Origin of the sequence: Eubacterium sp. An3 (assembly GCF_002159465.1) — a bacterium.
GTDB classification, from domain to species: Bacteria; Bacillota; Clostridia; order Lachnospirales; family Lachnospiraceae; genus Anaerobutyricum; species Anaerobutyricum stercoris.
In genome coordinates, this window is the sequence record NZ_NFIR01000018.1 from 1 (window position 1) to 56,898 (window position 56,898).

At 46.4% G+C, this 56,898-nt stretch carries 65 protein-coding genes (1 of these 65 only partly in view); 24 read left to right on the forward strand and 41 right to left on the reverse strand.

Features of this window, described 5'->3' with window-relative positions:
- Positions 1-1,208 (reverse strand): IS200/IS605 family accessory protein TnpB-related protein (locus tag B5F87_RS13490; RefSeq protein ID WP_087281898.1); only part of this gene is annotated, 1,208 nt, incomplete at its 3' end.
- A gap of 87 nt (positions 1,209-1,295) precedes the next feature.
- Here B5F87_RS13490 and tnpA point away from each other — a divergent pair.
- A complete protein-coding gene (gene tnpA / locus B5F87_RS13495; protein ID WP_087281899.1) occupies positions 1,296-1,706 on the forward strand; it encodes an IS200/IS605 family transposase in 411 nt (136 codons plus the stop codon).
- Positions 1,707-2,061: 355 nt separating this feature from the next.
- On the opposite strand, the gene B5F87_RS13500 is transcribed toward tnpA, so the two are convergent.
- From B5F87_RS13500 to B5F87_RS13550, 11 genes are all read right to left on the reverse strand, one after another.
- The gene (locus B5F87_RS13500) at positions 2,062-2,244 is read right to left on the reverse strand and encodes a hypothetical protein (RefSeq protein ID WP_087281901.1); all 183 of its coding nucleotides are present in this window, start codon (positions 2,242-2,244) and stop codon (positions 2,062-2,064) included.
- Positions 2,235-2,636, reverse strand: coding sequence for a protein-export chaperone SecB (locus B5F87_RS13505; RefSeq protein ID WP_087281903.1), 402 nt, complete (start codon positions 2,634-2,636; stop codon positions 2,235-2,237). Before B5F87_RS13505 ends, B5F87_RS13500 begins: the two co-directional genes overlap by 10 nt.
- 47 nt (positions 2,637-2,683) lie before the next feature.
- Positions 2,684-2,887 carry a hypothetical protein gene (locus B5F87_RS13510; RefSeq protein WP_087281905.1) on the reverse strand — a complete coding sequence of 68 codons (204 nt, stop codon included), beginning with the start codon at positions 2,885-2,887 and terminating at the stop codon, positions 2,684-2,686.
- Positions 2,888-3,277: 390 nt separating this feature from the next.
- Positions 3,278-3,652 (reverse strand): hypothetical protein, encoded by a 375-nt coding sequence (locus B5F87_RS13515; RefSeq protein WP_087281907.1) that lies wholly within the window; start codon positions 3,650-3,652, stop codon positions 3,278-3,280.
- A 251-nt stretch (positions 3,653-3,903) separates the two neighbouring features.
- Positions 3,904-4,644 carry a hypothetical protein gene (locus B5F87_RS13520; protein WP_087281909.1) on the reverse strand — a complete coding sequence of 247 codons (741 nt, stop codon included), beginning with the start codon at positions 4,642-4,644 and terminating at the stop codon, positions 3,904-3,906.
- A gap of 176 nt (positions 4,645-4,820) precedes the next feature.
- Positions 4,821-5,582 carry a hypothetical protein gene (locus B5F87_RS13525; RefSeq protein ID WP_087281911.1) on the reverse strand — a complete coding sequence of 254 codons (762 nt, stop codon included), beginning with the start codon at positions 5,580-5,582 and terminating at the stop codon, positions 4,821-4,823.
- A complete protein-coding gene (locus tag B5F87_RS13530; protein WP_087281913.1) occupies positions 5,575-6,156 on the reverse strand; it encodes a hypothetical protein in 582 nt (193 codons plus the stop codon). The genes B5F87_RS13525 and B5F87_RS13530 overlap by 8 nt, the downstream gene beginning before the upstream one ends.
- 200 nt (positions 6,157-6,356) lie before the next feature.
- Complete coding sequence (locus B5F87_RS13535) at positions 6,357-6,779, reverse strand: hypothetical protein (protein WP_087281915.1); 423 nt, start codon at positions 6,777-6,779, stop codon at positions 6,357-6,359.
- Positions 6,780-6,855: 76 nt separating this feature from the next.
- Complete coding sequence (locus B5F87_RS13540) at positions 6,856-7,554, reverse strand: DUF4367 domain-containing protein (protein ID WP_087281917.1); 699 nt, start codon at positions 7,552-7,554, stop codon at positions 6,856-6,858.
- Complete coding sequence (locus tag B5F87_RS13545) at positions 7,551-8,123, reverse strand: sigma-70 family RNA polymerase sigma factor (RefSeq protein ID WP_087282049.1); 573 nt, start codon at positions 8,121-8,123, stop codon at positions 7,551-7,553. The genes B5F87_RS13540 and B5F87_RS13545 overlap by 4 nt, the downstream gene beginning before the upstream one ends.
- A 260-nt stretch (positions 8,124-8,383) precedes the next feature.
- Positions 8,384-9,457 carry a hypothetical protein gene (locus tag B5F87_RS13550; RefSeq protein ID WP_087281919.1) on the reverse strand — a complete coding sequence of 358 codons (1,074 nt, stop codon included), beginning with the start codon at positions 9,455-9,457 and terminating at the stop codon, positions 8,384-8,386.
- Between the two features lie 224 nt (positions 9,458-9,681).
- Between B5F87_RS13550 and B5F87_RS13555 the strand changes: the two genes are divergently transcribed.
- Entirely contained in the window at positions 9,682-10,137 is a 456-nt protein-coding gene (locus tag B5F87_RS13555; protein WP_087281921.1) for a hypothetical protein, read from the forward strand.
- A gap of 394 nt (positions 10,138-10,531) precedes the next feature.
- On the opposite strand, the gene B5F87_RS13560 is transcribed toward B5F87_RS13555, so the two are convergent.
- The 27 genes from B5F87_RS13560 to B5F87_RS13695 all read right to left on the reverse strand — a co-directional run bounded on the left by B5F87_RS13560 (position 10,532) and on the right by B5F87_RS13695 (position 27,463).
- Positions 10,532-10,801 carry a hypothetical protein gene (locus B5F87_RS13560; protein ID WP_087281923.1) on the reverse strand — a complete coding sequence of 90 codons (270 nt, stop codon included), beginning with the start codon at positions 10,799-10,801 and terminating at the stop codon, positions 10,532-10,534.
- Between the two features lie 131 nt (positions 10,802-10,932).
- Positions 10,933-12,186 (reverse strand): hypothetical protein, encoded by a 1,254-nt coding sequence (locus B5F87_RS13565; protein ID WP_143405256.1) that lies wholly within the window; start codon positions 12,184-12,186, stop codon positions 10,933-10,935.
- 104 nt (positions 12,187-12,290) lie between these two features.
- Entirely contained in the window at positions 12,291-13,109 is an 819-nt protein-coding gene (locus B5F87_RS13570; RefSeq protein ID WP_087281926.1) for an AAA family ATPase, read from the reverse strand.
- Positions 13,102-14,517, reverse strand: coding sequence for a DDE-type integrase/transposase/recombinase (locus tag B5F87_RS13575; RefSeq protein WP_087281929.1), 1,416 nt, complete (start codon positions 14,515-14,517; stop codon positions 13,102-13,104). Before B5F87_RS13575 ends, B5F87_RS13570 begins: the two co-directional genes overlap by 8 nt.
- A 74-nt stretch (positions 14,518-14,591) precedes the next feature.
- Positions 14,592-15,080, reverse strand: coding sequence for a DUF6431 domain-containing protein (locus B5F87_RS13580; RefSeq protein ID WP_158097054.1), 489 nt, complete (start codon positions 15,078-15,080; stop codon positions 14,592-14,594).
- 196 nt (positions 15,081-15,276) lie between these two features.
- Positions 15,277-15,933 (reverse strand): hypothetical protein, encoded by a 657-nt coding sequence (locus tag B5F87_RS13585; protein ID WP_087281933.1) that lies wholly within the window; start codon positions 15,931-15,933, stop codon positions 15,277-15,279.
- A gap of 151 nt (positions 15,934-16,084) precedes the next feature.
- Positions 16,085-16,438, reverse strand: a complete 354-nt coding sequence (locus B5F87_RS13590; protein WP_087281936.1) for a hypothetical protein — start codon at positions 16,436-16,438, stop codon at positions 16,085-16,087.
- Between the two features lie 53 nt (positions 16,439-16,491).
- The gene (locus B5F87_RS13595; RefSeq protein WP_143405257.1) at positions 16,492-17,043 is read right to left on the reverse strand and encodes a hypothetical protein; all 552 of its coding nucleotides are present in this window, start codon (positions 17,041-17,043) and stop codon (positions 16,492-16,494) included.
- A gap of 63 nt (positions 17,044-17,106) precedes the next feature.
- Complete coding sequence (locus tag B5F87_RS13600; protein ID WP_143405258.1) at positions 17,107-17,514, reverse strand: GNAT family N-acetyltransferase; 408 nt, start codon at positions 17,512-17,514, stop codon at positions 17,107-17,109.
- A gap of 81 nt (positions 17,515-17,595) precedes the next feature.
- On the reverse strand, positions 17,596-18,411 hold the full coding sequence (locus B5F87_RS13605) for a hypothetical protein (protein WP_087281942.1): 816 nt from the start codon (positions 18,409-18,411) through the stop codon (positions 17,596-17,598).
- Between the two features lie 10 nt (positions 18,412-18,421).
- The gene (locus B5F87_RS13610) at positions 18,422-19,066 is read right to left on the reverse strand and encodes a hypothetical protein (RefSeq protein WP_143405259.1); all 645 of its coding nucleotides are present in this window, start codon (positions 19,064-19,066) and stop codon (positions 18,422-18,424) included.
- A 117-nt stretch (positions 19,067-19,183) separates the two neighbouring features.
- Positions 19,184-19,894, reverse strand: a complete 711-nt coding sequence (locus B5F87_RS21440) for a DUF1653 domain-containing protein (RefSeq protein ID WP_242964478.1) — start codon at positions 19,892-19,894, stop codon at positions 19,184-19,186.
- A gap of 58 nt (positions 19,895-19,952) precedes the next feature.
- Entirely contained in the window at positions 19,953-20,228 is a 276-nt protein-coding gene (locus tag B5F87_RS13620) for a hypothetical protein (protein WP_087281946.1), read from the reverse strand.
- A gap of 11 nt (positions 20,229-20,239) precedes the next feature.
- The gene (locus B5F87_RS13625) at positions 20,240-20,947 is read right to left on the reverse strand and encodes a hypothetical protein (RefSeq protein WP_087281948.1); all 708 of its coding nucleotides are present in this window, start codon (positions 20,945-20,947) and stop codon (positions 20,240-20,242) included.
- Positions 20,948-20,971: 24 nt separating this feature from the next.
- Positions 20,972-21,235: a hypothetical protein gene (locus B5F87_RS13630; protein WP_087281950.1), complete on the reverse strand. Its 264-nt coding sequence runs from the start codon at positions 21,233-21,235 to the stop codon at positions 20,972-20,974.
- Positions 21,236-21,446: 211 nt separating this feature from the next.
- Positions 21,447-21,638 (reverse strand): hypothetical protein, encoded by a 192-nt coding sequence (locus B5F87_RS13640; protein WP_087281954.1) that lies wholly within the window; start codon positions 21,636-21,638, stop codon positions 21,447-21,449.
- 16 nt (positions 21,639-21,654) lie between these two features.
- Positions 21,655-22,044, reverse strand: a complete 390-nt coding sequence (locus B5F87_RS13645) for a hypothetical protein (RefSeq protein ID WP_087281956.1) — start codon at positions 22,042-22,044, stop codon at positions 21,655-21,657.
- An 11-nt stretch (positions 22,045-22,055) separates the two neighbouring features.
- The gene (locus B5F87_RS13650) at positions 22,056-22,448 is read right to left on the reverse strand and encodes a hypothetical protein (protein ID WP_087281958.1); all 393 of its coding nucleotides are present in this window, start codon (positions 22,446-22,448) and stop codon (positions 22,056-22,058) included.
- 103 nt (positions 22,449-22,551) lie between these two features.
- Positions 22,552-22,752, reverse strand: a complete 201-nt coding sequence (locus B5F87_RS13655) for a hypothetical protein (protein ID WP_087281961.1) — start codon at positions 22,750-22,752, stop codon at positions 22,552-22,554.
- 140 nt (positions 22,753-22,892) lie between these two features.
- On the reverse strand, positions 22,893-23,714 hold the full coding sequence (locus tag B5F87_RS13660; RefSeq protein ID WP_087281963.1) for a hypothetical protein: 822 nt from the start codon (positions 23,712-23,714) through the stop codon (positions 22,893-22,895).
- A gap of 157 nt (positions 23,715-23,871) precedes the next feature.
- A complete protein-coding gene (locus tag B5F87_RS13665) occupies positions 23,872-24,153 on the reverse strand; it encodes a type II toxin-antitoxin system YafQ family toxin (RefSeq protein WP_087281965.1) in 282 nt (93 codons plus the stop codon).
- Positions 24,150-24,422 (reverse strand): type II toxin-antitoxin system RelB/DinJ family antitoxin, encoded by a 273-nt coding sequence (locus B5F87_RS13670; protein WP_087281967.1) that lies wholly within the window; start codon positions 24,420-24,422, stop codon positions 24,150-24,152. The genes B5F87_RS13665 and B5F87_RS13670 overlap by 4 nt, the downstream gene beginning before the upstream one ends.
- Positions 24,423-24,536: 114 nt before the next feature.
- Positions 24,537-24,971, reverse strand: a complete 435-nt coding sequence (locus B5F87_RS13675; RefSeq protein ID WP_087281969.1) for a hypothetical protein — start codon at positions 24,969-24,971, stop codon at positions 24,537-24,539.
- Between the two features lie 17 nt (positions 24,972-24,988).
- Entirely contained in the window at positions 24,989-25,525 is a 537-nt protein-coding gene (locus tag B5F87_RS13680; RefSeq protein ID WP_087281971.1) for a hypothetical protein, read from the reverse strand.
- A 51-nt stretch (positions 25,526-25,576) separates the two neighbouring features.
- A complete protein-coding gene (locus B5F87_RS21210; protein WP_204246076.1) occupies positions 25,577-26,116 on the reverse strand; it encodes a hypothetical protein in 540 nt (179 codons plus the stop codon).
- Positions 26,117-26,349: 233 nt separating this feature from the next.
- A complete protein-coding gene (locus B5F87_RS13690; protein WP_087281973.1) occupies positions 26,350-26,853 on the reverse strand; it encodes a hypothetical protein in 504 nt (167 codons plus the stop codon).
- 19 nt (positions 26,854-26,872) lie between these two features.
- Positions 26,873-27,463 carry a DUF2493 domain-containing protein gene (locus B5F87_RS13695; RefSeq protein WP_204246077.1) on the reverse strand — a complete coding sequence of 197 codons (591 nt, stop codon included), beginning with the start codon at positions 27,461-27,463 and terminating at the stop codon, positions 26,873-26,875.
- Positions 27,464-27,967: 504 nt separating this feature from the next.
- Between B5F87_RS13695 and B5F87_RS13700 the strand changes: the two genes are divergently transcribed.
- From B5F87_RS13700 to B5F87_RS13785, 17 genes are all read left to right on the forward strand, one after another.
- Positions 27,968-29,119 carry a DUF6017 domain-containing protein gene (locus B5F87_RS13700; protein WP_087281975.1) on the forward strand — a complete coding sequence of 384 codons (1,152 nt, stop codon included), beginning with the start codon at positions 27,968-27,970 and terminating at the stop codon, positions 29,117-29,119.
- 15 nt (positions 29,120-29,134) lie between these two features.
- Complete coding sequence (locus B5F87_RS13705; protein ID WP_087281977.1) at positions 29,135-29,347, forward strand: DUF5348 domain-containing protein; 213 nt, start codon at positions 29,135-29,137, stop codon at positions 29,345-29,347.
- A 105-nt stretch (positions 29,348-29,452) separates the two neighbouring features.
- Positions 29,453-29,929, forward strand: coding sequence for a PcfB family protein (locus B5F87_RS13710; RefSeq protein WP_069988615.1), 477 nt, complete (start codon positions 29,453-29,455; stop codon positions 29,927-29,929).
- Complete coding sequence (locus tag B5F87_RS13715) at positions 29,926-31,737, forward strand: type IV secretory system conjugative DNA transfer family protein (RefSeq protein WP_087281979.1); 1,812 nt, start codon at positions 29,926-29,928, stop codon at positions 31,735-31,737. The genes B5F87_RS13710 and B5F87_RS13715 overlap by 4 nt, the downstream gene beginning before the upstream one ends.
- A gap of 27 nt (positions 31,738-31,764) precedes the next feature.
- Positions 31,765-31,992, forward strand: a complete 228-nt coding sequence (locus tag B5F87_RS13720; protein ID WP_087281981.1) for an antitoxin — start codon at positions 31,765-31,767, stop codon at positions 31,990-31,992.
- Between the two features lie 93 nt (positions 31,993-32,085).
- On the forward strand, positions 32,086-32,301 hold the full coding sequence (locus B5F87_RS13725) for a Maff2 family protein (protein WP_087281983.1): 216 nt from the start codon (positions 32,086-32,088) through the stop codon (positions 32,299-32,301).
- Positions 32,302-32,409: 108 nt separating this feature from the next.
- Complete coding sequence (locus tag B5F87_RS13730; RefSeq protein ID WP_002574003.1) at positions 32,410-33,273, forward strand: CD0415/CD1112 family protein; 864 nt, start codon at positions 32,410-32,412, stop codon at positions 33,271-33,273.
- Positions 33,274-33,294: 21 nt separating this feature from the next.
- Positions 33,295-33,870 (forward strand): MT-A70 family methyltransferase, encoded by a 576-nt coding sequence (locus B5F87_RS13735; RefSeq protein ID WP_082245249.1) that lies wholly within the window; start codon positions 33,295-33,297, stop codon positions 33,868-33,870.
- A 5-nt stretch (positions 33,871-33,875) separates the two neighbouring features.
- A complete protein-coding gene (locus tag B5F87_RS13740) occupies positions 33,876-34,313 on the forward strand; it encodes a PrgI family protein (protein ID WP_076939157.1) in 438 nt (145 codons plus the stop codon).
- Positions 34,222-36,621 (forward strand): PrgI family protein, encoded by a 2,400-nt coding sequence (locus B5F87_RS13745; RefSeq protein ID WP_204246078.1) that lies wholly within the window; start codon positions 34,222-34,224, stop codon positions 36,619-36,621. The genes B5F87_RS13740 and B5F87_RS13745 overlap by 92 nt, the downstream gene beginning before the upstream one ends.
- Before the next feature lie 21 nt (positions 36,622-36,642).
- Entirely contained in the window at positions 36,643-38,601 is a 1,959-nt protein-coding gene (locus B5F87_RS13750) for a C40 family peptidase (protein ID WP_087281987.1), read from the forward strand.
- A 21-nt stretch (positions 38,602-38,622) separates the two neighbouring features.
- Entirely contained in the window at positions 38,623-38,874 is a 252-nt protein-coding gene (locus tag B5F87_RS13755; RefSeq protein WP_002573999.1) for a DUF4315 family protein, read from the forward strand.
- Positions 38,864-39,604: a DUF4366 domain-containing protein gene (locus B5F87_RS13760; protein ID WP_087281989.1), complete on the forward strand. Its 741-nt coding sequence runs from the start codon at positions 38,864-38,866 to the stop codon at positions 39,602-39,604. Before B5F87_RS13755 ends, B5F87_RS13760 begins: the two co-directional genes overlap by 11 nt.
- Before the next feature lie 3 nt (positions 39,605-39,607).
- Positions 39,608-41,692, forward strand: coding sequence for a DNA topoisomerase 3 (locus B5F87_RS13765; RefSeq protein ID WP_087281991.1), 2,085 nt, complete (start codon positions 39,608-39,610; stop codon positions 41,690-41,692).
- Positions 41,693-41,825: 133 nt separating this feature from the next.
- Positions 41,826-48,338, forward strand: coding sequence for a YodL domain-containing protein (locus B5F87_RS13770; RefSeq protein WP_242964479.1), 6,513 nt, complete (start codon positions 41,826-41,828; stop codon positions 48,336-48,338).
- Between the two features lie 4 nt (positions 48,339-48,342).
- Positions 48,343-49,287 carry a hypothetical protein gene (locus B5F87_RS13780; protein ID WP_087281993.1) on the forward strand — a complete coding sequence of 315 codons (945 nt, stop codon included), beginning with the start codon at positions 48,343-48,345 and terminating at the stop codon, positions 49,285-49,287.
- 2 nt (positions 49,288-49,289) lie between these two features.
- Positions 49,290-49,490, forward strand: coding sequence for a transposon-transfer assisting family protein (locus B5F87_RS13785; RefSeq protein ID WP_087281995.1), 201 nt, complete (start codon positions 49,290-49,292; stop codon positions 49,488-49,490).
- A 64-nt stretch (positions 49,491-49,554) separates the two neighbouring features.
- Here B5F87_RS13785 and B5F87_RS13790 read toward each other — a convergent pair whose 3' ends face one another.
- Entirely contained in the window at positions 49,555-49,836 is a 282-nt protein-coding gene (locus B5F87_RS13790; protein ID WP_343215771.1) for a helix-turn-helix domain-containing protein, read from the reverse strand.
- A gap of 549 nt (positions 49,837-50,385) precedes the next feature.
- Between B5F87_RS13790 and B5F87_RS13795 the strand changes: the two genes are divergently transcribed.
- From B5F87_RS13795 to B5F87_RS13805, 3 genes are all read left to right on the forward strand, one after another.
- The gene (locus B5F87_RS13795; protein ID WP_087282057.1) at positions 50,386-51,918 is read left to right on the forward strand and encodes an ABC-F family ATP-binding cassette domain-containing protein; all 1,533 of its coding nucleotides are present in this window, start codon (positions 50,386-50,388) and stop codon (positions 51,916-51,918) included.
- Between the two features lie 447 nt (positions 51,919-52,365).
- Positions 52,366-52,797, forward strand: coding sequence for a sigma-70 family RNA polymerase sigma factor (locus B5F87_RS13800; RefSeq protein ID WP_087281999.1), 432 nt, complete (start codon positions 52,366-52,368; stop codon positions 52,795-52,797).
- A complete protein-coding gene (locus tag B5F87_RS13805; RefSeq protein WP_087282000.1) occupies positions 52,794-53,036 on the forward strand; it encodes a helix-turn-helix domain-containing protein in 243 nt (80 codons plus the stop codon). Before B5F87_RS13800 ends, B5F87_RS13805 begins: the two co-directional genes overlap by 4 nt.
- Positions 53,037-53,098: 62 nt before the next feature.
- Here B5F87_RS13805 and ltrA read toward each other — a convergent pair whose 3' ends face one another.
- Positions 53,099-54,490, reverse strand: a complete 1,392-nt coding sequence (gene ltrA, locus B5F87_RS13810) for a group II intron reverse transcriptase/maturase (protein ID WP_087282002.1) — start codon at positions 54,488-54,490, stop codon at positions 53,099-53,101.
- Between the two features lie 826 nt (positions 54,491-55,316).
- Between ltrA and B5F87_RS13820 the strand changes: the two genes are divergently transcribed.
- Together B5F87_RS13820 and B5F87_RS13825 are read left to right on the forward strand one after the other, a co-directional pair.
- Entirely contained in the window at positions 55,317-56,009 is a 693-nt protein-coding gene (locus tag B5F87_RS13820; RefSeq protein ID WP_087282004.1) for a response regulator transcription factor, read from the forward strand.
- Positions 56,006-56,898, forward strand: the 5' portion of a protein-coding gene (locus tag B5F87_RS13825; protein ID WP_087282006.1) for a HAMP domain-containing sensor histidine kinase. Its footprint extends 139 nt past the window's final position; only the first 893 of its 1,032 coding nucleotides appear in the window; its start codon is at positions 56,006-56,008; the stop codon falls past the right edge of the window. The genes B5F87_RS13820 and B5F87_RS13825 overlap by 4 nt, the downstream gene beginning before the upstream one ends.

Here is a 56,898-nt window from a genome sequence, read left to right on the forward strand (position 1 = left end):
TTTTTTGAAGCGGAAAGGTCGCAGTTGTAGACCTTCCCAGTGGAAAAACGGCAGAGGCTGGCGGAGGAAAAGCCCGCATCCTTCCCGCGCGCGACCTTCCCGGAACCGTCATAAGCGAGACGGGAGGTGTTCACCGCGCAGATGTAGGAGACGCGGATCCCTGCCCGCGCTGCCATCTCCTTTACGCGGCGCTGGATATCCCGTTTTCTCCACAGGGACAGCCTTTGCTTCTTCGGTCCGCGCTTCTTCCCCTGCATCTTGAGGTGTTCAAACACGATGACATCCACGCCGGCCTCTTTTGCATAGGAGACGATCGCAGCCGCTGTCTTTACCGCTATCGCTTCGTTATAATGGTTGATCAGGCGCCACAGGCGCGGGTTTTTACGGTTCCCCTGCTGCTGTGCCTTCTTCACGGTGTTCAACAGTCCATCCATCCGGTCTTTTTCTACCGGGCTGTCGATAAAACGCTGCCCGGTGACAGTTCCATCTTTTTGTACGACTGAACATACCGCATCAGTATTGATACCGAGATCCACCCCAAGGACGGTGGTGACATCCTTATCTTTTTTATACTTCGGGAGGTTCTTGTTCGCCAGGGTATAGGCGACCCGCAGCTCATACCGGTGCCCCCGTTTGGTGAGGACCGGAGGCTTTGCCGACCATCCGGCCATCTGCCGGCATACATACTTCCAGTCGGTCTCCCGGACCCTTACATCCTTCCAGACCCAATCATGCCCGTCAAACAGTTTCAGGCACACCGAGGTCCCGTCCTGCAGGTAGGTGTTCCCCCGGTAAAAACAGGGCATAGCCAGAGGGTTCCGTTTTAAGGATGGCCGCTTTCCCTGCCTGCCCCCGTCTTCCCAGTTTTTAAGCTGGGAATGGTAGGCGAGGATATTGCCTACTGCAGTATTGATGGCATCCCGGCGCAGGTAGGACGGGAACTTGTAAAAGTCCCGGTCGAACTTCGGGTACTCCGCAGGATGGCTCTTTGTGCTGTGGACCAGCCGTTCCATATACTGTTGGCGGTGCTGCTGTGCGGTGACGGTCTTTCCGTTTGCCGTGATATACCCGGTAAGGGGAAGGAGGTCTCCATAATGGAGGTCAGCGATATCCATCAGGTACCTCACGGCAGCACGGTAGATCCGCAGCGTCGCATCGAACACATGGTATGCATTTGTGATCTTTAAGCCGTAAGATACGATAGCCATAGCACTTCCTCCTTTCCCGGCATCCTTTACAATTCATGATAGATACAGTATACTATACCTACCATTAGTTGTAAAGGAGAGTCGTCAATGGATAAACCATTATATAAAACGAACAGACACAGCTGTTATCTTCTGGAGTACCATTTAGTTGTCGTGACAAAATACCGGCATCCCGTATTGGTGGGGAGGATAAAGGAACGGCTCACAGGATTGACTCAGTACATCATAGAAGAATGCTGGGGATGTGAGATCCATGAAGTCAACATGGACAAAGATCATATCCATATATTGTTTGAAGCGAAACCGCAGGTGCAGCTCTCAAAACTGGTGAACAACTATAAGACCGTGACATCCAGGCATCTGCGTAAAGAGTTTGCCGAGGAACTGAAGCCTTATTACTGGAAGCCATATTTCTGGTCGGACAGTTACTTCATATGTTCCGTGAGTGACCGGACGCATGCGGTCATAGCGGCGTACATTAAGAGCCAAGGACGCTAACCCCGCCTAAATCATAGATTGTAGACGGGGTGTGCGCTTATCTATATAATCGAAACATTTTCATCAAAAATAAAATTATGTATGCCATAAATAACACCTCCTTGGAATTAATATGATAAAAGTAGTTCACGGGGATTGGAAAGTAATTCTGAGAGGTAATAAAAGACCCGCCTCTTATGAGGCGGGCTGAAAGGAAAAAAATGTATGAAGTTCGCGTTTTCAACCCATATAGGATTTCTACGCTCATAAATAATATGACGAAAATAGAAATTTTCATTTGGGGAGCAAAAAGAATAATATTCCTCAGATGACAAAAAGGTAAAGAAATAAGACCTGTAATCCTTCATCCATTGGCTTACTGCAATTCAGATGAGTTATCTGCATCATAGAATAATACATTATCTGGACTCTTTTCATTCTGCTTTATTTGGGATTCTGCTTGTGAATCTAAAATTAAGATATCACTTTCCTGTGATCCCATGTATTTTTCCAATATTGATTTTATTTTCGTTTTATAAGACATGCCTTTTATTTCCATAATTTTCTCCAACTTTTAGAACTATTAAGATTAAATGGTGGTAAAACAACTGGTTCTACTCCCGGCTGCGCCGTTAAAAGGGATACCTCGCTTCTTAAATAAGACGTCAGGATGGCGACTGCACTTTTTTGAAGCAGATCCGTTTTTAAGTCGTCTTGAATTTTGTCGACAATAGCGAAATATCCAGTTAAAGATATTTCAAAAATATATTCTTCTGGCTTATTGCCTTCGACAGATAATGTAACCTTATACAAGTCATCGTTCCCTCGCTGAGAAATAGTCGATTTGAATTTCAACCCTAACTTTTTATCAGAATAAAGTCCCAATCTTTTGAATTTGATTTCATCAAAAACTAATTTATTTAATTGTAATACGCTTTTTCCATTTTCCATGATTTTTTCCTTTCTTATTTTATTTGAGATAGATCGGACGAATCAGGTCATGCCTGCAGTTCTTCCCATAACGAATCAAAATCGCATTCGCCATATAACAAATAACGCGAAATAGTTTCATGTAGCTTCTCCGCATTATCTGTATCGAACTCTTTTTCCAGCAGATTGTATAACGCATCCTCTTTTTTCTTTGCTCGCATATAAGCGTTTCTGGTTATTCTCATTTGAAGTCTGAAGTCTTCTTTTGTCAATGATCATACCTCCTTTATCTTTCTTCCGATATTAATATGAGAAAAAAAGGATTTTGCACTTCAATAAAAGAAATGATTTCTTTGAAATAAAGAGAAAGAGGATTGTATCGGAACATTTTTCAGAAAATAAGAAATGAATGATATATTTATAAAAAGCCGCATAAACAAAAAAAACAGCTGTTAAACAGCTGCTTTTCCCATTTGACTGACGTACTTACAATACATTTAATACAAAGTATCAGTTTCCAAGCGTATACAGTACATCTCTGTCTGTGTTAATATGATATATCTTTTTTACGGAAATAACAATTTATTGAAACATGGTAATAATTTAGTATATGAAAGACTACAACAGTCTTCTCGCATTGAAATATTTGTCCTCATCTTTTATTATATAATTATTTTTTCTGTTGCATCATTATATTTTATTGTAATTTCTATTCTCTCACTCATTTGCTTTATATCACTTAAATCAAACTCTATTTTTTTACCGCTTATTAAAAATGTATTTGTATCATAGTCTTCGCGTAACGTTTCTTTATATAATCCAGATTCTATTCTGATATTTATTGAAGAAATTAAAATATCTTTTCCGATGTACTCTAATTCTAACTTACGGTGTGTAGTATTATCCTGATATGTCGCAATCCATTCTTTTCCTGAAATTCTTTCTGTGGATGAAGGGAAATGCAAAACAAAGAATATTATTGCTATAAAAACACATGCAATTAATAACAGAATTATTATACCATTACGATTCCTCATAATATCAACGCCTTTCACCGTGCAAAAAAGAAAAGGCGATTATTTGTAGTAAATTAATATAGAATGATCCAGTCTAATCTTTCAAGACAGTTTTTATATAATTTACAAAACAATCGCCTTTCTATAAAGATATCAAATATTTTTAATAATTCATATAATAAATCTTTTAATAATTAGGATTTATAATATTAAAAAAATAAGAGCATATAAATTCCCGACTTTTAATATGATCACCTAATTTAAAGCATTTGTTACATGTTGATATGATTAACCAACTTATGCTTAAATGTTTTTCCATTAGGACGCTGATACTTAATGATGTACGTACAACCAACGTCGCCCATTCCCGATTGAGGATAAACCGCAACCCAATTAGAAGGTGGTGTTATGGACCATGTTTTTTTACTTGGACTATACGCAGGACTTTCTTTAATTTGATCAATCAAACCGCCTGTCTTTTCTGAAAAGCCACTTTGTGAATATCTAACAAAGTGCTTTTTAATAATAGTCCCATTAGCCCCCTTCATACTATAACCCCCATTAAAAGATGTCATATATATATATAGTTGATTTAGTTTACCTTTCCTCTTCCCATAATAAACACGCGAATATAATTTTATAGTACCACTGTCATCTAAATTCGACTTATAATTATCTCCCTCCTCTAAAGCAGAAACAATTGCTTTTGCATCCGAATTTTCATCCAGAATATAAAGAATGCTATCTTTTCTTATTGCATCTTTGTCTTCTGGTTTAACCAAAGACTGAGCTGATATCGAATATTTTTTTGAAAAAGAAATTACATTATCTGATATATAGTCAATGTTATCCGGGGTAACAATTTCTTTTTCTTTCCAGCTATCATTTACATAATCATTTGTTATGTTCACTTCTTTTGCAAAAATATTCATTGAGCAGAACAAAATTCCAATAAGAAGTATGAATAATCCTCCAATAAAATAATACTTAATATCTTTGTCTTTTGATATCATTTCTTACCTCCAAATTGTACTAAATATAGTTGTCTAACACGTAAAATGTGATACAATATATTTGTCCTCATATTTCCGGTTGTCGTTTATAAAGTAATTTAGCGGGAAAGCTGCCGCATTCATGCGTGCAGATGAACCGCTAACATACTGTATTTATGTCTAACCCTATAAAAGTACTAATTTATACTCACAACAGTGTCAGCATAATGATTCCAGGAATATTCCAGCGGTTTTCCAGAAACCTCAAAAGTTAATCCCCCAGTTATTCCTGTTGAAACATACTTAATATTTCCTCCAATATTCCAAGAGTAATTATTCTTTTCATATGTATGGACATATCTTGATGCAAATACTATTTTCTTTTTTCCTTTTTTTGCTTTTACAAGAGCACTGCAGTGCGCTGATTTTCCTTTAGAAGTTAATTTTACATCTTGCAAATTAAATAACAGTATTCCTTTACTCCTTTGACTACCATCCATATAAGTCGTATTGGTACCAGGTTTGTTACTATAATAAGAAGCTTGTTTTGTCTTCCATTCGACAGAAATTACATCTTCCGTTCCACATGAAGTCGATAAAGGTTTTTGTGCAACCACTTGTGCAGTCAGATAATAAGGGAGTGACCCTCCTCTATGAACGCAATAAAGAGTATGCTTTACATCTGATGAAAGAGATGCTCTGGTTATTGCATTTGAATTTTCTGTTCCTGAAACTTCAACACCTACTTTTTCAAATTCTTTCTGGATATCCGAAAGTGGGATATCATCAGCTACTTTTTCAGCAATTAAATCAATTAAGCTATCATCACTTAAATCATTTATCTCCGATTGAGTAAAACCATATGCTTCATTTTCCTTTGCTAAGACCGTTGATTGAAATATACCAAATGAAAATGTAAACACCATTAATAATATTAAAAGATTTCTCAGTTTATTCATGTTTTTCCCTCCATTTTTGCACTTTCAGTCCATTAATTTTAAAATGGACTTTTATTTGCTTTTCGTTTCTTATCTTTTTTTGTTCCTCCGTATTTTGAAAAATCTGATACCCAAATCGCACTCTATCAGAAAAAACCTGTTTTTCATTCCAGTGCTGCATATGTATGTATTCATCATTTCCTATCATATAACTTATAACTACATTTCCTGTGTAAATTTGTGTCTGTGTTTTTCTGTCACACGTTTCTAAGTTAATAATTGTAAAATTTTTTTTACTTTTCCCTATGAAATCAAAATATACTACCCACTGTCCTTCTTCTTCTCTTGATTTATAAAAATTAATTATTCCGTTGTCATCTTCATATAACTTTTTATTTTGTTCCTCATCATTAATTAAATATAAATCAAAATCAAGTTCCTTATCCAAATCGGTATTCTCTATCACATATTTATCCATATGTGAGATCATTTTTCTATAATTCCAATTTCTTTTTTCGCATATAAAAATCAGAACAAAGATAATACCCAAAATAATACCAATAGGTAAAAATATCCTCTTTTTTATTTTACTCATGGCTAAATCCAATCCTTTCTCAGATATTTCACCCGCTGACATTCGTAAGTTCGGGAAAATTTTGATGTGACGCATTATCAAAAAGTAATATATATCATCAGAAATACCATTATTTACTATTTTATTCGAACATTGGAATCAACCCCCCCTCTCTCATATATTGATATTGAAAAATATAATATCTAAACAGCCTGTATCTGTCAGGCTGTTTTAGCCGCTGTTTTGTTTTTTATCACTTCGGAACCCACCGTCACTGTATACTTCATACGATATGTCCTTCCTTTTGTAACCGTTGTACTTTTTGCTAAGGTTTGCCGACCTTTTCCTTCTTTTGTCCATTGTTTTATCTTCGTCCACGAAGAACCATCTTTTCGTTGCAAAATCATTGTTATAGATACATTTTTTGAAGAAGGGGCACTAACATTTACTGCCAAATTAGCTTGATTTCCAGAAAATGAAAATGAATGGGAAACATTTACTGTACTTTCATATGTCGGTATGATTTCTTCAATTTGGTCGTTTTTTCTTTCTGAAATAGTTGCTGTCTCTCCTTTCATTACTGGCAGACCTAACATCAATACCATTGCTGTTGCAAAAAAAATTGAATAACCTGCTTTTCTCATCTCTTACCTCCAATAAAAAATATAGTAATAAAAAATTAATAGTAACTTTCTCCAAAACAAATGTTTATAGAATAGTTTAATTATCTTGTTCCAATACTCCGGACATAAATATAAACTCTTCTATTTTTTTCTCAGGTTGATTCGATGAAAATTCAAATAAATATCCATCCTTCTCATAAAAAATTGTATTTCTTCTTCCATCTGAAATAGAATAAGCTTCTAGTCCATTCAAATCGATTTTTCGCTTATAACCTTCTTCGTCATCATAAGTTATTGATGTGGTAAATGTCGAAGCATCATTTTGCGTGTAATATATAAAATCATCATTTCCTTTTTCAAAATCAATCACATAATAACCGAATTCTGCATTTTCCTCCTCATATACTACCTGATATCCATCCGGAATCTCTTTCCATTTATAGGCACGGAAAACTTCACCGGTTGTTTCTCCTTCCTGGGAATCAGTCTGCTGTGATGCATCTTCCTGCACAGAGTCAATGGTGACATTATCCGAGAAAAATTGGAGGCGGAGCTGCAGGAGACCTTCCCGGATATCATCGTTGGCGAGCACTGCCATGGACATGGCCGCCAGAAGTATCACGACCACCGCGATATGCCAACGGTGCCTTACATGGAAGAAGCTCCGGCGTGAAGCTCTGCTCCTGTTTTCCCCAGTTGCCGCTTCCTCTTCTTTCCACGGCTGAGAAGAAGCTTCGATAAAGGTATCGTCAATCTGTCCCAGAATATCCAAAAATAAAAATTGATCGTTTTTCATTTCAGATATTTCTCCTTCCTCATGATTTTTTCCAGTTTTTTTCTCGTACGGAATAAATTTGCTTTGACGGCGCTTTCCGAAAGGTCATGCCGTTTTGCCAGTTCTTCCATGGAATCCATGTGCCAATATCTCCGCAGAAAAATATCTCTGTCCCGCTCTTTCAGTGTTTCTAAAAATTCATTCAAAAGCCTGACAAGTTCTTCTTCCGCTTCTTCGTGTTCCAGAGAATGGATAGTCTGCTGATTTAAAATCTCAACCTCTCTGAGAATATCATTCATGTTGTTTATATACATATCCGCCCTTTTTGCCGCATATTTCTTTCTGAGATTACTTATGGCAAAGTTTCTTGTGATGCGCCCCAGAAAGCTTGAGAGTATCGATGGCCGTTTTGGCGGAATCGTATTCCATGCCGCCAGCCAGGTATCGTTGACACATTCTTCGGAATCTTCCTTGCTCATAAGTATTTTCCATGCGATGGCAAAGCAGTAATTGGCATATTTGTTTTCGACTTCCAGCAGTGCGGTCTCATCCCGCTGCCAGAATAGCTCAATGATCTGCACATCTTTCATTATTTTTTTCTCTCCCATATATGGTATTATTATAAACCCTCTTATATATAAAGACGCATTTTTTCGTGAAAAGTTGCATTTTTTATATTTTTTTTTGATATTTTTTTGATGAAGATGTTTCGATTGTATAGACAAGCGCACACCCCGTCTATAATCTTTGTTTTAGAGTTAAAAAAATCCCCCATCCGTTTTGGACAGGGGATAGATATTTGTTTTTCTTTTTTCCTCCTTATTCATCATCACGGACAAGACTCTGAATCTTACCGCCAACAGTATGATCCGTTCCACCACGGTCCACGACCAAGACTCTGAATCTCACCGCCAACTATAAGATCTGTTGGCAGTTCGGAAACTTGTGTGCCATATAAATTTAAGTTTCCTTCGACCGTCAGATTCTTCGGCAGTTTAGAAATTCTTGTATGGCATATATTTAAGAATCCCTTAACTGTCAGTCCTTCCGGTAACTCGGTAATCCAACTATTACTCAAGTCAAGACCTCCGTCTACAGACAAATTCTTCGGCAGTTTCGTGATCCGCGTGTTACATCCGTCAAGGTACCCTCCCACCGTTAAGTCTTCCGGGAGTTCGGTGACCTGGGTGTTATCCAAACTGAGATTACCTCCGACTGACAATCCCTCTGACAGTTTAGTTACTTTCGACCCCGTTAACTTAAGGTCTCCTTTGACTGTCAAATTTTTTGGGACTTGAGTGATTTTAGTACGACTCAGATCAAGATTTCCGTCAATCGTCAAACCTTCTGGCAGTTCCGTGATTCCTGTGCCAAACAGGTCGAGACCACCACCAACTGTTAGATCCGCTGGAATCTCAGTAATGTCACTGTCATTCAAGTAAATCCACTTGCCAACAGTCATTTTCTGTGGCAGTTTGGTGATTTTTGTATACATTAAAGTGATACTTCCGCCGACGGTCAGCCCTTCTGGCAGCTTTGCGATCCGAGAACCATACAGGTTGATCGACCCTTTCACCGTCAGATCCGCCGGAAGTTCAGAGATCCGTGTGTACTCCAAATAGAGATTTCCTTCAACTACCAGCCCTTCCGGTAGTTCTGACAGTTCTTCTGTATAGTTTAAATTAAGGTTTCCTTTCACCTTCATATTTTTTGGAAGGCTTTTTATTTTGCTATGGTACAAAATAGCGTTTCCACCAACTGTCATGCCTTCTGGCAACTCTACATCATTTGAGCGAGCAAGATCAAGATCACCCTCTATTTCTAATCCTTCTGGAAGTCTTGTATACTTCCGGTTGCAATTGAGAAAAAGATTTCCTTCCGTTTCTCTCATTATTTTTTTTGCTTCTTTTAACGTTAATTCCATGTATATACCTCCCTGTATTTGAAATGATTTATAGCTATAATATGAATGCAAAAAAGATTTTTTTTTAAAATCAATATTTCATCTCAGCCTTACTTTGAAATTCTTTACAAACAAAGCTTTTTATAAGATTCGCAAAATATATAAAAAAAGAAAGAAAGTCTCTTTTTTACACATCTTATTATTTTTGTTTTATGATAATATCGAAACAAGGAGGAAAATAATTCATGAGAATCGAACATTCACTTAGCCATGGATTTCCAGAAATACAGTACGTAGAAGGTAATTTGTACAATGACGTATTGGCTTGTATAGTATATGAGTATGATGAGGGGATCCTGCAAATTATTAACATGTTTGCATTGGAAAACAAACAACATTTAGGGATACCATTATTTAACGAACTGTTACTGTATTTATACAAAAATAATTATCCAATCAGCAAAATTACAGGAGAATTATTTTATACTCCCACTCCGTATGATCATTTATTATCCATGGAGTTTTTATATCAATTTCCAAAATACTTATCCGCCCAGTTACCATATCAATTAGAAATTCATGTTAATCGGATTGGTACTTTTCCCATAGATGAAGATGAAGAAGATATGCCTTTTTGGGGACCAGCAGAATATAAACCGACTTATATTCCTTTTTACTATACCGTAAAACACAAAAACTAGCTCCCTTTCCAAAAAAATCTCTTCTTTTTTGAATCTCAGCTATTTATTTTCAAACACAGCCTTTGTACACAAAAAAGGAAGGCATTCCGCCTTCCTATAAAAATAATCTTGCATATTTGGGGTGCCGCATTGGAGATAAGGATATATTTGAAAAAAGAAATGATTTCTTAAAAAGACAACAAGTACCCATGCGTCAGAAAACATTCCCTTTTCTTTTTTTTGCATACATCCATCACCGTTTGCTCACAAATTCATATTATAATATCATCATCAGCCATTAAAGCTGTTTATATATATATTCTCACCTTTTTCTCCCCGACCCGGCAATGGGTCGGTTTTTTGTTGGCTTATAAACAAAAAGAGACGCCGCAAACAGCGTCTACTCTCATAATAATCATTCTACCTCGTATAGATCTACCACAAGATGAGCAGGATCAAATGTTTCTGCAGTCCAAAAAAAAGTACCCGTAGGCTGCATTTCTTCGCCATTTTCATCAATAATCTTCAAATCCGGTCTTTCGATCACCATCGTCACTGGATCGAGTGTGCAGAGACTTCCAGGAACTATCTTATACACACGGCCACTGACCTGTCTTACTTCAACTGCCGCCCATCTTTTTCCAAGGGCTCTCGGTTCAATATTTTTTCGATTCCTATACTGCATTACTTTCTTCCTCTCTATATGATATATGATACATCATTATATCATACAAAAAAAACATCCTAAACCCAAAAAATCCCTGATTATATTTCTTTTTAAACACTTCTTATATTGTGTCAATTGTTTTGCCCTTATTATTTATATATATTCGATTCTTGAATATATTGTTTTAATGATTTTATATATGTTGGTACTTCTTCATCATCAATAATAAAATGTCTATTATCAATATTACGTTGAATTTCTTGTGGATTTCCTTTATCTCTGAATATTTCAGAAAATATTTTAAATTCATCTCTAGTTATAACACTGCCATATAATTGTTTGTCACTTAAAAAATTTTTTAAAGTGTACAAAAATTTATCATAATTTATCCTATATTTCCCATCCAATCTGCATTTATCATAATATTGACTGACTGCTGCATAAAAAATTTCGCCAGCTATATCCAATAAAGCTTCACTTGTTTCTCCATATTTTAATCCACGATAAATTATCCCACTTTCTTTATCATAACACACTTCATTAGATATTTTACTTTGTTCCAACATTGCATATATACATTGTGTCAAAACATAATGAACTGTTTCCTCATCAGTTTCTGGAAAAGACAACAATATTAGATTTTCTAATTCCTCAATACTTATAAATCGTTTACTTTGTTCACTCTGAATATTTTTATCGGAAAATATTGTATTCCCTCTTCTGAGATCATCAATTAATGCTAAAATATATAAATACATAGTTCGATAATCACATGATAATTTACCAAAATTTTGTAGGTAAGAAGAAAAACTCTTGGTCTCTGTTTCAATTGCAGATACTTCTGGTAATGATAATGCTTTTAACAAAAATTCTTTAAAATCTTCTGACAAAATCATATCTGTACTTTCTAAAAAACAAGAATCAAAATTATAATCCTGATATCGATTTGAAAACATTATTTCTCTATTTAATATTGTTGTTAAAAATTTTTTAAAGTTTATCCCAATATATTTACTAAAACAATAAACAACCGCTCTATATTGAGCTATCGCTAAAGACTGTTTCCAATCGTCTCTATTTTTTTTCTCAAGTTCTTTATAATTTTTCACACAATTTAAGTATTTTGTACCAGTGTATAATAATGTAAATATTTTATCCAATTCATCATAATTAATTGATTTTAAAATGGCAAATGGCAAAACAATGATATGATATCCTTCCGCACATTCTGTTATCTGCAGTCTAACAACTAAATCGAAAATAAAATTATGCTGAATTTTTACTAATCGATTATTATTCATAACCATTATAGCGTTGTATATATCATTAAGCATATATCCCGATTGGTTACATGGTATATACCTCCACATTTCATTTCCTTTTTTTAGTGTTGCTGATTTCATGAGCTGTCACCAGACTGCTCTCATGAGTTGTCTTTAAACTGCTAAGTTTACTGTCACCGTGATGGTTGATGTATGGGCCGTCCGGATTCCGGACGGCACCTTCTCTATCCGGTTACGGTTCCAAGCATTTCGTGTTCCACTACATACTTGATCATGTAATCATCGATCAGCCGTTTTTGCTGTTGGAACGCATACATGAGCGATTTCTCGCACACCCGGTTGATCATTCTCGGAATTCCGGCTGAAGCCTTATGGATCTCGTCCATTGCTTTGGTTGTAAAGATCTCCTGGTTGCATTCCGCATAATCCATATGGCTTTTGACATACTGTTCTGTCTCTGCCCGGTCCAGATGTGGGAGTGTACAGTACATATCGATCCGCTGGCGGATCGCCGCATACCGCTGAAGTTTCAGCTTGCTGTCCCACAGTTCTGTCTGTCCCACGAGCACGACGGCCATGGGACTTACAGAATCGAACCTGTAGTTCAGAAGGAAACGGAATTCCTCCAGTGTTTCTTTCTCCAGCAGGTGCGCCTCATCCAGAATGCATACCACTTTTTTATGCTGGACACCGTGGATGATCTCGATCTGCTGTTGGAGCTGGCGTTTGGAATCGCCACGGTAGAACCGTGCTTCCAGCCCCAGCTGGTCCAGCATCCCCTTATAAAACCACCGTGGGGTCAGCTTGGAATCAGAAAGATACAGGATGATATATTCTTCCCTCGGAAGTTCCGAATAAAACCTGCGGATCAAAGTGGATTTTCCACAGCCGGGATCTGCTGTTACGACCGCAAACATCTGCCGGTCCGCTACATAGCAGAGCCTGCCGAGCGTTTCCCGGAATGCATCAGACTCATAGAGTTTTTCAGCTGGGATATCACGGACAAAGGGGGTATGCTCCATTCCAAAGAAGGATTCATACATGATCATCCACCTCCTTCCGATAGGAAGCAAAGGAGATTGCATCGGCCATCTGGCGGGTCGATTCCGAATGTTTCTTTTCCAGTGCATCAAGGAAGCGCGAGGTTGTCGGAGTCTGTTCCTGCATCGCAGCAGGAAGTGTTGGGTTCTTATCACAGAACTCGCCAATCCTGACCGGCTGTGCGGTAAACGGCTCGTATCCTGGATAACTTACCGTAATGGTTTCGGGAGCTGCAGGATCATAGGAGATCTCAACCTTATATCCGATCAGGGCCGGTTTCGTTTCATACTTTCTGCCCCTGAAACTGATACAGGCGCCCTTGTCCACTTTACGTGTCTCATGGTGCAGAAATGCTTCGGATACAACAGAGACATCCAGATAGGTGAGGGGACGGCTGTCACGGTTCCATTCCTGAAGGGGAGTGATCCCTGATTCCGGGACTGCCGCACCAAGGCTTTCGTAGTATTCGCTGATCCCTTCATGGGGCTTTTGATGATAGTACGCATCAAGGAACACGGCCCACAGCCGGTTCAGCTCTTCCAGAGTTTTGATGTTTTTTAGTTTTGCCTCCCGGTTAAACATATCCACTACCTGATGGAACTTTTCAATCTTCCCTTTGCTTTTGCCGCTCCGCGGTCTTGCATGGAGAACCCGGATCCCCAGTCTTGAAAGAGAGAGCCTGATCTGTCTGGCGATATACTGGGAACCGTTATCAAAGTAGCAGGCATCAAACTTTCCGTATCGGAGGATCGCCTGGCGGAACGTATCCTCAACAATGGCTTCCTCCTGGCTGGCATAGAAACGGGAAGCCAACAGTAGGCGGGAATGGTCATCGATTGCGGAGGAAAGATACGTCTGTACTCTGGCGCCATTTTTCCCAATCGGAAGTTTCGGACCGTACTTGATATCCCCCTGTACCAGCATCATACGGTGCGGTTTGCAGAAACGTTTGGAAGAACTTTCCCGCGCATCGCGGTACATCTGCATCTGTTCCCTTCCGTAACCAGCCCGGTACAGGTGCCGTTCCAGAGTGGAGCGTTTCAGGACTCCCGGCGCAGCATAGCCTTCCAGTTCCAGGATGCAGATGATCTGTGCGACAGACCGCTCCGGGACTTCCTTACGGAGCTGGATCGCCTGCTCAAGCAGAAGATCAAAGTTTTCCGGAAGCTTCTGTGAACGGCGTTTTTCGCGTGCGGCTGGTTTTAAGCCGGCAAACTGTCCTTCACGGTAGGCCTTTTCATAGCGGTAGATGGACCGGACGGAAATATCATTGTCCTGAGCAATCTGTTTCCGGAGCTGCAGCCTCTTTGCATCGTCCAGATCTTCCTGAAGCAGCGGCGCAATCAGCTGGAACCGGGAAAGGGCTTCCTGTTCCTGCCATTGTTTGATTCTGTTTGTATTGGTATTCATATATAGTGACCTCCTTCTGAGACCACTATACCTACTGGCCCGGTGACAGACGAATCAAAACAGGTGCAATAGCATCACCATGGTACAGCAGGTAAAAAGCCGCCGCTGTTGTAGATGATACGGAGGATACGCTCCAGCCAGTCCTGATGTGTTTGGCGTATGGTATCGAGCAGTGACGCATGGGAGAAAAGAAGTTCTTCTCCCAATCCAAGTATCCGGTATCCGGCATTGCGCAGGAATCCTTCAATATTTGCGAGGTTCATCCGAAACCACTGGAGCCATCGTAACATGGTCAGCAGGGAAGGAGAGTCTTCCGAATCAGCATCCTCCGATGTTACGATCCCGTCGAGCACGCCGGAGATCACCTCGGCTTCATAATGCTTGTGGGGTACAAGGCAATCAGGAAGCTCGTTGTGATGTCGGTGGCATTCCGTACAGCGGAGCCTGCGGATCATAAGATACTCTTTCACGCCGCCTTCCTTCTTCCGGATACGTAGTCTGGTATCGCGATACTTCAAAGTACCGCTACAGACGGGGCAGACAGGGGTGTCATCACTGCTCATAACAAAAAACACCGGAGTCCGCCTTGTAGGTCAGTGTGTATTCTGATATAATAACCATGGTTTTTATAACCGGGTCTCAGAGTACACGACTTTCCAGGGAGGGTGCTCTGAGACTTTTTCTTTCTGTAGTCTTATGACAGTATACAGAGCAATCCGCTGACAGGCAAGTAGATCATAAATATGCTATTTTAAGAAATCAACAACATTTTAGTTTTTGGAATTCTTCCTCAGAAACTTCAATATATAATTTATCATTCCTTTCGCAAAGAAGTGGTAATTCAATGGCGTAAGGGATATCCTCCTGATGTAAGATTAACATTTCTTGACAACAAAATTTTAAAATATCATTAGCACTCTTCTTTAACTCATAATGATAATTTATATTATTAAACTGCTTTAATAGATTTATCTCCGCATTTCTTTCAAAGTCTTCATCCTTCATAAAAATATATGGTATAATTCTTTTGGGGCTTGCTTTTTTTTGAATAAGTTTATAAACATCTGCCAAATGTCTACCCGTCGTAATAGTATCATCCACCAAACATATAGTCTGAGTTTTAAATAGCGAAGGATCCAAGCTCTTCATTAAATAACGATCTGAATAAATTTTATAATATCCAGTATCTATTAATCGTTTTTCCTCAAATAATAAAAAAAGAGCATATGCTTTTCTACTTATAAAAATGACGGTTTCCCATTCTTGTACACGTTCTCCCTTTTCGTTATTTTTAAAAATATCCGAAAAAAAACAACATAATTCTTCGTAATAATCTTCCTTAATGAAATTCTCCCAATTATATAGCTTGTGTTGCACTTTTGCTCCTTCCTTTTCCAAAAATATGGTAAAAAGCACTCATAAGAGGTCTGCTGCGCTCGCTTCTCATCTCTTGTTATTTTTTGTCTTCTTTATTTTTTATAATATGAAAAAGAAGATGCATGCGCCGCATGCATCTCCCCGTAAATTAAGAATGTATCATGTCAATTTACTTCCAGCCGATAATAAATTATTCTAAAATGCGACCATAAAAGGTCTGTTGCGGACGCTCTTCATTGTATGTGGTGAATGGCAATGTCACGCCTTCATTGTGCAGAAAGCAACAAAATTCATAATCACATGTTTCTGGATATATTCTCTTGTTGGGAACACATCTAGCTGCGGAAAAAACGGGAAGTTCTATCAAATCTCCTCTATATTTATAACGCACAATATGGACTTTTTCATCCTTAATATACACATGAAAGGTTTGCCTATCACATGTATATCCATAGATTAAAGTCCTGTCCTCTGTAGAGAGGTCTGTGTCAATTTTGCTGTCAGCCGGCAGTTTTATTAAAAATTCGTATTGTTCCTTTGTCATTTTGTTTACCTTTTACCTTTCTTTTTCTTCTTGCAAATTATACAGAAGTTCTTTTAATTTTTCAACGTGTTAGTTTGTTTTTGCAAACAATAACACATTCCCTGCGGCGGACGTAATATAGATGTCCCATTTTCATAAGAAAATTCTGAAATGTCTACAGGAATTTCAAATGCCTTCGGTTTGCAAAGCCATACTGCATAATCACAATCAGTCTGAAATCCAATTTCCTCCATATATTTAGAAAAACGAGACGATCTGAACCATCCCTCTTTTGGATTTGGCTTCTTGCCAGTTTGTGCGCACCAAAAATAGTATAGCCACTGGATAAAATTATTTCTTTCTTTCGCAAGCTGATGCGAAAAATGTTCCGGTCCAGGAGATATATTGTACGAAAGCTTATGCATCCATGCCATATCTGCTTCCCCAATCACCTTTCCTCTGCCGCCTTTCCTTTTCGTCTCATAAATATAAAAATGGATATCATCCGAATCTTTGTAAAAATTTTTTATAGCATTGAGAACTTTCTTCCTGAATTCGACTGGCTTTTTTTCATTAATGATCATCTCCGCATACGGGGGATTAATACTTAACATAATATATTTCACAATCATCCTTCTTTCTTTGCTTTTTATAATATGAAAAAAAGATATACGCGCTGCATGCACATGTCAATTTATTTCCAACCGGTAATTTCCCGTAATAAATCCATCTGCAACAACTGATGAATATGGTTCCGGTTTGAAGCCATGTTTTAAACAAAAGGAAGCCAGTTCTTTTGTTAGCACGGACTGTGCAATAATAAAATGAATTGAGTTTTCTTTACAATACTCAATCAAATATTTTAAAATAGCACTCATTGTACCCTTTCGCTTATTTATAAAGCAAACCCTGGAAATGATCAATCCAAAGTCACCCAGAAAACTTAATCGTAACTCAACTTCAAAATGAGAGGACGCTATCCAAATTCCTGCGATTTCTTTATTACATTCAAGGTCTACATCTTCATTTTCACGAATAATATTCATTAAATCTTCTATTTCACTATCTTTGAATACCTTTCTGTTAATTCTTCCCATAGTCATCGCCTTTCCTTTATTTCTTAATATGGAAAAGAAGGTACATGCGCTGCATGCACCTCCCCGTAAATGGTGACAAAATTAATTTGTCATCATGTATTCATTGATCTTATCTGCAAGTTTTTCGCAGATTTCCATGAAGTCGGGATCATCAATGTTTTCTTTTTCGTAGAAATCCTCCCGATGCATACCATCTGCATACGCACATACCGCAGCTGCGGTAAAGTTATCATGCCAATCCTTTCCATGGTAATTCAGCCCTCCTTGATCTTTGCTGTAATGGGCGTAATAATGCCCATCCTCATACATAGATGAAGGACTATTGATAATATAATTGGCAACATCTTCGCCCGTGATAGGAATTTCGGAGAATGCCCATATATCCCCGCCGGGTATCCATTCGCCGTTTTCATCAAAGTTAAGTTCTTCGATGTAATACTCGGTAAATCTCCAATAGGAGCCTACCATCGTCTTTTCCAGCTCAATTTCGCTGGTATATTGAGAGAGCGCTCTCTGAGCATCTTCCAGATTGTCAAACTCCAAAAGAAGTTCTGGAACCTCTTCCTGCATACGTGGAATTGATGCCGTGCAGCCTTGCTCTATCTTATTCTTGTCTTTCCATGGTAAGGTAATATCATTTTTTATCAACCCCCATTTTTTCTTTTTTGAATGCTCTTCCGCATTCTTATCTGGGTCCGTCAGATATAATAACTGGTAAAAGTTATCACAGAACTTCATCTGAAGTTCATATGGCAAACCACGATAAATGGCGTCGAGATTGGATACGATTGGATCCAGGCCAGCATATGTCCGATTTCTAATGAACGGCTCGGCTGCATCAAATATCTCATTCATTGCTGTCTCATAAGCATTTTTATTATGAGTATACTTCTCCATATTTACCCTCCTATTCGTCATATTTGTCAATATCAATCCAATAAAGAGGCTCGTCAGGTGAGCCAGTCTGCAATGCAACAGCGTCCTCTCTCTTAATATCCGGAAGGATAACCAGTCCAGTTTTATTTTCCCCATCTTCATCAAGAAAGCAGACTTTCGTCGGGTAACGGCGTAACATCCAATCCATTTCCTCATGAAAATCTTTCAACTTTGCAATTCTATTTGTTCCACACTCAATCTCGCAGGAGAAAGTATGTCTGCATCCATCTTCGTCATAGAAGACCAGCGTCCCTTCTTTTATACCGAATTCTTTTCGGATTGTGTCCTGAATCACAAACCGGATGCAATCCCATTCTGCATCGGTACATTCGTTAAGATATGCGAGGGCGCTGTCTTTGGACGCCATCTCGATGAGGCTACGGCTCTCCTGTGCGGCCCGTACTTTTTCTCGGATCGGGGAAGGAACCTCTCCCAGGATTTTCGACAAAACAGAAAGAAAATCTTCTTTGTACCAAAATTTTGCGGAAATGTAATCGTTCCGGTCCATAAGGTTCATTTCTTGCTCGTCAGCTTTTCCTTCGATCATGAAATTTAATTCTTTTGCCGCTTCCGGGACCGCTGCCAGCATTTTCTTGAAATCTCTTACTTTTATCATGTTTTTTTCCTCCTTTATTTGAATAAAAATTTTTACAGAAGCAATATGCACGCTTTTCATGATTTTTTTTAAAGAAAAAAGCGCATGCAACGCATACGCTTTTCTTAACATCCAAACTCATCCAAAATAATGGACGAATCTATATTTTTGTTTTATTTCTGGATATTTTTTATTATCTACTTCTGACAAAAAATCTTCCATCGGACGGACAAACAACCGCTGCTCTCCATACAGTGCCTGATACACCATTAGTGTCTCTTGCGTTTCCGTGTGCATGGCCGGCCCGATGATCTTATAAAGGAATTTCTGGTCTTCGGGGTGTAACTCCCGTTTAAAATGCTGCACGATATCACCCGGCAGGAACTTTCGGGTTTTTTTCTCCTTTGTCCGGGTGCCTGGGACAAAGTAAATCGGTTTTTCATCATCACAATCATTTTCTTCGATCCAGCCGCCAAAATAAGATGCGATCTTTTTCATAAGCCCAAGAGCCTCTTTATCATAACCCAGAGACAGGGTTGTTATCTCTGATTCCACCATATCCCTCAGTCCTATACGGGAGTAATATTCCATGTTTTCATAGAAATTTACATTGCTATAATCATAGAACAAATTTCGTAATCCCGAATCCGGAACGCAGAGTTCAATGAACCCATTATCCATATACCATTTGTCTCCATGGTATATTTTATACTCCCACTGAACTTCCGCCGGAGGTGTCGCACAATCCATATGGATGATGTGTGGAACCGGATGATATTCCTGCAAAAAATCCAGCAAATCCTGTACTGAAACATGTCCCTTTAATCTTAATTTTATTTGAACACTCATTTGATATCTTCCTTTCTTTAACATAAAGGGCGTATCGTTATACGCCCCGTTAAATTAATTATATTTTTGCATATCTGATCATTTTAATTCCATCTTCAATGATCATTTCTGCATCATACCCAGGTTCCGCAAGTTCCAGCAACGAAACATTCGTTATTGGATCATCATAGGCTTTAATGCAAAAACCTGTTTTTGATAAATGGAACACTTCCATTTCAATGTGTGGGTTGCAGAAACCGGTTCCAGCCGGTACACAACACACTTTACAATTATGTACACACATACAGATCTTTCTTGATAGTTCTGTATGTATACACGGAAATTTTTTCTCCATAATGAAAGCTCCTATTCTTCCGGCATAGATATCGGATTTTTTGATCCTATTTTTTCATGTTCGCCTTTTTCAGCAATAGCTTCGTAGGCGATATCTCTGATCTTATTTTGTACGAAGGCTTCCACTTCACCTTTCGCCTCAAGCACAGTCTTGTCCATCTGCTCATTAAACTGAGTAGCACAGAATTCCAGATTGCAACCAATGTTATACTGGACCTGCTGTAACTGAGAAATCATTTCTTTTCTGTCTTTTACCCCGAGAGATTTTTTCTCAGCAAGAGATTCTTTGATCCTGTCAATCTGTGCCTGTACTTGTGCCATGGCGGTAGAGAGATGTTCGCTGAATTCATCCTCAAACTGCTTTCTCTTGGAAATATTGGAAGCGATAGCAGGAATACTTCCATCTTTTTCCGTAAAACGGATGGTACAAGGAACCCCATCCCCATTATTCGGGTTGGAAATCAGTTCCGCAAACTGCGAATAACTCATTTCCACCCTTGTGATCAGCCCTCTTCCATAGTGATAGTCATTATTCAACATCCGTTCAGAATAGGCATGCTTCAGTTCCAAAATTATTGTATGACTATGCGAAATACTGGAACCGAACAATTCCTTTTCCCCACCATGAGAGTGATAAAAACCAATCGTCCCAAACGCCGGATGACGGTAGATTTCTCTACCTTCTTTTTTTTCAATATTAATCTCTTTACACTCTTTCATTTTCTTTTTCCTTTCTTTTTTGCATTATTCTTCCGGTAAGATTACCGGTTGAATCTTCGTCATATCCGGATTTTTGATTATTTCATCATACAACTCATCATATTCACTCAAAGAAAATTTCTCTGAGTCAAAGTCAACAATTTCCACCTGTATATCCGGATCTAAAGAAAATGCTCCCTCTACAATCCCATTATTAATGAAAATTCTTACTCTTTTCTGTTTCATATATAATTTCCCCTTTGCTTTAAAATAGAGGGCGTATACAATACGCCCCACTTTTCCTTTCATGATCAATACTCCTGACCGTACAGGAAGAATTGATAATAATTCCTTTCTGTATATATGGTCAGTATCTTGCGCTGTTTTACCATGCAGACTGTATGAGGACAAAAACCTTCTGGGCCTTCTTTACCAGGCGCAGCCAGACAAATGGTATATTTTTTCGGTTCGTCGAACTGCCATACCCGAACTTTTTCATCATTCGGCATATATATCTGAACTACAGATATGTAAAATTAGCAGCGTCAACATATTTTTCTGCTGCTTCTCTTCCCGAATGTTGTAAAATATCATATATATTTTTCCACAAAAGATTTAATTGCTCGGGAGCGAACGTTATATCTGGATTCTCTAATCTAAAACGCTTAAGCGCTTTACTATATAATTGATCAGCAATATCTCTTTTTAACATTTTTTACTCCTTTTTTTTAATAACGGAGCCACCATGGGCATTCTTCCGTTAAATGATCCTTGTAAATTCCCCGATGAGGGAGAAAGCCTTTTTCTTCATCCACCGTCACGATTTCCCTTTTCAGAAAACGGCGCCGGGTCGTTTTGATCGACTTATCGTAATATGCCTCGTAGTGATGGATATATGTGATATTTCCATCGCAAAAGGCGTGTGCCAGTTCTTCTGACTCAAACCAGTCCGTATGGAGTTCGATACGGTCGCCAAATTCTTTTTGGCATTGATTGACAGGTTCATGGTCATTGGCAAAACAATGCCCCACTGAGCTTGTTTCATCACCGTCTACAAAAAGGCACCGGGAACCAAAAAAACGACCATCAATAAAGGCAGTTTCTACGGCATACCACATAAAACTACCTCCTAGACTAATTCAATCTCGTTGTAATCCCAAATGGTTCCGACTTTAACTTTCGTGCCTCTTATTACCTCTGTTATTTCGACACGGAGTTTTCCTGCGAGGTCAAAACCATGACAGTCAGCACGCGCCAAAAAATCATATCGCATCGGCGTGATCACTCCGATGACATCCCCTTTTCGGACTTCCATCCCCGGCTGGAGTTTCAGAATATCCCTTTCCCGGAACCATGCATGTTCCACTCTTGTTTCAACTTTTTCATTGAAACAAAGGTTCTGTAGGACGATGTAATAACACCCGGCAGAATCATCAAGATCAACTCCGAGAAATCGGTAGAAATATTTTTCACCTAACTTATTTTTTGCCTGGAAGATATCTCCCGTTTTTAAAATGCTCATTTTTAAGCCTCCTTCATTTGATAATTTTTGTTTACGACTACAATATGAAGACTCTCTTTATGTTTTTTTAGATAAATAAAAAGGCGGGTTACCCCGCCTTAAATTAAACTTCATTTTTCTCCTTCTGCATTCGACAATATCTCCGGGCATCTTCTATACACTCTGCTTTTGTATCTCCAAAAGCAACAGCATTGCCCCATTCATTTCTTGCAACCCATTCCTTTCGCATACCTAAATAATTAGATTTGCTATGTAACGGGTCGTAACTGTAGATTGCTTCAAATTTTAAATCACTTATTTTCATTGTTGTTTCTCCTTTTTTTAATGAATCATCTTCTGACAGAGATCAAACTTTAACCATTTCATAATGAGCGTTCGAGGACACCCGTATCTTTATGTTAGGATAATCTCTGAAATCTATGGCGATTGCGTTATCTTGCTTCTTCACTGTAATCTTTTTCCGCATATTGGGCAGAACTTTGCTACATCTGCATCCGTCCCAAAATCATATCCACAGCAGGTTGTTACACCGTCAACAATCTTACTGGAAGAATTGTCATTCTGTGGAAAATGTGCAGCAAAAGCGGCCTCAATATATCTTGCTTTTGAAATGAGCATATCTATCCGTTCATTTGGACTCAGCTCACTGAACAAAGTGATACCTGTATCTGCGTCATACTCCACATCAAAAAAGTTGACTGGAGCTACCTCTTCTTCTCCGGAATGTGCATCACAACAAGAATACAGAGGTATCAATTCTGCTCCATGTACCTCCAGGTACTCATACAAGGATACTGGCGGCTCAAGAGCTACAAATTGTTTGACTACTTGAGATAATTTATCGACCGTCATTCCTTTTACAAGAGAATAACTGTATTCCGATCCCATGCATCCAGATTCTCTCAAGATCACATCATCCATGGATATCGGCGTATATTCTTTTTTCGCATCTCCTTCGTTATCCTCTTTTTTACTGTCCTCTCGTTCTCCGTCAAGGCAAAAATATAATGATTTTACAATTTCCTTTAATTTTTTTGCCTGCACAACCTCAAAGTAAAAGGCGAAAAACTGACCGGATAAATCCCGCATGAAACTTCCTGCTGGATCATCCAAACGAAAAGGGATATCTAAATTAAATGGGGTTCCTCGTTCTGATGTGGAAGGAAAATGTAATGCTACATAATCTACAAGGTGTTCATCCTTTTTGAATGCATAATTCCAGCCTAACTCTTCTGCTTTCATTAACAACTTTTTTAATTTTTCCATTAAAACCCTCCTTATTTTGAAATTATTTGCAATTTCAATATGACTGAGCTCCTTTCATTTCTTTTGCAAAAAAAATACCCGCCGGAGCGGGTATTCATCTTAATTTGCAAAAAAGCTGCCACACTTGACAATAGTGCGACAGCTTATATTGATATTTTTATTTGCCAAATAATTCTGAATGTGTTCCTAGACGATAAAGCATAAGAACAAGCACATCTTTTCCTTTCTCATAGATTAATAGCCAATTCGGTTCAATATGACATTCACGAACCCCCTTATATTTTCCTGACAGCTCGTGATCCTGGTATTTATCATCCAATTTTTGATCAGATGACAATAAGTCAATGACATCGAATAATTTATCCAGATTTTTATTTTGTTTTTTGGCAAGCTTTAAATCTTTTTTAAACTGGGTGGTAAACTTAATATCGAACTTCATACTTCAAGTGCCGCCTTGAGATCTGTAATGTTTTTATAGCTCGGAACAGAATCATCTTCGGCAATACGCCGGCCTTCTTCTATTGCCATTTGCGTAACGAAACTTGGAGAATCAAGTTTCAAAGACAGTGGAAATCCATTTTCTCTTATGATAGATTTGAGAAAAATATTTACTGCAGTTGTCATGTTTAATCCTAATTCATTAAGAATGCTTTCTGCTTGCATTTTTACTTCTTTATCAGTCCGGATGTTTAAATTTGTAGTTGCCATAAATAACACCTCCTGTTAATAACAGAATATAAAATTTTTCGTTTATTGTCAATACATTGTCATTATTATTTTGTAAAAAATCTATTTGAAAACATGCAAACCACGCACCGGGTTTCATTCTTTATCTGAAAACCGTATATATGCCACATTTTCACATCCGAAGGATGCAGTCCTATCTTCTCCAAATGTAATCTCTATTCCAAAGCGCCCATCCTCCAATTCCTTATGGACGAGCCCCTTGACATGGTGATATGGGATTTCTCTTACATTTTTAATGACAAGATTTCCAAAAACGGGCTGTTCTTCATACATCCCGATAAAAACTACAATGTCCATGCCTGTCTCGATCCAGATATTTTCGGAACTCCCGTTTGGGTAATTGAGTTCCAAACGGCTGCCCAGATCGGATATCCATGCACTCTCTCCCGGCTTCGTAGAACGGTAAATGGAATGTCCTATCTTTTTATCAAGAGGCTCCAGCTCGTAATCAGATGGAAATAATCTATCTGCCAGACGCCACGCCTCTTCTCTACTACTTACCTTTATCATCTTTTCCTCCTGTCTTTTCATTTACAAACATATAAACCACTGCTTTTGATTTCGTATAAATACGAAACATTAGCAATCGAACACTCCGGATATCTCCGAAACAAGATCTTGCTTGCATGATCCATGGATTCAGCCAGGATAATGCCTTCATCCCCTTTACATTTAAAACGATATGCATGCAAATCCTCGGAAGATGATTTAAGTTCTTCCTCTTCGATAAAAACTTTCCAGCAAGCGACATACAGATCACTGATCATCTTTCCGATTTCCTCTGCATCCTCAATCAAAGTCCGGATAGAATCAGGGACTCCGTTTTTCCCGCGTACTTTAATTTTTTCTTCTGCATGCTCATCCGGATCGAAATCATAACTAGCTAAATTATCCATAAAATCCGTTACCGGAATTTCTTTCCCGATATCAATATCCATGTGGAAATCCTCGCCCGCCGGAGAATATTTCTGTAATTCGACATACCGTCTTTTATCTTCTTCACGGATGTCATATTTCCATCCCAACTCCTCTGCCTTACTTAACAGTTTCTTTAACTCTTCCATAATAAAATCCTCCGTCTCTGCTTTTTCAAGATTAATCCTTTGTCTGAAAATTTATTTGCAGACATATAAACCGCTGCTCTTGATTCCACATAAATACGAAACATCAGCAATCCAACACTCCGGATATCTCTGAAACAAGATTTTGCTTGCGTGATCCATAGATTCAGCAAGAATGATTCCTCTATCCCCTTTGCATTTAAAACGATACACATGCAATCCCTCAGAAAATGGTTTAGGCTCTGGTGTACCGTTATAAACATACCAACAAGCGTCATACAGCTCATTGATCATCTTTCCGATAGACTCCGCATCTTCAATCAAAGTCCGGATAGAATCAGGGACTCCGTTTTTCCCGCGTACTTTAATTTTTTCTTCTGCATGCTCATCCGGATCGAAATGATAATTGGACAAATTATCCATAAAATCCGTTACCGGAATTTCTTTCCCGATATCAATATCCATGTGGAAGTCCTCTCCTGCCGGGGAACATTTTCGCAATCTTACATAGCTATGTTTTGCATCTTCTTCATAAATGCCATAGCTCCAACCTAAGTCTTCAGCTTTGCTTAATAATTTTCTTAATTCTTCCATAATAAAAACCTCCTTGTTTTGAAATTATTTACAACACCAATATGTTTGTTCTATCATTGCTTTTTTCAAAAAAAATACCCGCCGAAGCGGGTATTTTTTAGGTATCTTTTCCATAGGGCGGAAATCCGAGAGGAGATCTTCCATAGGGCGGAAACATAGCTTTTTTTTCTCCACCAAACAGTGTCTGATATATCATTAGCAGTTCTTCCTGCTCTTCTGGGTGCATTTCCCGCTTAGAATACAGAATACTGGACGATATCACCAGGTAGGAAGTCCTCTCCATTTTTCTCCTGTTTTCCTGGAATGAAATAAAAGCTTTTATAATCATCATCGTCACTGTCGCTTTCGTCAATCCATCCACCAAAGTATGAAACAATTCCTTTCATGAGCTGGATCTCTGCTTCATCACATACCAAAGACAAATATGTTGTCTCTGATTCAAACATTTTTTTTACTTCAGGAGGATAATAGCGTTCCGCATTGTTGCAGAAAGCTATATTACTGTAAAAGTAAAATAGCTGTCTCTTTACACTATTTGGTATACCAAAGAATATATAACCAAAATCAGTATACCATTTTTCATTATCATATTTTTGGTAGACTGATTGGACCGCTTCTGGCGGTATTTCATGTTCTCCGTGATACACATTCGAAACCGGATGGTAATTTTTTAAGAAAGCCAATAGTTTTGGTACATTCACATGTCCAAGTAAATTAACTTTTATTTTAACGTTCATTTTTAATCTCCTTTTTCTTTTATTTTTTTATTGACTGGTTAATCGGGATAATATGGATTTCAAGACCATATTGTTTTGCAAACTCGATCATACTTTTGGTTCCACGGCTTGAGCCGTTCCAAAAAGCAAAGAGAACGCCATATTCTTTTGCGGCGTATTTTGCCATCTCTTCATTCCGGATAGGACCAGCGCTTTTGCCATAACGAGTCCAATTTGCAGGGAATCGAACTATCTTATATCCATAGGTGGAAGCAAACCGCTCTCCAAGCAAATCCGCTCCTTTAGCTGTTCCAGAAATCATCTCGACCTCCCATGGATATGTCTTTAGATAATCCTGAAGAACTTTTTCTACCACTGAATAATCCGTGAAATTACGGCTTCCAGCGACAATGATCCGCGGTTTTCTGGTGTATTTCAGTTCAATACGCCAATGTCCTTCTTCTCCCTTACCTTTTATCCAAACGAGTTCTTTTACCTCATAATCTGCATATTTGATTATTTGAGGTTCTCTGCAAACACCGTACGCCAAAAGAAGAAATGTATCATCAAAAAGATATACATTTTCTTCCATTTTTAAAATTCCTTTCTCTACCAATCCTTTTATGGTCATTTCCATCAGTCTCCTTTCTGTATCAAAATTAATATCGAGGATGCGTTTTAACTTTTTACGTTGAGATTCATTCCAGTGTATGTCGGCAGCGACTGATCATCCGTTCCGCAAAATTCCATCCGAAACACCTGGCTATCAGATGATATTTGTCCCCTTCCTGGATCCTAACGTAAATTTGTGTTCGTTGCCCCATAATCATTCCTCCTTACATTTGAAAATTGTGTTTGCGATACCAATATGCTTATTTCCGAGTTTTTTTATTTTGGAAGAAAAAATACCCGCCGAAAAGAGCGTTGCCATAAGAAAACATGAAAAACCCAGTAATATCAATGTTTTTTAGGGCAGCGGAAAACGGGGCAGGTCAAAACAACTGAATAATCAGGCAGAAACAGGGTGTTGTCAAGCATGACAGCGCCCTTTTCTGTTTCCCCGGCCAAGCCGCAGATTTTGAAAAAAGTCTGCGGCTTTTCTTTTTGCCCAAAAGCGGAAAGGAGGCGACGGCCTATGTACTTCACTTCCGGCAGCGACCGGGCGTTTGAACAGCTCATGCAGGGCAAGCCCGGTTTCGACCACTACGACAGCGGCGAGGCGGTCACGCCGGAGGACTGCGGCACCTGCCGCTTTTATCGCCCGCACTGGAAATATCAATTCTGCGTCTATGCGGAATGTCCCTACCAGCCGGGCAAGCTGACCGCCTACGACGCGGTGACATTTCGAGTGAAAGGAGTTGAGAACATGGCAGTATTTCGTGTAGAGCGTAACAAGGGCTACACGGTGATGTCCAATCACCATCTGCGGAACAAGGACTTATCCCTGAAAGCCAAGGGCCTGTTATCGCAAATGCTCTCCCTGCCGGAAAATTGGGACTACACCCTGAAAGGCTTATCCCTTATCAACCGGGAAAGCATCGACGCCATCCGCACGGCGGTATGGGAGCTTGAAAAAGCCGGATATATCACCCGACAGCAGAACCGGGACGGCAAGGGCAAAATGGCCGATATGATCTACACCATTTACGAACAGCCCCAGCCCCGGCCAGAGCAGCCGGACAAGGCCGCACCGGGATTGGAAAACCCGGTGTTGGAAAATCCAACATCGGATAACCCGACACCGGGAAAACCGACATTGGAAAATCCAACGCAATTAAATAAAGATATATCAAGTAAAGAAAAAACAACTACGGATGTATCAACTACCGATTCCATTCCTATCCTTTCCCGACCCTCTCCTTTGGAGGGCGAAGCGGCACAGCAGCCGGAACGGAAAGGAACGGGAGCGAAATCACAGAGCGCCATAGAGATTTATCGTGAGATCATCATGGACAACATCGAGTACGAACACCTTTGCCAGCACGCCAAGGGCATTGACCGGGAAACGCTGGACGAGATCGTGGACTTGCTGGTGGAAACCGTGTGCAGCGCCCGCAAGACCATCCGTATTGCCGGGGACGATTACCCGGCAGAGCTGGTGAAATCCAAGTTTATGAAGCTGGACAGCTCTCACATCGAGTTTGTCTTTGACTGTTTGAGCAAGAACACTTCGGAAATCCGCAACATCAAGAAATACCTGCTGGCTATGCTGTTCAATGCGCCCAGCACGATCAACGGTTACTATGCCGCGCTGGTAGCCCATGACATGAACACCGGCAAAATCTGAAAGGAGGACGGCCCTATGAAACAGGGTGCATTGATTTTCGACGAGCGCAGCGACCGTTACGACATTCGCTTTGATCTGGCGGACTACTACGGCGGCCTGCACTGTGGGGAAACCTTTGACGTGATGGTGGGCGGCAGGTGGAAGCCTACCCGCATTGAGTACGGGGACAACTGGTATCTGGTTGGCATCCGTGCCGACGATCTTTCCGGCCTGCGGGTGAGAATTTAATCGGGGACAACCGGCGCAAGCGGCTGTCCCTTTTCTGTTTCCTGCGGCGGCTGACGGTGCCACCTTAACCGTGCCGCCGCACTTCTGCGAAAGGAGGGATAGCGATTGCAGGAGGAAGTAACCCAAAAGACAATAGCCTTTTCTATCAAATCGGCCAAGCTGACAATCCAAGTGCTGCAAGCGGCGGCCCGCAAGTTTCTGGAAACCCAAAACAAGGGCAAGACCAAGCTGCACCACGGCCAGCAGAGCCTAAAGCAGCTCAAAAAGCACGGGGCGGCCCTGTCCAATATCGAGATCACCGACGCTAACATTGGACTGTTTAAGCCCTGTGCCAAGAAATACGGCGTGGACTTCACGCTGCGGAAAGACGCCACTACCCAGCCCCCGCACTACATCGTGATTTTCAAGGCCAAGGACGCCGACAACATGGAACAGGCGTTCAAGGAGTTCACAGCCAAGAAGTTGCAGCGGGAGGAACGGCCCTCGATCCGCAAGGACATTGCCGCAAGCAAGGAAAAGGCAGCGGCCCGCAACGCTGACCGGGCCAAGGAAAAATTCAAAGAAAGGGGGCTGTCACGATGAAGCCGGAAATGAAAAAACTGATAATCGCCAATCTGCCCTATCTGTTGTTTGTCTATCTGTTCGGCAAGCTGGGGCAGGCGTACCGGCTGGCGGAGGGCATCGACCTTTCCCAAAAGCTCCTGCACTTTGCGGACGGCTGCGCGGCGGCCTTTGAAAATGCCGCCCCCAGCTTCCACCTCTTTGACCTGCTGATCGGCGTCGCCGGTGCTGCGGTGCTTCGGCTCATGGTGTACTGCAAAGGCAAGAACGCCAAGAAATACCGCAAAGGCGTGGAGTACGGCAGCGCCCGATGGGGCGGCCCCAAGGATATAGCCCCCTATATCGACCCCAATTTTGACAACAACATTCTGCTGACACAGACGGAACGGCTCACCATGAACAACAGGCCGAAAGACCCCAAAACTGCAAGAAACAAAAATGTTCTGGTGATCGGCGGTTCCGGCTCCGGCAAGACCCGGTTCTTCGTGAAGCCAAACCTGATGCAATGTGTGTCCAAGGACTATCCGTCCTCATTTGTGATAACCGATCCCAAGGGCAGCCTGATCGGTGAAGTGGGCCAGCTTCTTATCCGCAGCGGCTACCGCGTGAAAGTGCTGAACACCATCAATTTTTCCAAGAGCATGAAATACAATCCCTTTCGGTATCTGCACTCGGAAAAAGACGTGTTGAAGCTGGTAAATACCTTGATCTGCAACACTAAAGGTGAGGGCGAAAAAAGCGCGGAAGATTTTTGGGTGAAATCGGAACGGCTGTTCTACACGGCCCTGATCGGCTATATCTGGCAAGAAGCGCCGGAGGAAGAAATGAACTTCACGACGCTGCTTGAAATGATAAATGCCAGCGAAGCCCGCGAGGACGACCCGGAATTTCAATCGCCGGTGGATTTGATGTTTGAGCGATTGGAGGAACGCGATCCAGACCACTTTGCCGTCCGCCAGTATAAAAAATTCCTGCTTTCGGCGGGCAAGACCCGTTCCTCTATCCTTATCAGCGCGGGCGCGAGAATGGCCCCGTTTGACATTCGGGAAGTCCGGGAGCTGATGGAGGACGACGAACTGGAACTTGACACCATCGGGGACGAGAAAACGGCGCTTTTCCTGATTATGTCGGACACGGACACCACCTTTAATTTCATTCTGGCAATGGTACAGAGCCAGCTTATCAACCTGCTTTGTGACCGGGCCGATGATAAATACGGCGGGCGGCTGCCGGTTCACGTCCGCATGATACTGGACGAGTTTGCGAACATCGGCCAGATACCCAACTTTGACAAACTGATCGCCACCATCCGAAGCCGTGAAATCTCGGCTTCTATTATTTTGCAAAGCCAGTCACAGTTAAAGGCCATCTACAAGGATGCTGCGGAAATCATTTCCGATAACTGCGACTGTACGCTTTTCCTTAGTGGGCGGGGCAAGAACGCCAAGGAAATCTCTGACGTGCTGGGCAAAGAAACCATCGACAGCTACAACCAGAGCGAAAACCGGGGCGCACAGACCTCTCACGGATTGAACTATCAGAAGTTAGGAAAGGAGTTGATGTCACAGGACGAAATCGCAACGATGGACGGAGGCAAGTGTATTTTGCAGGTGCGCGGTGTCAGGCCGTTTTTCAGTGAGAAATACGACATTACCCGTCATCCCCGCTATAAATACCTTTCCGACGCCGACAAGAAAAACTATTTTGACGTGGACAGGTACTTGACTGCCCTGCGCCGAAAACGGCAGCGGGTGGTTTCGCAGGAGGAAACCTTTGACCTCTACGACATAGACCTGTCGGATGAAGATATGGCCGCCGTGAACGAATGACCGGCGGCCTGAAAGGAGCTATCTGTTATGGAAAACTCGGATGAATTGACATTTGCGGATTATTTCAGAGCAGAAAAAGAAATCTACCGGGCTATCATTTCCGCTGCGGTTATGTGCCGATGGATCGCGGAACACGACACCCCGCCTACAAAACAGGAGGCGGAACAGATGGTGTCGGAAATAGACCGCCAGATGTGTGAAGCATGGAGTGAAATGTATTCGCGTGCTGTGCTGAATTGGCTGGACGACCGTTAATCTCCGGGCCGTCTGCGGATTGTGACGCCGGTATCTGATCGGCAATTTTCCCATCAAAACAATATCACAATCTAAAATTATGGAGGTAAATTTATGGAATTTTTCTATAGTGCGGTTACTACTTTGCAGACTATCGTTGTGGGCCTCGGCGGTGCGCTGTGTGTTTGGGGCGGCATCAACCTGCTGGAAGGTTACGGGCAGGATAATCCGGCCAGCAAGTCGCAGGGTGTTAAGCAGCTCGTCGCGGGCGGTGGTGTTGCCCTGATCGGCGTCACTCTGGTTCCCCTGCTGTCTGGTCTGCTGGGCTGATCTTCCCGGCTGTCTGCCAACCAACCCAACCATAACTGTTAAATCCTGAAACCCCGCCGCGCTCTCCCGGTTCCATGCGGGAGGGCGCGGCAAAGGAGGTGAACCCACATGATAGGCGAACTCATAGGGGATTGGATCAAGGGCATTTTAATCGACGGCATCATGGGCAATCTGTCCGGGCTGTTCAGCACGGTCAATACGAAAGTCGGGGAAATCGCCTCGGATGTAGGGACGACGCCGCAAGCGTGGAACAGCGGCATATTCAATATGCTGCAATCCCTGTCGGACACGGTGATCGTCCCCATTGCAGCGGCGATCCTTGCCGTTATCATGTGCTATGAGCTGATAGACATGATCGTGGAAAAGAACAATATGCACGACTTTGACACGTCCATGTTCTTCCGCTGGATTTTCAAAAGTGCTTTTGCCATTCTCATTGTGACGAACACATGGAATATCGTCATGGGCGTTTTCGACGCCACCCAAGCCGTCGTCAACCAGAGCGCCGGGGTGATTATCGGGGAAACCAGCATTGACTTTGACACCCTCATTCCCGACCTTGAAGCACAACTGGAAGCTATGGACATCGGGCCGCTGCTCGGCCTGTGGTTCCAGACCCTTGTTGTGGGGCTGACGATGAACATTCTTTCCATCTGTATTTTCCTTGTGACCTACGGAAGAATGATTGAGATTTATGCCGTGACCGCGCTGGGGCCGATCCCCCTTGCCACGCTGGGCAATGCGGAGTGGCGCGGCGTCGGCCAGAACTACTTGAAATCCCTGTTGGCGCTGGGCTTCCAAGCCTTTTTGATTATGGTGGTTGTCGGCATCTATGCGGTGCTGATCCAGCAAATCGGACAGGCAGCGGATATATCCGGGGCCATTTGGGGCTGTATGGGCTACACGGTTCTGCTTTGCTTCTGTCTGTTCAAGACCGGCAGCATATCGAAAGCCGTCTTTACTGCACATTAACAGACAGGAGGACTACCAACCATCGAGGAAGTACAAAAGAAACGATACCACATCATTTACGCCGATCCGCCGTGGCGGTATGAGTGCAAGAAAACAGGTGCGGCGGAACATCACTATCCCACCATGAGCATTGACGAGCTGTGCGCCTTGCCGGTGGAAACGCTGGCGGAAAAGGACTGTCTGCTGTTTTTGTGGGCCACATTCCCGCAGCTCCCGGAAGCCCTACGCCTGATCCGGGCATGGGGCTTTACGTTTAAGACGGTGGCCTTTGTCTGGTTGAAGCTCAACAAGAAAAGCCCCACATGGTTTTATGGGCTGGGCTACTGGACGAGAGGCAATGCGGAAATCTGCCTGCTTGCCAAACGAGGCAAGCCCAAGCGCCGCAGCGCCGGTGTCCATCAGTTTATCATTTCCCCTGTGGAGGAACACAGCAAAAAGCCGGACGTGACCCGTGACAAAATCATTGAGCTGGCGGGCGACCTGCCCCGCGTGGAGCTGTTTGCCAGACAGAAAGCGCCCGGCTGGGATGTTTGGGGAAACGAGGTGGACAGTGATCTTTCCCTGACCCCACAAGAAAATGTATCAGAAACGAGGTGATTTGAATGGCTTATGTGACCGTCCCGAAGGACTTGACCCGTGTAAAATCCAAGATTGTGTTTGGCCTTACCAAACGGCAACTGATCTGCTTCGGCGGTGCGCTTCTCGTAGGCGTCCCGCTTTATTTTTTGCTCCGGGGCCGGGTGACTGGCAGCGCGGCGGCCCTGATTATGGTGTTCGCCATGCTGCCGGGCTTCCTGCTGGCCCTGTATGAGCGCCACGGCCAGCCCCTTGAAGTGGTGGTATGGCAGATCGTCCAGTGCTGCTTTATCCAGCCCAAGGAAAGGCCCTATCAAACCGACAACGCCTATACTGCCCTCATGCGGCAGCATCAAATGGAAAAGGAGGTAAATGCGATTGTCCGAAAAGCAAAGAAACGAGCCGCCTGTAAAGCTCACCCGCGCCGAAAAGCGGGAAATACAGGCCATCATCCGCAAGTATAAGGGCGACGGCAAAGCCCATTCCGCACAGGCCAGCATCCCGTATCAGGCCATGTACCCGGACGGGATTTGTAAGGTGACGGCCAACACGTTCAGCAAGTGCATCGAGTTTGCCGACATCAGCTATCAGCTTGCACAGGCCGACACCAAGACGGCCATTTTTGAAAACCTGTGCGATCTCTACAACTATCTGGACGCCTCTATCCACGTCCAGCTTTCCTTTGTCAACCGCAAGACCGACCCCAAGCAGTACGCCAAGAGCTTTGAGATCAAGGCGCAGGGGGACGACTTCGACGACATCCGGGCGGAGTATTCCGGCATCCTGCAAGACCAGCTTGTTCGGGGCAACAACGGCCTCACCAAGCGCAAGTTCCTGACATTCACCATCGAGGCCGACAACCTGAAAATGGCCCGCGCCCGTCTGACCCGCATTGAAACCGACCTGCTGGGCTATTTCAAGACGATGGGGGCCGTAGCTCATGTGCTGGACGCCAAAGAACGTCTGGAAGTGCTGCATGGGGTACTCCACCCCGACGCCGAGCCGTTTCAGTTTGAATGGAAATGGCTGGCCCCGTCCGGCCTCTCCACCAAAGATTTTATTGCCCCGTCCTCGTTCCGCTTCGGCAATTCCCGGATGTTCGGGCTGGGCGGCAAGTATGGGGCCGTGAGCTTCTTAAACATCCTGTCCCCGGAGCTGTCGGACGAAATGCTGGCCGACTTCCTCAACACGGAAAATGGCATTGTCGTCAATCTCCATGTGCAGGCCATCGACCAGAGCGAGGCCATTAAGACGGTGAAGCGCAAGATCACCGACCTTGACGCCATGAAGATACAGGAACAGAAACGGGCTGTCCGCAGCGGCTATGACATGGACATCCTGCCCAGCGACCTTGCCACCTACGGACAGGACGCCAAGGAGCTTTTGAAAACCCTGCAAAGCCGGAATGAACGAATGTTTCAGATCACCTTTCTGGTGATGAACACCGCTGATACCCGGCAGAAGTTGGAGAACGATGTATTTTGGGCCGCAGGCGTGGCGCAGAAATACAACTGTTCCCTTGTCCGTCTGGACTACCAGCAGGAACAGGGCCTTATGAGCAGCCTGCCGCTGGGGGCCAACCACATCAAGATCGAGCGTTCCTTGACGACTTCCAGCGTGGCCGTGTTCGTGCCTTTCGTGACACAGGAGCTTTTCATGGGCGGCGACGCCATGTATTACGGCGTCAATGCCAAGACCGGCAACATGATTATGCTGGACAGAAAACGGGCGCGGTGTCCCAACGGCTTGAAGCTGGGTACTCCCGGTTCCGGCAAATCCATGAGCTGTAAATCCGAGATCGTCAGCGTGTTCCTTTGTACCCCGGACGATGTATATATCTGCGATCCAGAGGCGGAATATTATCCCCTTGTGAAGCGGCTCCACGGCCAAGTGGTGAAGCTGTCGCCTACCAGCAAATCCTATGTGAACCCGCTGGACATCAACCTGAATTACAGCGAGGACGAAAACCCGCTGGCGCTGAAATCCGACTTTGTGCTGTCGTTCTGTGAGCTTGTCATGGGCGGCAAGAACGGGCTGGAAGCCATCGAAAAGACAGTCATTGACCGTGCCGTGCAGGTGATCTACCGGCCCTATCTGGCAGACCCCCGCCCGGAGAATATGCCCATCCTGTCTGACCTGCACCAAGCCCTGTTAGACCAGCATATCCCGGAGGCTGACCGTGTAGCGCAGGCCCTTGACCTGTATGTAAACGGCAGCCTGAACGTCTTTAACCACCGCACCAATGTCAACATCGAGAACCGCATTGTGGCTTTCGACATCAAGGAGCTGGGCAAGCAGCTTAAAAAGCTGGGGATGCTCATTGTCCAAGACCAGATTTGGGGCCGTGTGACCCAAAACCGCAGCCAAGGCAAGGCGACGTGGTACTTCTGCGACGAGTTCCATTTGCTCTTGCGAGAGGAACAGACGGCGGCTTTTTCCTGCGAGATTTGGAAGCGGTTCAGAAAATGGGGCGGTATTCCGACAGGTGCCACACAGAACGTCAAAGACCTGCTTTCTTCCCCAGAGATCGAAAACATTCTGGAAAACAGTGACTTCATTTGCCTGCTCAATCAGGCGTCCGGCGACCGGCGCATCCTTGCGGAGCGATTGAACATTTCCCCGCAGCAATTACGGTATGTGGACAATTCCGAACCCGGCGAGGGGCTTTTGATTTACGAAAATGTGATCCTGCCGTTCCGCAACCCCATCCCGCAGCGCAGCCAGCTCTATAAGATTATGACGACCCGGTTAGGCGAGGGCGAAACGGTATGACAGACAAGGAGGTGACGCCCTATGAAGCAGTTGAAACCCCGTGACAAGGTGACGCAGCACATGACCCGCGACGGCCTGACGCTGGATAACCAGACCACCGGCGAGAGCATCAACATTTCCAGCCGGGAGGCCGAACAGGACTATTCCGCAGCCGAGCCGGGCGGCACCACTGAAAAGGTGCTGGAACGTGCCGGGGACATCCGGGAGCGCAGCAAGGCGAAGCGGGCCGCCAAGGATGGCGCGAATACGGCGGCACAGGCCACCGGCCCGGCGTCCCGCCTGCAATTCACCGCCGAGGAACGGGCCGATCCCGCCCTTTCCAAGTACATCCACAAGGCGGAAAAGCGGGCGGATAAGCTGGACACAGCCAAAGAAGCCCTGCCGAAAAAGCGCGTCGTCACCAAGGAAACCGTCTATGACGAGGCCAAGGGCAAGGCCAAAACCAAGCTGCACTTTGACAAGGTGGAGAAACCGGCCCCCAAGCTCAAACCCAACCCGGCCAGCCGTCCGATGGAGGAAGCGGGCCTGTATCTGCATGGAAAAATCCACGAGGTTGAGCATGAGAATGTGGGCGTCGAGGGCGGCCATAAGGGAGAAGAACTTGCCGAGCGCCAAGCAGGAAAAGCCATCCGCAGCGGCATCCGGCGTCATAAGCTCAAACCCTACCGGGCCGCAGCCAAGGCCGAGAAAAAGGCCATTGCCGCCAATGCGGAGTACATCTACCAGAAATCCTTGCGGGATAACCCGGAAATGGCGCAGGCGGTGAAAAATCCGGTGGCCCGGTTCTGGCAGAAACAGAAAATCAAACGGGACTATGCCAAGGCAGCACGAGCGGCGGGCCAGACGGCACAGGGCGCAGCCAGCGCCACCAAAACCACCGCCGCAGCCGCCAAGAAAGCCGCCGAGAAAAGCAAACAGGCCGCGTCCTTTGTGGCCCGGCACTGGAAAGGTGTGCTGCTGATCGGCGGCGTGGGCCTGATGCTCATGCTGATTATGGGCGGCCTGCAATCCTGTACGGCCATGTTCGGCAGCGCCGGAACCGGCGTGGCGGCCACGTCCTATCTGTCCGAGGACAGCGATATGCTGGGGGCGGAAGCCGCCTATGCGGACATGGAGGCCGATTTGCAGTATGAGCTTGACAACTACGAAAGCCTGCACCCCGGCTATGACGAATACCGCTTCGATCTGGACGAGATCGGCCATGACCCCTATGTGCTGACTTCCATCCTGTCGGCGCTGCATGATGGCGTCTATACGCTGGGCGACGTGCAAGGCGACCTTGCCATGCTCTTTGAGAAGCAATACACCCTGACACAGACCATTGAAACCGAAACCCGATACCGCACCGAAACCCGGACGGACAGCGAGGGCAACCCCTACACCGTGGAAGTTCCCTATACCTACTATATCTGCAACGTGAAGCTGGAAAACTTCGACCTGTCCCACCTGCCTGTCTATATCATGGGCGAGGAACAAATGAGCCTGTATGCGGTGTATATGCACACGCTGGGCAACCGGCCTGACCTGTTTCCAAACGGCACCTATCCCAACGCTTCCACCGTCAAGGAGCCGACCTATTACGACATTCCCCCGGAGGCTTTGGAGGACGCCACCTTTGCCGCAATGATGGCCGAGGCGGAAAAGTATGTGGGCTATCCCTATGTGTGGGGCGGCAGCTCTCCCAGCACCAGCTTTGATTGCAGCGGTTTTGTGAGCTGGGTAATCAATCACAGCGGATGGGATGTGGGACGGCTGGGCGCACAGGGCCTTTGCAATATCTGTACCCCTGTTTCCCCGGAGCAGGCCAAGCCCGGCGACCTTGTATTTTTTGTCGGCACCTACGACACCCCCGGCGTTTCCCACGTCGGCATTTATGTGGGCAATTCCGTGATGTTGCACTGTGGCGACCCTATTTCTTACACCAACCTCAATTCGAGTTATTGGCAGCAGCATTTCTATTGTTACGGGCGTCTGCCTTGACGCCAGAAAGGAGTTTTGACTATGGCAAACAAACTTGACCGTATCGAAAAAGACATTGAGAAAACCAAGGCCAAGATCGCGGAGCTGCAAAAGCAGCTTCGGGAGCTGGAAGCGGCAAAGACCGAACAGGAGAATTTGCAGATTATCCAGCTTGTGCGCGGCCTGAACATGAAGCCGGAGGAATTTGCGGCGTTCCTGCGGGGCGGCGCTTTGCAGACCGCCCCGGCCCCGCAGCCGGATTTTGAACAGGAGGACAATGCCGATGAAGAATAAGATCATTCGCACGTTTACCGTGACGCTGGCCGCCGTGCTTTGCCTGACGGCCTTTTCCACCACCGCGTTTGCCGGTGGCACTGACCCCGACCCGGAGCCTTTGCCGGAAACCACCGAGGCACCGCAGGAGGAAGAACCCACCACCGGCGGCATGGAGCCGGAGGGCGTACCCGTCACCCCAAAGGGCAATGCAACGCTGGTGGATGATTTCTACGGGGATAAGCAGCTTATCACCGTTACCACCAAGGCGGGCAACTACTTTTATATCTTGATCGACCGCGCCAACGAGGACAAGGAAACCGCCGTTCACTTCCTCAACCAAGTGGACGACGCCGACCTGCAAGCACTGTTGGAGGACGGCAAAGCCGCCCCAGAAACCTGTACCTGTACGACCAAGTGCGCGGCGGGAGCCGTCAACACGAATTGCCCGGTATGTAAAACCAATATGACCGAGTGTACCGGCCCGGAACCGGAGCCGCAGGAGCCGGAGGAAACCGAGCCGCCGCAGGAGGAAGAAGCGAAAAGCACCGGCATGGGCGGCCTTGTGGTGTTCCTTGTGGTGGCCCTGATCGGCGGCGGCGCAGCCCTTTACTTCTTCAAGTTTAAGAAGCCCAAGGCCGACACCAAGGGCGGCGACGAGCTGGACGAATACGATTTTGGCGAGGACGAGGACGACGAGGACGAACCGACCCCGGAGGACGAGGAACCCGCGCAGGATAAGGAGGAATAAGGAATGAGTGTTCAGTTGGTAATTGCAGAGAAACCGAGCGTCGCCCGCAGCATTGCGGGCGTGATCGGTGCAGATCAGAAACGGGACGGCTACATGGAGGGAAACGGCTATCTGGTGAGCTGGTGTATCGGCCACCTTGTTTCCCTTGCCGACGCCGGAGCCTATGACGAGCGTTTCAAGAAGTGGCGCTATGACGACCTGCCGATTTTGCCGCAGGAGTGGCAGTACATCATCCCTGCCGAGAAGAAAGGCCAGTTTTCCGTGCTGCGCTCTCTGATGGAGCGCCCCGACGTGACGGGGCTTGTGTGCGCCACTGACGCCGGGCGCGAGGGTGAATTGATTTTCCGTTTCGTCTACCAGATGGCGGGCTGCAAAAAGCCGTTCAAGCGCCTTTGGATTTCCAGCATGGAGGACGCCGCGATCCGCGAGGGCTTTGCCCACCTGAAACCGGGGGCCGACTACGACGACCTGTATCAATCGGCACTGTGCCGGGCGCAGGCCGATTGGCTGGTGGGGATCAACGCCACCCGGCTTTTCTCCATCCTCTACCACAAGACCCTGACCGTGGGCCGTGTCCAGACGCCTACCCTCAATATGCTGGTTGACCGGGAGGCCAAAATCAGCAATTTCAAGAAAGAGAAATACCACGTTGTCCATATCGCGGCGGGCGGCATGGAGGCGGCCAGCGACCGCTTTATGAACCCCGACGACGCCGACGCCACCAAGACGGCCTGTGCAGGAGCGCAGGCCGTTTGTGTATCGGTGAAGCGTGAGAAAAAGACGGAGCAGCCGCCCCGTCTTTACGATCTCACCACCTTGCAGCGAGAGGCCAACCGCCTGTTTGGATTCACCGCCAAGCAGACCCTTGACTATGCCCAACAGCTCTATGAAAAGAAGCTGCTGACTTATCCCCGCACCGACAGCCAGTATCTTACCGATGATATGCAGCCTACGGCGGAAAGCATCGTGTCCGGCCTGTGGCCGCTGCTTTCCTTTGCGGCTGGGCTGGACATTGCCCCGCAGTTTGGCCGGGTACTGAACAGCAAAAAGGTGTCCGACCACCACGCCATTATCCCCACGATGGAGTTTGTGCAGAAAGGCTTTGACGGGCTGACCGAGGGCGAAAAGAAACTGCTGTCCCTTGTGTGCTGCAAGCTGCTGTGTGCCGTGGCTGCGCCCCATGTGTATGAGGCCGTCACCGCCACATTCACCTGCGCCGGAAACGAGTTCACCGCCAAGGGCAAAACCATTCTCACCCCCGGCTGGAAAGAGATTGAGCGCCGCTTCAAGGCGTCGTTCAAGACCGACGCCGACGAGGACGCGCCGGAGCTGGCACGGGAGCTGCCGGAGATCACCGAGGGCCAGACCTTTGACCCGGTGGAGGCCAGTATCACCGAGCATTTCACCACACCGCCCAAGCCTTACACCGAAGATACGCTGCTGTCCGCTATGGAACGGGCCGGGGCCGAGGATATGCCGGAGGACGCCGAGCGCCAAGGTTTGGGAACCCCGGCAACCCGCGCTTCCATTCTGGAAAAGCTGGTGCAGATGGGCTTTGTGGAACGCAAAGGCAAGCAGCTACTTCCCACCAAGGACGGCCACAACCTTGTGTGCGTCCTGCCGGATGTGCTGACTTCTCCCCAGCTTACGGCTGAATGGGAAACTAAGCTGACGGCCATTGCCAAGGGCGAGGCTGACCCGGAGGGCTTCATGGCGGGCATTGAGGAAATGACCCGGAGCCTGATTTCCCGATATTCGCAGATCAGCGAGGACGCGCAGAAGTTGTTTCAGACCGAGCGTGTGGTTATCGGCAAGTGTCCCCGCTGCGGTGAAGCCGTCTACGAGGGCAAGAAAAACTATTACTGCGGAAACCGGGCCTGCCAGTTTGTCATGTGGAAGAATGACCGATTTTTTGAGGAACGGGGCAAGACATTCACCCCGAATATCGCCGCCGCGCTGCTCAAAGACGGAAAGGCAAAGGTAAAGGGCCTGCGCTCCATGAAAACCGGCAAAACCTACGACGGGACGGTGCTTTTGGCCGATACTGGCGGAAAATACGTCAACTACCGCGTGGAGAAAAAGAGCTGACGGAGTAACGTAGCAAGCATAGGAAGTGTAGCCACACTTCCGATAAATCCCTGACCCGGCCACCCTGCCGGGCCGGGGATTTTGCTTGTTGGGGAAAGCCCCAAACCCCTATGAATATGAAAGGAGTGAACCCATGAGCGAAGTATTTTCTATCCTGCTTCATAACCGACAGCGTTATGAGCAAGGCAACGAGGGCCTTTGGTTTTCTTTGCCGACCACAACCGAAAAGCTGCAAGAAGCCCTGCGGGAAATCGGCATCAGCGCCGACAATCCGCAGGACTTTTTCTTATACGACTACCGAAGCCCGCAGGAGCGTCCTATCAAGCTGCCCCGCGATCTGGTACTGTCCGCCGACGTTGACGAACTGAACTTCCTTGCCGCAAGACTGGAAAAGCTGGACGCCGCCGAGCTTGCGGAGCTGAACGCCGCCCTGACAAATCCGCAGAGCGATTTTCACAGCATCGGGCAGATTATCGACTACCCCGACAACGTGGACTTCTATGTGCATTTGCCGGATGTCACCGGCACGGGCCAGTTAGGGGACTATTACCTGAACCGTTCCGGCATGGTGGATATGCCGGAGGAATGGAAAGCGGGAATATTCCTGCCCCGCTTTGGACTGCACATTGCCAATACCGAGCATGGCGTTTTTACCGATTACGGCTATCTGGTGAAAAGCGGTGACGAATGGCAGCGCGTCCATGAGGGACAGCCGGTGCCGGAGGAATACCGGGTAATGGCCTATCCAGCGCCGGAGGCTGACCGTGACGCCTTTCGCACGGAGCAACCGGCTCCCGCCGCTGTACTGCCGGAGGCAGCTCCCATCATTACCAAGGACAAGTCCAAAGATGAATACATGAAAGAGATCACCGACCGGCTGGAAGCTGGTGTACGGGGCATTATGAGCAGCGACAACTACAAATCTTATCTTGCCTCTATGTCCAAGTTCCACAGTTACAGCTTCCGAAATACCATGTTGATTTTCATGCAGAAGCCGGACGCCTCTTTGGTAGCAGGTCTGGGAAAATGGAAATCGGAATTTGAGCGCACCCGAAAACAAGGAGAAATCGGGCTGAAAATTTTAGCCCCCGCCTACTACAAAGTCAAAAAGCGTGTTCCCAAAATAGACCCTGATACCGGCGAACCCATCAAAGACAAAGACGGCAAAACTGTGATGGAGGAACAGACAATCACTGTGCCGGACTATCGTGCGGTATCGGTTTATGACGTAAGCCAGACCGAGGGAAAAGAGCTGCCCACAACCCATGTGGATGTGCTGGATGGTGACGTGGAGCATTTTCAGGATTTGCAGGCCGCCTTAATACAGGCGTCCCCTTATCCCATTTCCATTGAGCCTATTTTAGATGGTGCCAAGGGCCGCTGCTTCTATCTGGAACAGAGGATTGCAGTCAATGAGGGCATGAGCGAATTGCAGACCTTAAAGACAAGCATCCATGAAGTTGCCCATGCCCGCCTGTATGAGAAAAACAGCAATCTCCCGGAGGATCAGATGCCGGACAGAGCCACCCGTGAGGTACAGGCCGAGAGCGTGGCCTATACGGTGTGCCAGTATTTCGGGCTGGACACGTCGGACTATTCTTTCGGGTACATTGCAAATTGGAGTTCCGGCAAGGATTTGGAGGAATTGCAGGCATCCCTTGAAACCATCCGATCCACCGCGAACAATCTTATCAATGAAATGGAAGCCCACCTGTTAGAGCTTCAGCAACAGCGGCAGGCGCAGCAGACCGTGGAGCAAACTGTGGAGCCGACTGTGGAACAGGCCGCCGAGCAGCCTGCCCCCGACAGTGTATTTTCCAAGCTGCCCCCGGAACAGCAGCAGGAAATGACCGACAGTGTGAAAGCCATGCTGCAAACCCTGATTGACGCCGATGTGAAATCCACCGGCGAAGTGACGCAAGGCACGTTGGACGCCATTCAGACACAGGGCTTTGTCCTTTCCGGCGACGGGACGCTGCAACGGGCCGAGGCCCAAGAAGCTGCCTACCGTCTGGAAAGCGGCAATATTCTCTTTATCCAGACCAGCGAAAACGGCTTTGACTATACCATGTACGGCCCTGACTACAAAGAGATCGACGGCGGACAGTTGGACAATACGGAGTATTCTTTGTCGGAGGCCCGCGACGAAATTCTTTCCGGGATAGCACCGCAGGGCCATGTGACGGAAACCATTACCGGCGACGCACTGGAAGATTTTCAGGAGGCCGCAGAACAGGCCAATGCTATTTCCGTACAGCCGGAGCCGCAGCCGTGGAATGGGATTGACGGCCTTTTGAACAACAAGCCCATTATGCCGGAGGCCACTCCTACGGAACGGGCCAACGCCCTGATTGATTGGGCCGAGCGTGACGGACAGCGCATGGGCAACGAGGAACGCCGGTTGATCGTGGAGTACGCCGAGGCCGTGGGCGACACGGACAAGGTGATCGAGCTTATCAACCGTCTGTGCGAACAGGGCTATGAAATGCAGCACGGCCACATGGATGATTTTGTGAGAAGCCAGATCGAAAGTGAGATTGCCGTTGCCAAGGCGGAACAGCAAACCGCCCTTGATCCGGCAGCGGAGCCGGTTGTCACAATTATATGGAGTGAAAGCTCCCACCTGAAAGACGGTCAGCAAATGCCGCTGCATGAGGCCGAAGCTATTTTCAAAGAGCTGGACAGCGCCAAACGCTATGAACGGGAACAGCCCGACTATAAGGGAAGCTGGTACGACAAGACCAAGTTCCGCATTGATTTCACCTTTCAGGGCCAGCCGGATAACTACGAGGGACGGCAGGACTTTGGCGACGGCGACGGTTCTCTGATCGAGCATATCCGTGGTTATCACGAATACTACGCACAGGACGAGAGCTGGAAAAACCATGTTCTGAAACATGATGGGCCGGAAGCATGGGAGGCGGACAAGGCCCAGCGGGATATGCTACTGCATGAGTTTGTTCCGTATATGTCGCTGCACTGTAATTTGGCCGCTATGGAGCATGAGGCCCGTCGTCCTCTGCAATCCGGGGAAACCCTGACGCCGGAACAGACCGCCTATTTCCAAGCGGTTCTGGACTATGTGAAAGAGTGCCGTCCGCTTCTCAATCAGGGCCAGTATCAGTTGCCAGAGCCGCCGAAACTGACCGACTTCGACCAGAGCTTGCAGGACTACAAAGCGCAGGTAGAGGCCGAAATTGCACAGGAGGCCGCTGACGCCGGTATGACCGTGGAGGAATATGCGGCGGCTGGCTATGAGGCCCCGGCCCAGCCGCAGGAAGCCCAAGAGCCGCCCCAGCAGGAAGCCCCGGAACAACCGGCGAAAGAGCCTGCGGCATCCGACTACTACTATTCCATCAATGAGGGCGCGGCCCGCCGTGCCAAGGAAATGAACAGCTTTTCCGACTACAAGCCCGGCAGCGCCACAGCCGAGTACCGGCATTATGTGGATGAAGCCTTTGCGCTGGCACAGGAACAGAAAAAGCGCGTCGATCCCATGTACCATGAGAAGATCGACAGCCTGCTTGACACCTATGCCCGGAAGCTGGCTGCCAATATGAACCACGGCTATGAGATTGACGCCCGTGTGCCGTCCATTTTGATTGCCGGTGGTTCCAATTTCCCGGTACGCAAGAAAGAGAAACAGAACGCGGCCCGCGACAGCAATATGCAGGAATGGCAGTACATCCAAGGGCTGCTTGATAAAATCCGCAGCACCGGCATGGGCGGCATCCGGCAGGACGACCCGCAGGCCATTCCCAAGCTGCAAAAGAAGCTGGCCGGTCTGGAAAAGGCGCAGGAAACCATGAAAGCGGTCAATGCCTATTACCGCAAACACGGTACGCTGGACGGCTGCCCGCACCTCTCTCCTGAAAGCCTCGAAAATCTGAAAGCGGATATGGCGTCCGGCTGGCACTATGAAAAGAAGCCGTTTCAGAGCTGGGAGCTGTCCAACAACAATGCGGAAATCCGCCGTGTCCGCCAGCGGATCGAAAGCCTGACCCGCGCAAATGAAGTGGCCTATGTGGGCTGGGAATTTGACGGCGGCCATGTGGAGGCCAACCGGGATCAGGGCCGCTTGCAGGTGTTCTTTGACGGCAAGCCGGAAGCGGACGCCCGCCAGCAGTTGAAAGAACACGGTTTCCGCTGGGCGCCGAGTGTGGGCGCATGGCAGCGGCTTTTGAACGACAATGCCTACTATGCGTCGGACAGGATCGCTTGTATTCAGCCTCTTTCCGGCATCAAGCCCACGGAGCTGCAACGCAACAGCAGCCGGGAGCAGCGGGCGCAGGCGGCACAGAAACAGGCCGAGCCGGACTACTTCTACCGGGTACACGCCAATCCCCGCAGCGACAGCCGGGAAAACCTGTATATGCTGCAAGCCTATATCCCGCAGGATAACGGCAGGGCCAAGATCGGGGATGTTCTCTATGTCGGGACGCCGGAACGGTGCCGGGAGCTGATGGATCAGCTCAATACCGGGGAGCTGACGCAGGAAGCCGTCAAGGAGCTGTATGCCAAGGAACAGGAGCAGCCGACACAGGAACCCACCCCGGAACAGGAACCGGCACCAGAGCCGGAACAAGAACCCGTGCAGGAGACGGAAACCGCCCCGGCGCAGGAAGTTATTTCCGACGCCGAGCCGCAGGCGGCCCCTGCCGAAACCCTGACGGAGTTGCAGGAAAAGGCGCTGGAAATCGCTGGCCGCTACAAAGACCTGCCCTTGCAGGCCAAGATTGATGTGATCGCGCAGGCGTTTGGCTGTAAGACCGGCGAAATCCACACGTCCCCCTGTACCGGCAAATGGCGCGGCACCAGCGATATGACGATCCGTTTCGACAACGGCGCGTCCCTGTTTATCGGCAACCACCTGACGCCGAAAGCCAAAACGGTTAAGGTGCAGACGGAATGTGTCAACCGTACTTTGGTACAGTACAACCCGGAGATCGTCAAGGCCACCAAGGAAGCGGCCCTGCCCGCGCTGTTGCAGCGGGAAGCCAAGGACAACGAGATCGCGGCCCGAAAGGGCTTGAAGCCCTACACGCTGCTCAATGTGGAGTTCAACGAGGGAGCCGACGAAAAGACCGGCGGCTATATTGGCTGGTACTATGTGACGCTGGCCGTGGACGGCAAAATCTGTACCCATCTGGAAACCGGGTTGAACCATGACATTGCCAGCGGCAAGGTGAGCGACACCCCAACACGGGCTGACTACTATCCGGCAGGAGCCTTGAAAGAGGCCGATGTAGACTACGTTTTCAATAACGTGGGCTTTTCCTCTGCGTCCACCCTCTATACGGTGCCGCTGCGGGACGATGTGCGGGAACGTGCCGAAAAGACACTGACCGAGCGCAGCGCCGCCGCGCCGGAGGCTGGCCGGGAATGGGGCTTTTACATCATTCCCGATCTGAAAACATGGGCCACCAATGCCGAACAGCAAACCCCGATTGAACACTTCGCTACCTTTGAGGAAGCCAAGACCCGGTTCGACGAGCTGCGGAGCCAGCCCTATAACAGCGAGGCCAAGGATTTGAACACCGATGGCCGACCCTACGCCCATCTGACGTTGGGCATGGAAAGCAAGGATGGCATGAGCGCCGCCGATATTCTCCATGTGCGGACAGGCCAAAATTATCTTGTGGAGGACTTTACCCGCATGGAACGGCTGCGGAGTGATCCCGTGGTACTGGAAAGCCTCTCCCGTGTGGCAAAGGAAATCGGCTTTGACCGGGTGCGGCCCTATGTGATGGAGAACGGCAGCTACAAGGCCATGCCGGATATGCCTTTCACTCAATGGGAAAACCCGTATTTCACCGTCGATCCCCCGGCACAGGAGCAGGGCGATACCTTTGCCATCTACCAGCTCAAAGGCAGGCCGGAAACGCGGGATTATCGCTTTGAGGCTTACGAGCGTTTGCAGGCGGCAGGGCTGGCCGTTGACCGGCAGAATTACGATCTGGTTTACACGGCACCGCTGGACGGCAAAACCACGCTGGAGGACATCTACCGTACATTCAATCTTGACCGTCCCGCTGACTTCACCGGCCACAGCCTTTCCGTTTCCGACGTTGTGGTGCTGACCCGCAGCGGCAAGGAGGAAGCCCATTACTGTGACAGCTTCGGCTTTACGCCGGTGCCGGAGTTCTTCTTGCAGCGGAAAAAACAGCTTACGCCACGGGAATTGCTCACCGGCGAGAGCATCCAGACCCCACGGGGCAGCTTCCTTGTAACGGATATGAGCCGGGAGCAGTTGGAGGCCGCAGGCTATGGTTTCCACCACCAATCCGAGGACGGCAAGTATCTTATCATGGGCAACGGTACAGACGCCTTTGCCATCCCCGCCCAGCAGGAAAGCCCCATCAAGGCCGCTGAAATGACAACCGAGCAGAACTACAACATGATTGACGGCGTTCTGAACAATGCCCCGACCATGAGTGAGCTGGAAGCCAAGGCCAAAGCCGGGGAACAGATTTCCTTGTTTGACGTGGCCGAGGCAGCCAAGGCGGAGGCCCAAAAGCCCAAGCAGCCCCAGCGCCCGGCGCAGAAACAGAAAAAGCCGTCCATCCGGGCGCAGCTCAAAGCCGCCAAGGAGGAACAGCAGAAGAAATCGCCGCAGCGGGAAAAAACACAGGAATTGGAGGTGTGACGCCATGAACAGGTTTGAGAATGTGGATGTTCTGGCCGCGCTGGAACAGCTCATGCGGCAGAACACTGCCTTTTACCAAAGTGATTTTGAGATCGACAAGGAGATCATCGGGCGGGCCGCTGTCAGCGACAAGGCCGAGGACAAGACGCTTTTGTGGATGTCCCGCCCGTCCGGGACACACTGTTTCCGGGAAAGTGATGTGTACCTGCAAGGCACCCGGCAGCACAACACATGGAAGTTTTACGGAGAGCAGACCCGTGACCGGGTGCTGGCCTACGCCGTGGAGCTGACCGGCAAGGTGCGGGGCGTCATTCGCGGCAATCTCTATGAGCTGGACTATCCCCAGCACTTCCGGCACGTCGCAGCCGAGGCGGTACAGGCCGATACCATCATCCTGCACTATGAAAAGGGCAACCGGGAGCAGCCCGCCGGTCTGTACTTCGACGGACGGCCCGATCCCAAGCTGGGGGCGTTCCTGCGGTATGAGGCCAAGCCCAATGAGCCGGAACACCTGCGGGAACTGTTGCGGCAGGAACAGAAAGGCCGGGCGCAGCTTGCGCCCGGCGACTTCAAGGCCCACGTCAAGGCGCTGCATGACGGCATGATTTTGGCCGAGGCGCAGCGGATCGTGGCCGGGCTGAAAGATCTGTCCACCCCCAACAGCCCCAACAAGACGCATTTCATGGTGGAGCTGTCCCCGTATTTCGTGCAGATCGCGTCCAGCAAGGACACCGACCGGCTGTTTTCCATGCTGCCCTATAAATCCCTGTGCTTTACCGGCATGAAAGACCGGCACGGCCTGTATGCGGTGATCGGCAAGGACGAGAACCGGGACAAGGAAGTGCGGAGGCCCCGCGCTTCCATCCGCAGGCAGCTATCCGAAACCAAACAGGCCCAAGCCCCGAAAAAGGCTCCGGTCAGAACCAAGAAAAACGAATTGGAGGTATGACAATGCAGTTTACCGTGGAAGAAGAAAATCTGATCTGTATATATCACAAGAGCGACCGGCGCAGGACGGCGGCCAACATCCGGGCCGCCCTGCCGGACATGGACGAGGACATGGCGGCGCTGGCCCGCCAGACCGCCGACAAGCTGGACGCCATGCACGACGCCGACTTTGAGGCACGGCAGTTCCATTTCACGGACGAGTAATCCAAGCATAGCAAAGCGCCGGGCGCAGGGGCTACATGGCCTCTGCGTTCGGCGCTCTTTTTTCTTATGCCTGCCCCATCGGGAAGTTTGGCAATTCTTCCAGCAGCTTCAAAATAAGGTGCTGCTTCATATCTTCGTCAACGGCCAGCTCGTCGATCATGGGGGTGTAGTGTTCGATCACCTTTTCTTTGGCCCACTTCTCACCGGCGACGGCGGCCTTGATGGTAGCGGTGTCCAGCAATGTTTCCTGTTCGGCCATCGTGTCAACTCCTGTTGTTTTTTGTCTTATTCCAGCATACCACAGAACCGGCAGGAAAACCAGCGGCGGAAAGATTTTCCTACGCATTTCAAAGCCCGTTCCGACGGGTATTTGATAAATCATTCTGCCACCCCACCGACCACCGCCGAAAAGCCTTGATTTCCGTGGGCTTTTTGCCCCCTAAATGCGTAGACAGGAGATTATATTTATGCTGTTCTGACCCAGCATATAAAGTACAAAGATTGACAAACCACATTCTCCATAGTATTATTAAAAACAGAGGTTGTCCCTCTCAAAAGGAGATAAAGGCATGAATATGAATTTTCATTTAACCGATCAGCGTAAAAAGAAAATCAACTCTGTACAATCCATACCGATGAAACATTGTGCAGAGTATAGCGTATAAATGACGCATTTAGATTTCATCGGGAAGCCATAAAGGGGATTTTATACCCATTTTGAGGAAGTGGCTTTCCATGCAGTTATAATGTGTACGGGGCTATGGACAATGTTTTGTCCATAGCCTTTTGTTTTTGGCGCTACTATGCCAGAGGCAGAAGGCAGATACAATTGTGTATCTTTGCTTTCTGCCTTTTTCTTTTGTATCAGAGAATATGTATGAAAGGGTTGATAAAAATGAGCTTATTAGAAATTGACGGACTGACACATTCTTTTGGTGAGAATGTGCTATACAAAAATGCAGGCTTTACACTCAATAAAGGAGAACATATTGGTATTGTCGGCCAAAATGGAACCGGAAAAAGCACCTTAATCAAGATATGTACGGAACAGATCATACCAGACAGCGGGCACATTGTCTGGCAGCCAAATACTACGATTGGTTATTTAGATCAATATGCGGAAATCGACCATACCCTAACGATGAAAGAATTTCTTAAATCTGCTTTCTCAAAATTATTTGAGATGGAAGCACAGGCAATGCAGCTATATGAAAAAGCTGCTGACGGCGATATGAGGAGCCTTGAACTGGCCGCCCATTATCAGGAGCAGCTTGAAGCCCACGATTTTTACTCAATAGATACAGCTATTGAGCGCGTCGCCAATGGGTTAGGACTTCTGGCTATTGGCCTTGACCGTTCGATAGCAGAAATGAGTGGTGGACAACGAGCCAAAGTAATTTTAGCAAAGTTGCTGCTGGAAAAACCGGATGTTCTGTTGCTGGATGAACCTACTAATTTCCTTGACAAAGACCATGTAATATGGCTGGCAGAATACTTATCTGCTTTGGAAAATGCCTTTTTAGTAGTTTCCCATGATTTTAACTTTCTGGATAAGATAGCAAACCGCATTTGTGATATAGATAACGATACAATCACGAAATACTATGGCACATATTCTGAATTTTTGCGCAAAAAAACCTTGCTGCGGGAAGATTATGTCAGGCAGTATGCGGCTCAGCAAAAGGAAATTAAAAAGACAGAGGAGTTTATAAGAAAGAATATCGCAGGTAGAAAAGCAAAAATGGCGAGAGGACGGCAAAAGCAGCTTGACCGGATGGATAAAATGGAAGCCTTAGACCAAAAGGAAATTATTCCTTACTTTCATTTTCCTGTACTCCCTTTAACCAACACGGAACACTTGTTAGTGCAACATCTGGCGGTTGGCTACCATTACCCCGTCTTATCAAATATTGAATTTAGCATTAAAGGTGGCCAGAAAGTTGTTATTACTGGATTTAATGGGATTGGAAAATCGACGCTGTTAAAAACCCTGATTGGGGAAATTCCATCTATGCAGGGCCATTTCAAATTTTCTGATCAGGTTACTATCGGATATTTTGAACAGGATTTAGAATGGCAGGAACCCAAATTGACACCTATTCAAATTGTTTCCAATGCTTATCCTGATATGGTGACAAAAGATGTACGCAAACATTTAGCGCGTTGTGGAATTTCCAGTAAACACGCTATGCAGCCCATAGGAATATTAAGCGGCGGCGAACAAGCAAAGGTGAAAATGTGTCTGCTTACTCTGACTCCCTGCAATTTTTTAATTATGGATGAACCTACAAACCATTTAGACATACAGGCAAAAGAGGCTTTGAAAACAGCCCTTTCAACTTTTGCGGGAACGGTATTGCTCGTATCGCATGAGGAAGCCTTTTACCGGGATTGGACACAACGAGTTATTAACATTGAGAAAAAATAGATTATAGTGAATCACTATAAAACTTCCTGCCCCGCTCAATGGGGAAAGAAAAAAACCGTTGCGAGGCAGGTTGATTTTGTGCGCTCATTCTACATATCCCAGCGGCGGTTTTGAATAATCAAGGCCGCCGCTTTTTGGTTCCAGCGCAAGATCGGCGGCCCACGGAGGGAGCTGCCATGCTGATATACCATGTCTTTCAAAAGCATAACTTCTTAAAAAAAGCCTGTACCAAACAGTGGGCAGTTCCGACCAACAGTATGAACTATACCATGTAAGAAAACTTCATAATGCTTTCATATTCGCCCGGTGGGTCTACGACCTGCCGGGCGAATTTTGTCGGTTCCTGCGGTTTTTCGGTGCGGGCCGGAGCTGCCGCAGGAACATGGACACAGGGGGCGACGCAACCGGCCCCGGCTTCTCACTCTCCCGCAGATCGGGGGTGAGAAGATGAAGTACACGCCTGATGGTTATGGAGAACGCTGCCGGTTTGACGCTTTCTGCAAAACCGTTCTCCGCAATGAGGCCAGAACCCACCTGCGAGATTTGGCCCGCCAGCGGAACCGGGAAATCGAGTTTAGCGCCTTATCGCAGCATGAAATGGACAAGCTCTGCACAGTGGACGAATACCCAAGTGCCAGCTTCCTATTCACGGCCTATGGCTATACCTTGCATATCCGGGACGAGCTGGTGGCTGACGCCTTTGCCAGCCTGCCGGAACAGGAGCAAGGCATTTTGATCCTGCATTGTGTGTTGGAGCTGGCAGACGGTGAAATCGGCAGCCTTGTGGGAATGTCCCGCAGCGCCGTCCAGCGGCACCGTACCAAGGCCCTGAACGAATTACGGAAACGATTGGAGGACGAAAGGAGGAACCCGAAATGAAGCAGCCGACTTTCTGTGGCCGGGAGCTGTTGCTCCTGTCTGTGATTGAGGCGGCCCGCGCCGGTGATCCTCTGGCCGTGGAGCGTGTCTTGCGGTACTATGAGGGCTACATGGACAAGCTCTGTACCCGGACGCTCTACGATCTGGACGGTTCGCCCCGTGTACGGGTGGACGAGTACATGAAGCGCCGATTACAAAGCAGACTGATCCGGGCCATCCTGAACAGCCCAATCGAGTAGGAGGCGGTGATTGGCCGCCGTCCTCTCACACCACCGTGCGTACCGTTCGGTACACGGCGGTTTCAATAGTTGATGTGCAGAGACTGATAGGCTGTGGCTAAGTCATAAAAGCCCCAGTTTATCAGTCTTTCTTTTGTTAAAGCTCTTTGTACTACACCGCTTCCCGCCATCCGCCAGTACGCTTTCCGGCTGTATGCTCCCTCACAGGCCGCCCATTCCGGTAATCCCAGGCCTATCAGCTTTCTCTTCCGGGTTTTGGGCAGTTTCCACTGTTTCCAGATACACATCCGTATCCGGCGGTACAGCCATCCGTTCAGGCTTTCGATGTTGTTCTTCATGTCCGCTATTCCGTAATAGTTCAGCCATCCTCTCATGTAGACTTTTATCTTTCCCATAGTCCGGACTATGCTCCCGCACCTGCTCCGGGAAGTGAGCTGGCGCAGTTTAACCTTGGCCTTCTTCCATGACTTCCCATGGACTCGGATATAAATTCCTCTTCCGTTCTTCCCAAAACAAAAGCCAAGGAACTTAAAATTTCGGATTGCGTATACACTGACCGTCCGGCTCTTTTCCCGGTTCACTCTCAGCTTCAGCGTTTCCTCCAGATATTTCGTACTGGATTCCAGCAGCCGTTCCGCCGCGCGCTCACTTTTCGCCAGCAGCACGATATCGTCTGCATAACGGATACACGGTACGCCCCGTCTGTGGAACTCCCAGTCGAATTCATTCAGATACACGTTTGCTAACAGCGGGGATAGGTTTCCTCCCTGCGGGGAGCCTTCTTCCGTCTCTGTTACAACACCGTTCTCCATCACGCCACTTTTCAGGTACCGCTTCACCATCTGCACCACCCTTTCATCTTTCACCTGCTTTCTCAACAGGTTCAGCAGGATTGTGTGGTTCAGCGTGTCAAAGTATTTTGACAGGTCAAGGACTACCGCCCTCGTGTATCCCTGCCCGATATACTCTTTTATCCTGAAAATAGCGTCTTTTGCTCCTCGCCCCGGACGATAGCCGAAGCTATTTTCCGAGCACAACGGCTCATAGATTGGCATGAGCTGCTGGAGCATCGCCTGTTGGATGATACGGTCTATGACGGTGGGGATACCAAGCTTTCGTATCCCCCCGTCCGGCTTCGGGATCTCCACTCTCCTGACAGGAGATGGGGTATATTTTCCCCTCCTAATTCTTTCTACCAGTTCACGGTTATGCTCCCTCAGCCATGGCAGCACCGCTTCGATGGTCATTCCATCCACTCCCGGCGCTCCCTTGTTTGCCTTCACTCTTTTGTAAGCCCTGTTCAGGTTGTCCTTGTCCAGAATCTTACCTAAGATGTCCGGCTCTGCACTGTCCCTTTCCTTCCATATCCGGTTGAATGAGCGGTGCGCTCTCGCATACCCTTTGCGTTCCGCGCTATCTCTTTGCGAGCAGCTTTCCTTGTTTTCTGTACCCATTCTGCTCATTCCTCCTTTCCCAGTCGTACTAAAGACTCCTATTGATTCAGCCCTTCACTGAAAAAAAAACAGCTACTATGGCCTCTGCTGACTTCTGTACGTTCAGCGTTACCTCTCGATAACGGTTATCCTTTTCAGGGCGTTCCATACAGACCTCCCTGGGTACCACACGTTTCTTTCCCTCCATCCATCTGCCGCATTTACTGCACATGATTCCGTGTAGCTATTGGGCTTCATCTTGCTTAGCAGACTTACCCTCATATACAGCCTTATATACGGTTTCTGTCCGTCAGACCAGAGGTTTGCCCATGGGTTAGTAGGTTCCCCACATCCGGCTTCCTTCAGATTCCACCTCACGGTGGACACCCTTGCCTTCGGCTATATCCTTCCCACTACCGGGCGGATTTGGGACTTGCACCCTTAAGAAACGTGCGCCGCCAGGCGCACTAAGAAAGCGCCGGACGCGGCGGCCTGTTGGCCCTGCGCCCGGCGTTTTCCTGTGGGGTATTCTACGCATTTCAAAGCCTGTTTCAGCGGGGATTGGAGCAATCCTATTGCCGCCCCGTCAAACGTGTGCCAGAAGCCAGCTACGGCGGCCTATTCAGCGGCTTAACTGCGTAGCTTGCAGGTATCTTTTCCGCTGCCTATTAGAGTTTGATTTATGATGTATAGTTTGTGGTTCTACTACACTCTATAATTCATATTCTGTTCCTTGCTTTAACTTTCTTGTTCTCATATAATCAAAGAAAAGGAAAATACTCTATGCTGTAACATTTTACGGACATTTCTCTGTTATACTATAAAAAAGCTCAAAGGAAGTGAAACAATGAAACAGATTTTGATTGTCGAGGACGACAGTTTTTTGAATAAGATGTTAGCTTATAATTTGACTGCTGACGGATACGAGGTGACTTCTGCTCTAAATGCAAGGACGGCCACCGACATTCTAAATGCACACGAGTTTGATTTGGTCTTGCTTGATGTCAACCTGCCAGATGGAAATGGATATGATTTGTGCCGGTTGATTAAGCCGGAACAGCCGGACACCATTGTAATATTTCTGACAGCCAACGATCAGGAGAGCGACCAGATACGGGGATATGAAGTGGGAGCCGTAGACTATATTACCAAGCCGTTTGTTATTGGAGCCTTGCAGCGTAAAATAAAAGCTATGTTTGCCATGCTGGAACATCACAAACCTGCAAAGGACATTTACGATGACGGACGGTTATTTCTGGATTTCTCCGAACAGACGGCAACCTTAAATGGGAAGTCTTTGACGCTATCCCCGATGGAATACAAAATGCTCAATCTATTTCGTAAAAATCCGAAGCAAGTTCTTACCCGACAGCAACTATTGGAAAAGTTGTGGGATACCGAAGAACGCTTTGTAGACGAACATACTTTGACGACCTCTATCAGCAGGATTCGCAGCAAGATTGAAACGGACGGCGGTGCGCCTTACATCAAAACCATTTATGGGATGGGCTATCAATGGACGGGAGGCGAGGCGAAATGAAGCTGAACACCGTTCCAATCAAGCGTCTGTTCTTTTTAGTGTTCGTCGGAACAACATTGTTTATGGCTGCTATTACTTTGGTCATATTTGGAATGACGCGACAACTATCTGTTTTGATTGCAGGCATCTTATTGATTCTTTGCTCATTGATAGGGTTATCGGTTTTGACACAAATTTTTGGAAAGCGACTTTCTCTGTTCGCGGCTAATCTGTGCCAAACACTGGATAACATGATAGACGGAAAAGAAGAACCTGCAATCATAGATGACAGCGAAACACTTTTAGCGCGGATCAACCACCGACTTTCCCGCCTTTATCAGATCATGCAGGAGAACCAACGCAAGGTAGATGCAGAACGGCAAGAGCTTCAAGTTCTTGTGTCGGATATTTCCCATCAGGTAAAAACACCTATTAACAATCTAAAAATGGTAACGGATACTTTGTTAGCAAGGTCTGTATCAGAAACAGAACGTACCGAGTTTCTTCGCGGGATTCTTAATCAAACGGACAAGCTGGATTTTCTCTTTCAGGCACTTGTCAAAACATCTCGTCTGGAAACAGGTGTAATCCGTTTGGAGAAAAAAGACGGACGCCTTTTTGATACTATCGCCCAAGCTATGAGTGGGATTGTATATACCGCAGAGAAGAAACAGATTCGCGTTTCCGTAGATTGCCCCGAAAACTTGACGGTTGCCCATGACAGCAAATGGACAACAGAAGCCATTTTTAACCTGTTGGATAATGCAGTAAAATATACACCAGCGGGCGGCAGGATTGCCGTTACTGTAAAACAATGGGAAATGTATGTAGAAATAAAAGTGGCTGACACTGGCAAGGGTATTTCTGAAAGTAATCAAGCGACGATATTCCGACGGTTTTATCGAGAGGA

Coding starts and splice junctions, on each gene's coding strand:
- tnpA (WP_087281899.1), top strand. CDS start 1,296: ATGGATAAACCATTATATAAAACGAACAGACACAGCTGTTATCTTCTG.
- B5F87_RS13500 (WP_087281901.1), bottom strand. CDS start 2,244: ATGGAAATAAAAGGCATGTCTTATAAAACGAAAATAAAATCAATATTG.
- B5F87_RS13505 (WP_087281903.1), bottom strand. CDS start 2,636: ATGGAAAATGGAAAAAGCGTATTACAATTAAATAAATTAGTTTTTGAT.
- B5F87_RS13515 (WP_087281907.1), bottom strand. CDS start 3,652: ATGAGGAATCGTAATGGTATAATAATTCTGTTATTAATTGCATGTGTT.
- B5F87_RS13520 (WP_087281909.1), bottom strand. CDS start 4,644: ATGATATCAAAAGACAAAGATATTAAGTATTATTTTATTGGAGGATTA.
- B5F87_RS13525 (WP_087281911.1), bottom strand. CDS start 5,582: ATGAATAAACTGAGAAATCTTTTAATATTATTAATGGTGTTTACATTT.
- B5F87_RS13530 (WP_087281913.1), bottom strand. CDS start 6,156: ATGAGTAAAATAAAAAAGAGGATATTTTTACCTATTGGTATTATTTTG.
- B5F87_RS13535 (WP_087281915.1), bottom strand. CDS start 6,779: ATGAGAAAAGCAGGTTATTCAATTTTTTTTGCAACAGCAATGGTATTG.
- B5F87_RS13540 (WP_087281917.1), bottom strand. CDS start 7,554: ATGAAAAACGATCAATTTTTATTTTTGGATATTCTGGGACAGATTGAC.
- B5F87_RS13545 (WP_087282049.1), bottom strand. CDS start 8,123: ATGAAAGATGTGCAGATCATTGAGCTATTCTGGCAGCGGGATGAGACC.
- B5F87_RS13550 (WP_087281919.1), bottom strand. CDS start 9,457: ATGGAATTAACGTTAAAAGAAGCAAAAAAAATAATGAGAGAAACGGAA.
- B5F87_RS13555 (WP_087281921.1), top strand. CDS start 9,682: ATGAGAATCGAACATTCACTTAGCCATGGATTTCCAGAAATACAGTAC.
- B5F87_RS13560 (WP_087281923.1), bottom strand. CDS start 10,801: ATGCAGTATAGGAATCGAAAAAATATTGAACCGAGAGCCCTTGGAAAA.
- B5F87_RS13565 (WP_143405256.1), bottom strand. CDS start 12,186: ATGAAATCAGCAACACTAAAAAAAGGAAATGAAATGTGGAGGTATATA.
- B5F87_RS13570 (WP_087281926.1), bottom strand. CDS start 13,109: ATGTATGAATCCTTCTTTGGAATGGAGCATACCCCCTTTGTCCGTGAT.
- B5F87_RS13575 (WP_087281929.1), bottom strand. CDS start 14,517: ATGAATACCAATACAAACAGAATCAAACAATGGCAGGAACAGGAAGCC.
- B5F87_RS13580 (WP_158097054.1), bottom strand. CDS start 15,080: ATGAGCAGTGATGACACCCCTGTCTGCCCCGTCTGTAGCGGTACTTTG.
- B5F87_RS13590 (WP_087281936.1), bottom strand. CDS start 16,438: ATGACAAAGGAACAATACGAATTTTTAATAAAACTGCCGGCTGACAGC.
- B5F87_RS13600 (WP_143405258.1), bottom strand. CDS start 17,514: ATGGGAAGAATTAACAGAAAGGTATTCAAAGATAGTGAAATAGAAGAT.
- B5F87_RS13605 (WP_087281942.1), bottom strand. CDS start 18,411: ATGGAGAAGTATACTCATAATAAAAATGCTTATGAGACAGCAATGAAT.
- B5F87_RS13610 (WP_143405259.1), bottom strand. CDS start 19,066: ATGATAAAAGTAAGAGATTTCAAGAAAATGCTGGCAGCGGTCCCGGAA.
- B5F87_RS21440 (WP_242964478.1), bottom strand. CDS start 19,894: ATGAGTGTTCAAATAAAATTAAGATTAAAGGGACATGTTTCAGTACAG.
- B5F87_RS13620 (WP_087281946.1), bottom strand. CDS start 20,228: ATGGAGAAAAAATTTCCGTGTATACATACAGAACTATCAAGAAAGATC.
- B5F87_RS13625 (WP_087281948.1), bottom strand. CDS start 20,947: ATGAAAGAGTGTAAAGAGATTAATATTGAAAAAAAAGAAGGTAGAGAA.
- B5F87_RS13630 (WP_087281950.1), bottom strand. CDS start 21,235: ATGAAAGGAAAAGTGGGGCGTATTGTATACGCCCTCTATTTTAAAGCA.
- B5F87_RS13640 (WP_087281954.1), bottom strand. CDS start 21,638: ATGTTAAAAAGAGATATTGCTGATCAATTATATAGTAAAGCGCTTAAG.
- B5F87_RS13645 (WP_087281956.1), bottom strand. CDS start 22,044: ATGTGGTATGCCGTAGAAACTGCCTTTATTGATGGTCGTTTTTTTGGT.
- B5F87_RS13650 (WP_087281958.1), bottom strand. CDS start 22,448: ATGAGCATTTTAAAAACGGGAGATATCTTCCAGGCAAAAAATAAGTTA.
- B5F87_RS13655 (WP_087281961.1), bottom strand. CDS start 22,752: ATGAAAATAAGTGATTTAAAATTTGAAGCAATCTACAGTTACGACCCG.
- B5F87_RS13660 (WP_087281963.1), bottom strand. CDS start 23,714: ATGGAAAAATTAAAAAAGTTGTTAATGAAAGCAGAAGAGTTAGGCTGG.
- B5F87_RS13665 (WP_087281965.1), bottom strand. CDS start 24,153: ATGAAGTTCGATATTAAGTTTACCACCCAGTTTAAAAAAGATTTAAAG.
- B5F87_RS13670 (WP_087281967.1), bottom strand. CDS start 24,422: ATGGCAACTACAAATTTAAACATCCGGACTGATAAAGAAGTAAAAATG.
- B5F87_RS13675 (WP_087281969.1), bottom strand. CDS start 24,971: ATGATAAAGGTAAGTAGTAGAGAAGAGGCGTGGCGTCTGGCAGATAGA.
- B5F87_RS13680 (WP_087281971.1), bottom strand. CDS start 25,525: ATGGAAGAGTTAAAGAAACTGTTAAGTAAGGCAGAGGAGTTGGGATGG.
- B5F87_RS21210 (WP_204246076.1), bottom strand. CDS start 26,116: ATGGAAGAATTAAGAAAATTATTAAGCAAAGCTGAAGACTTAGGTTGG.
- B5F87_RS13690 (WP_087281973.1), bottom strand. CDS start 26,853: ATGAACGTTAAAATAAAAGTTAATTTACTTGGACATGTGAATGTACCA.
- B5F87_RS13695 (WP_204246077.1), bottom strand. CDS start 27,463: ATGACCATAAAAGGATTGGTAGAGAAAGGAATTTTAAAAATGGAAGAA.
- B5F87_RS13700 (WP_087281975.1), top strand. CDS start 27,968: ATGTACTTCACTTCCGGCAGCGACCGGGCGTTTGAACAGCTCATGCAG.
- B5F87_RS13705 (WP_087281977.1), top strand. CDS start 29,135: ATGAAACAGGGTGCATTGATTTTCGACGAGCGCAGCGACCGTTACGAC.
- B5F87_RS13715 (WP_087281979.1), top strand. CDS start 29,926: ATGAAGCCGGAAATGAAAAAACTGATAATCGCCAATCTGCCCTATCTG.
- B5F87_RS13720 (WP_087281981.1), top strand. CDS start 31,765: ATGGAAAACTCGGATGAATTGACATTTGCGGATTATTTCAGAGCAGAA.
- B5F87_RS13725 (WP_087281983.1), top strand. CDS start 32,086: ATGGAATTTTTCTATAGTGCGGTTACTACTTTGCAGACTATCGTTGTG.
- B5F87_RS13730 (WP_002574003.1), top strand. CDS start 32,410: ATGATAGGCGAACTCATAGGGGATTGGATCAAGGGCATTTTAATCGAC.
- B5F87_RS13740 (WP_076939157.1), top strand. CDS start 33,876: ATGGCTTATGTGACCGTCCCGAAGGACTTGACCCGTGTAAAATCCAAG.
- B5F87_RS13745 (WP_204246078.1), top strand. CDS start 34,222: ATGCGATTGTCCGAAAAGCAAAGAAACGAGCCGCCTGTAAAGCTCACC.
- B5F87_RS13750 (WP_087281987.1), top strand. CDS start 36,643: ATGAAGCAGTTGAAACCCCGTGACAAGGTGACGCAGCACATGACCCGC.
- B5F87_RS13755 (WP_002573999.1), top strand. CDS start 38,623: ATGGCAAACAAACTTGACCGTATCGAAAAAGACATTGAGAAAACCAAG.
- B5F87_RS13760 (WP_087281989.1), top strand. CDS start 38,864: ATGAAGAATAAGATCATTCGCACGTTTACCGTGACGCTGGCCGCCGTG.
- B5F87_RS13765 (WP_087281991.1), top strand. CDS start 39,608: ATGAGTGTTCAGTTGGTAATTGCAGAGAAACCGAGCGTCGCCCGCAGC.
- B5F87_RS13770 (WP_242964479.1), top strand. CDS start 41,826: ATGAGCGAAGTATTTTCTATCCTGCTTCATAACCGACAGCGTTATGAG.
- B5F87_RS13780 (WP_087281993.1), top strand. CDS start 48,343: ATGAACAGGTTTGAGAATGTGGATGTTCTGGCCGCGCTGGAACAGCTC.
- B5F87_RS13785 (WP_087281995.1), top strand. CDS start 49,290: ATGCAGTTTACCGTGGAAGAAGAAAATCTGATCTGTATATATCACAAG.
- B5F87_RS13790 (WP_343215771.1), bottom strand. CDS start 49,836: ATGCGTAGGAAAATCTTTCCGCCGCTGGTTTTCCTGCCGGTTCTGTGG.
- B5F87_RS13795 (WP_087282057.1), top strand. CDS start 50,386: ATGAGCTTATTAGAAATTGACGGACTGACACATTCTTTTGGTGAGAAT.
- B5F87_RS13800 (WP_087281999.1), top strand. CDS start 52,366: ATGAAGTACACGCCTGATGGTTATGGAGAACGCTGCCGGTTTGACGCT.
- B5F87_RS13805 (WP_087282000.1), top strand. CDS start 52,794: ATGAAGCAGCCGACTTTCTGTGGCCGGGAGCTGTTGCTCCTGTCTGTG.
- ltrA (WP_087282002.1), bottom strand. CDS start 54,490: ATGGGTACAGAAAACAAGGAAAGCTGCTCGCAAAGAGATAGCGCGGAA.
- B5F87_RS13820 (WP_087282004.1), top strand. CDS start 55,317: ATGAAACAGATTTTGATTGTCGAGGACGACAGTTTTTTGAATAAGATG.